This window comes from Kribbella sp. NPDC051952, assembly GCF_040680855.1.
Lineage (GTDB): Bacteria > Actinomycetota > Actinomycetes > Propionibacteriales > Kribbellaceae > Kribbella.
Window position 1 is genome coordinate 224,330 of the sequence record NZ_JBFAXQ010000003.1, and the last position, 56,809, is coordinate 281,138.

Here is a 56,809-nt window from a genome sequence, read left to right on the forward strand (position 1 = left end):
CCTCGAACCCGAGCTGCTCGTACAGCTTGCTCACCTCAGGTGTAGAGCAGGCCACCAGCGTGTTCTCCGGCGTCAGACGGACGAGATCATCGGTCCCCGCCTCGATCGCCTTGACCGTCACCTCGGCGAACTCGTCCGTCGGCGGGGTGTCGACGACTCCCACCACCAGCGACCGGATCCCGGTCGCCACGCTGAACCGCTCGATCGCCGCCTCCCGCCGATCGAACGCCACCGGATTCCGCTTGGTCGTCTGGTGATTCGCCGACGTCACCGCCCACACGACGGTCCGGTCCACGAACCCCTGCAGGAACTCCGCCTGGAACCGCGTCAGCACATGATGCCGCCCCGGAAACAGCAAGTACTCACTCACGCCCCGAACCCTAGAGCAGGTCCCAGGTGAGGGGAGTGCCTGCGGGGGCGTCCACGCGGAAGGGACGGCCTTCGACCTGTTGGTAGTGGTCGGGAGGTAGGCCGCCGGCGGGGCGGATGGAGCGGACGTTCTCGCGGGTGATGGGGTCGCCGGCGCGGACGTCCTGGGTGACGTAGAGCGAGCGGCGGAAGCGGAGGACGTTCTGTTCGGCTTGTTTCGGGCCGATGGTAGGGCTGCCGAGGGCAAGTTGTGCGACGCGGGTGTTCTCGACCAGCGCTTCGAGCTCCCACGGCTCGAGCGAGAACGCCGAGTCGACACCACCGTCGATCCGCTTCAGCGTCACGTGCTTCTCGATGACGGTCGCCCCGAGCGCGACGGCAGCGATGGCCGCGCCGATGCCCATCGTGTGGTCGGACAGGCCGACCTGTACGCCGAGTGCATCGCGAAGAACCGGGATCCCGCGCAGGTTGGACTGCTCGGGCGGAGCCGGGTAGCTGGCTGTGCAGGACAGCACGAGGATCTGCTCATTGCCGGTGGACCGGGCAGCCCGGACCGCAGCGTCGATGTCGGTGAGCGTCGCCGACCCGGTCGAGATGATGATCGGCTTCCCGGTCTCCGCCATCCCGCGGACCAGCGGCAGATCGCCGATCTCGTTCGACGCGACCTTGTACGCCGGGACGTTCAGCTTCTCGAGGAAGTCGATCGCGGTCTGGTCGAACGCCGACGAGAACGCCACCAGCCCGAGCGAGCTGGCCAGTTCGAAGATCGGCTCGTGCCACGCCCACGGCGTGTGCGCCTCCTCGTAGAGGTCGTACAGCCGCGCCTCGCTCCACAGTTCGTGCTCGACCGGCAGCCGGAAGGCCGGCAGATCCAGGTCGAGCGTCATCGTCTGCGCGGTGTACGTCTGCAGCTTCAGCGCCTGCGCCCCGGACTCCGCGACCGCCCGGACGATGTCCTTGGCCCGCTCGAGATCACCGTTGTGGTTGCCCGACATCTCCGCGATGACGAACGGCTGGTGATCCGGCCCGACCGGCACGCCGCCGATCTCGATGGTGTTCACTTCTGCCCCTTGGATCTACGGTCCTGTTTGCGCAGGCTGATCGGAATCACGGTGAGCTCGCGGCCGTCGGCGTACCGCTGCTCCGGGGTGCCCTCGGTGAAGCGGAAGCGCCGGTTCATCTGCCGGACCACGGTGTTGTGCTCGAGCACCTCGCCGGTGAGAAGGTCGAGGCCGAGCTCGTCGAACGCGTACGTCGTCGCCTCGCGCATCACCTCGATCCAGGCCGGCAGCGTCTCGCCGCGGTCGGCCAGGCCGTCCGCGTCGAGGAAGAATCCCCAGGCCGCCGACGATCCTTCGATGTCGAAGAAGTTGACGACACCGGCCGTCGCGCCGTCCCGCGTATAGATCAGCACCCGCCGGGTCGGGTCGACCGACGTCTTCGCCCACCACGCTGCGTGCTCGTCCGCGCCGATCTCGTGCGAGGTGATGCTGACATCGCGATTCGCCTGCTGGTTCCGCAGCCGCCGGATGGTGTCGACATCGTCCTCGGTAGCTGCACGCAACATGCTCCTAACCTAGCGCCATCTCCTCGAGCACTGTTCTTCAAGCGGGTGGGTGTGTAAACATCTTTCGACTTCACCTTGAACGACAGTCGGAGAGTGACATGAGAGTCTGGCGAGCTATGGGTGTACTCGGCGTGACGGCAGGTTTGTTGTTGGGTGGTCTGCCCAGTACGGCGACCGCCGTACAAGCACCTGCCGGTCAGCAGGGCTGCACGCCCAGCCCGACCACACCGCTCCGGCAGTTCCGGGCGAGCTGGGTGTCGTCGGTGGTGAACATCGACTGGCCCTCCAAGACCGGTCTGAGCGCCGCGCAGCAGCAGACCGAGCTGAGGTCCTGGCTCGACGACGCGGTCCGCCAGCACCACAACGCGGTGGTCCTGCAGGTCCGTCCGACCGCTGACGCGTTCTGGCCGTCCAAGGTCGAGCCCTGGTCGCAATACCTGACCGGCACGCAGGGTGGAGACCCCGGCTACGACCCGCTGGCGTTCGCCGTCGCCGAGGCGCACAAGCGCAACCTCGAGCTGCACGCCTGGTTCAACCCGTACCGGCTCTCGATGGGCACGGACATCAACGCGCTGATCCCGACGCACCCGGCGCGACTGCACCCGGACTGGGTCGTCACGTACGGCGGGAAGCTGTACTACAACCCCGGTATCCCGGCGGCCCGCAAGCTGGTCGAGGACGCGATCATGGACGCGGTCTCCCGCTACGACATCGACGGCGTGCACTTCGACGACTACTTCTACCCCTACCCGGTGGCAGGACAAGTCTTCGACGACGCCGCGACGTTCGCGCAGTACGGCGCCGGCTTCTCCAACCTGCAGGACTGGCGGCGGAACAACATCGACCTGCTGATCCACGAGCTGAGCCAGAAGATGCACGCGATCAAGCCGTGGATCAAGTTCGGCATCTCGCCGTTCGCGGTCTGGCGGAACAAGGCGACCGACCCGGAGGGCACCGACACCACCGCTGGCGTCCAGACGTACGACGACCTCGCCGCCGACACCCGCAAGTGGGTCCGCGACGAGTGGATCGACTACATCGTCCCGCAGGTCTACTGGGCCGGTGGGTTCGCCGCGGCCGACTACAACAAGATCGTGCCGTGGTGGGCCGACCAGGTCCGCGGTACGCATGTCCACCTCTACATCGGCGAGGCGACGTACAAGGTCGGTACGTCGACGCAGTCGCCGGACTGGGCGGATCCGCAGGAGCTGAGTGACCACCTGGCCTTCGACAGTGCGATCCCCGAGGTGAAGGGCAACATCTACTTCTCCGCGAAGGACGTCCGCGCCGACCGCCTCGGTGCGACCACGCTGCTCAACAACACCTGGTACACCAAGCCCGCGCTGATCCCGGCCATGCCGGCTCTGGACTCCCGTGCCCCGCTGCCGGTCCACGCTGTCCAGGCGTCACGCACCAGCACCGGCGTACAGGTCAAGTGGCGGCGCACCTCAGCCGACACCACGTCGTACGCCGTCTACCGCCGCGAACTGCTCGCCGGCGACCACTGCCCCGACAACGACGCCCGCAACCTGATCGCCACGATGCGCTCCACCGGCGCCTCCCAGTCCTACGTAGACACCACCGCCACCCCCGGCAAGCTCTACCTCTACACAGTCACAGCCCTGGACCGCCTCGCCAACCAAAGCATCCCCATCCCAACAGTCTCCCTGCGCTGAGGTGCTATCGGTAGCCTCCAGACCCTGCTAACGGTAGTCTTGATTGCCTGCTAACGGTAGTCTTGCTGCATGGCTGGGTACCTTCAGAGAGTCGTTGACCAAGAACTGGACGATCTGCTCGCCGAGCTGCCGGCGATCACCCTCGACGGTCCGAAGGGCGTCGGGAAGACCGAGACGGCAGTCCGGCGAGCACGGACAGTCCTCACGCTCGACGATCCTGGTCAGCGGGAGCTGCTGATTGCGGACCCGGGCCGGCTCGAGCGGGCCGCGCCGCCAGTGCTGGTGGACGAGTGGCAGCTCCACCCGCCGGTCTGGGACCTCGTCCGCCGCGGTGTCGACCGAGGAGCCGAGCCGGGTCGGTTCCTCCTGACCGGCAGCGCCAGCCCGATCGATGCCCCTACCCACTCTGGTGCCGGCCGGATCGTCAGGCTGCGAATGCGGCCGATGGCTCTGGCCGAGCGAGGCGTCGAGACGCCGACCGTCAGCCTTCGTGCGCTGTTGTCGGGTGCTCGCGATTCGGTCGAAGGGACGACGAACCTGGGCCTCGAGGCCTATGCCGAGGAGATCGTCAGCTCCGGATTTCCAGGTATCCGGCAACTTTCCGGACGTGCACGCCGCGCTCAGCTCGCCGGCTATCTGGAACGAATCGTCGAGCACGACTTTCCCGAACAAGGGCACCTGGTCCGACGTCCCGCCACCTTGCGGGCCTGGTTGGCGGCCTATGCCGCGGCGACCGCCACGACGACGTCGTACAACGCGATCCTCGATGCCGCCACAGCGGGCGACAGCGACAAGCCGGCGAAGACGACGACGATCGCCTATCGCGACATACTCAGTCAGCTGTGGCTGCTGGAATCTGTCGAAGCCTGGCTGCCGACGCGAAAGCAGCTCAATCGACTGGGCTCCGCGCCCAAACACCATCTCGCGGATCCTGCGCTCGCGGCCGCATTACTCGGAGCGGACACACGGGCGCTGCTGAACAACACCGTCGGAAAGCGTCCCCACGTTCGGGACGGCGTACTGCTCGGTCAGTTGTTCGAGTCGCTCGTGACGCTCGACCTCCAGGTCTACGCACAACCCGCCGAGGCCCAGGTCCGGCATCTGCGAACGAAGAATGGCGACCACGAAGTGGATCTGATCGTCGAGCGCCCCGACCGCCGAGTGCTGGGGATAGAGGTCAAGCTGGCGCCGGTAGTAACCGACGCCGATGTCAGGCACCTGCATTGGTTGCAGTCGCAGATCGGCGACGAGCTGGTGGACGCCGCCGTGATCTACACCGGTCCTGAGGCATATCGGCGTCAGGACGGGATCGCGGTAATTCCCGCGGCGCTCCTCGGCCCTTGATCCTCAGGGGACTGGGGTTCCTGGTGGGGTGCTGGACTGCTGCGTCGGGAATGGGGTGGTGGGGGTGCTGCTTGTTGGGAAGCTGGAGGTTGGAACGCTGCTCGTCGGGAAGGTCGGCGTGCTCGATGTCGGAGAGCTTGGGACGCTGCCGGTCGGGGAGCTGGATGTCGGGGAGCTGGAGCTCGGGGATCCTGGCGTCGGCGATCCGGGGGTTTGGGATGGCGAGCCGGTGGGGGACGGGAACGGGTTCTCCGGTGGTGGTGGGTAGAGCTGGTAGACGCGGACGCTGCCTAGTTGGAAGCGCAGCTCGGTCAGGCGGTCCAAGTTCTTCGGTGGTGCACTGACGCGCTCGTCCAGCAGCAGCCACTGCACGCCGTACTTGGTCCGCAGCGTCTCCAGGCTCTCCCGCGTCGGATCGCTGAACACCGCGTCGTTCAGCCGCAGCTTCTCCTGGTCCCAGTAGCTGCCCTGCACGCCCGCCGGGTACGTGTCGTCCACACGGCTCTGATAGGCCCAGCCCTGCACGAGCACCCGGCGTTCGGCGTACCCGGCGATCCAGTACGAGCCCGTGAGGCAGTGCGACGCGCGGGCCCGGTGACAGTGCAGGTTGGTGGCGATGCGGTCGTCGGACCCGGAGTTCCGCCGGATGAATCGTGCCGCCTCGATCCCGCCCGGTGCGATCGAGTCGTACTCCGTCAACGGCGAGGTGGCGAACTTCCGTACGGACGCCACCGTCGGCGACACCGTCGTACCCAGGAGGATCGCTACCGCGATGACAGCCCACGTACGCCGGGAGCCACGCAACACCAGCCCGAACACGCCAAGGCCGAGCAGTGCGATCGCCAGTGCGACCGCAACACCCTGTCCGAAGCAGTTGGTCGAAGTGCATGAGCTGTCCGACTGATGACGGCCCCAGTAGATCGCTGCCGCACCAATGGCCAACGCGATCGCAGCCACGTAGTACTGGCGGCCTTTGAGCGAGCCGAGACCCCAGGTGGCGAGCAGTACGCCGTAGATGAAGCCGGTGCGGATGAAGAACAGCTGGGTCTGACCCTCGTCGTACAACAGCGAAGCGCCCGCGATCGCGGCGCCGAAACCGAAGAGCAGGAACACCGGCATCGGGTCACGCCGGACCCGGCGCTTGATCAGCAGCGCACCGACCGCAGGCATAACCCAGCCGAGCACCACCACGACCGCGATCACCGGTACGGCGGACCCGCCACCCATCCGGTCCGCGAGGTGGTCGAAGGACGCCGCCGGGTCGAACTGCACGCTGGACGAGGAGCCTTGGAGAACAAGGAAGAACGTGACCGCGTACGCCGCCGCGACACCGATACCGAGTGCCAACGCTCGGAGGTTGAGCCGCCCGGCCCGGACCGTCAGGTAGATCCACGCAGCGGCCAGTCCGGTCGCATAGACCGGCAGTGTGGTCGCCTTCGTCAATGCGAGGGCCGCAATGAGCACTCCGGCCGCCACGTAGAGCCGGAGCAGCTGACCGCGGGTCTGATCGGGCTTGCGTCGCAACAACAGCGCAGTGACCGCCATGAGCGGCAGCAACAGCACTGTGGAGAACGCCTGCGGCGGATTGGTCAGCTGACCCAGTGAGAACGGCCCGTCCGCGAACACCCGATCCGAAACCGCCCACGGCCAAGGAACCAGGTCTCCAGCAGCCACGGTGAGCCCGGCCGCGATCGGTGCGGCCACAGCCCGCCCGGTGAGAACCATGCCGACCGCGGCAGCCCCCAGCACCGTCAACAGGATCCAGGCGAACGGCACCATCCGGTCCGTCAGTACGTCGAGCGGGACGCGCGTGATCCAGTGCGACGACGCGATGTGGTTGTACGCCGCCCAATGACTGGTCAGCCACTCGCCATCGGCGTACGGGATCCGTGGTGGGAAGTGATGGGTCAGCTCACTCGCCAGCGCGAGGTTGTGCGGCGCGTCCGTGTTCGTCCGGAGCGCGCTGGCTCCGTTGAGCGGGACGAGTTGCGAGCCGACCCGCACGAACCACGCGGCCGCGAAACCGACCGCGACCATCACACCGGCCGTCGACCACCACGGCGTCGGTCGCTCCGGCTGCGTCCATCGCGGCAGCGCCCGCCACATCCCGAACGCCAGCGCGGGCATCAGCAACGCCGCGAACGGCATGTCGAACAGCATCCCGATCGGATAGATCAGAGCCTCGACCGCCAGACCGAAGGCCGTACCCAGAACCACGTCCGCGGCGAACCAGCCGGTGCCCCCGGTGAGCCGGCGCCAGAACATCGTGCCCGGTACGACGATGACGACCAAGAGGTACGCGAGGTAGACGCCAGGCATCCAGGGCGGGTGCTCCTGCAACGCGACGAACCAGGCCAGCGGAAGCACCGGCAGACTCGCGATCGCCGCCAGGCGACGCCCACGCACGGCGGCTGCCCGCTTCCCCCGGCCTCTGATCATCGGGAAAGTGTATGAGCCGGACAAGTCGCGCTCGTGCACGGTGAGGCGTTTACCGCCAGGAGATTCCCCTTTACACTCAGTAATCTCCCAGACCCCGCCGTGCCCGGGAGGTCCGATGGTCGCCCTCCACATCGCCGGACTGCCGGTCGAGGAGGTCCTCCTCGCCGCCGTCGCTGCCGCGAGCCCACTGGTCGCTCTGGTCGGCTGGGAGCTCAGCTCCAGATTCAAACGCCTGAAAGCCCGGGTACGCCGCCAACCGGCTCCAACTGTTCAATCCGAAGAGCCACCCTGACCCGCCTCAGCCGCAAACCGAGGACGCTAGGCTTCGGGTTTATGAGTTCGGTGGCGCGGGGTCGGGTCAGGGAAATGATGGGTGAGGTGATGACGGCGCAGGGACGGACATTGCCGGCTGACGACGCGGCGGACCTGAGAGAGATCGGGTTCCGGTCGCTGGACTTCTCCGAGCTGGCCCTCCGGGTGGAGGACGAGATCGGTGACGAGCTGAACTTCGATGCCCCCGGGCTGCGCCGGATCGCCACTGTCGGCGACGTGCTGGACTTCATCGAGCAACTCCAGTCGGCGTGACAGCGTTGTGAGCACGCGCCGCCGGACCACCGCCCTGATCGGTGACGACAACACCGTCGTCGTCGCAGGTAAGCGCTTGACCTGGCGGACCTTGCACAAGCTGCCCCAACTGCCCTCACCGGCCGCCGTCCTGGTCGACAACGGCGCCGACGCCCTCGCCGCCCTGCGTCACCACGCGGTGCACGGCACCGAACTACTCGTTGCCACCGCATCCCGCGTCGACGAGCGGATGCGGGAGGAACTGGGTGAGTCAGGTTTCGCCATTGTTCTGCCCGATGGGGAAGTGACACCGGCCAGACTCAAGCGGGTCGAAGAGTCCGGCCGCGCCTGGCTGCTCACCTCCGGCTCGACCGGCCGCCCGAAGCGGATCGGCCACACCCTCGAGACCCTGACCACGGTCACCGGCGACCAGCCCGCGCGCACGTGGTTGCTGCCGTACTCACCCGGCACCTACGCCTGGTGGCAGGTCGTCACGCTCTCCCTGACCCACGCCGACCAAGGCATGGTCGTGATCGAGCCACACGAGCTGGAGGACTGGCCGGCCATCGCCGCCGAGCACGGCGTCACCGCAGCCTCCGGTACGCCGACCTTCTGGCGGCAGGCCGTCTACCGCGACGCCGACACCCTCGCCAAGGTCCCGCTCGAGCAGATCACGCTCGGTGGTGAGCCGGTCGACCAGGCGATCCTCGATCAGCTCCGCGAGATCTTCCCGACCACCCGGATCTCCTGGATCTATGCGTCCTCCGAGGTCGGCGCGTCGATCGTGGTCCACGACGGCAAGGCCGGCTTCCCGAAAGCCTGGCTGGAACGCAAGCCCGACCCGGACCGCCCGATCCTCCTCGTCGACGGCGACGAGTTGGTGATCCGTTCACCGCATCATGGCGCGGGCCTCGTCGGCGCCGTACACACCGGCGACCGGGTTGAGTTCGACGGTGACCGCGTGCTGATCACCGGGCGGCTGGACACCGACGAGATCAACGTCGGCGGTTCGAAGGTGTCGGCCGGAATCGTGCGTAGTGTGCTGATGGCTCATCCGGGTGTCGCCTGGGCGCGGGTGTTCGCCCGCAAGGCCCCACTCGTCGGCCGGATGGTCGCGGCCGAGGTGGTGCCGAACAAGGCGCTCGGCCCGATCACCGACGCCGACCTGGTGCAGTGGTGCTCGAGTCGCCTGCCGGACTACGGCGTACCGCGTCGGATCAAGTTCCTCGACCAGATCCCGCAGAAGGAAACCCTGAAGAGCGATGTCTGACCTCAACGTCCCGCCGGCGTCGGTAGTGCTGGTGTCGGGTGGTTCGCGCGGCCTCGGCCTGGCGATCGTCACCGACCTGCTCGCGGCCGGCCTGAAGGTCGCCGCCTTCGCCCGGACCGTGACCCCGGAGCTGGCCGCACTCGGCGAGAAGTACCCGGACCACCTGCACCACGGCTCCGTCGACATCAACGACTCTTCGGCCACCCAGGCGTTCGTCAAGGCCGTCGAGACCACGCTCGGCCCGATCGATGCCTTGGTCAACAATGCGGCGATCGGCCAGGATTCCCTGCACGTTCACACGTCGGCCGAGAATCTCGCCGCGATCATCCAGACCAACCTGACTGCGCCGCTCGTGCTGACCCGGTTCGTCCTGCGCCGCCTGCTGGCGAAGGGTTTGAAGGGCCGGATCGTCAACGTCACCTCGATCTGCGCCCAGCGCGGCTACCCGGGTCTGGTCGCCTACTCCGCCACCAAAGGCGGGATGGACGCAGCCACCCGTTCACTCGCTCGTGAACTCGGCGGCCGCGTCCTTGCGAACGCGGTCGCGCCCGGCTTCTTCGCCTCGGAGATGTCCGCGGTCCTCGGCCCGACCCAGCTCGATCAGATCGTCCGCCGTACGCCGACCGGTCACCTGACCGAACCGGATGACGTCGTACCGGTCGTCCGGATGCTGCTCCTCGACAACACGAACATCAACGGCCAGGTCCTGGTCATCGACGGAGCAGCATCCATCTGAACGCTAGGCCGGCTTGATGTTCGCGTTCCGGTGGAAGAGGTTCTGCGGGTCGTACGTCGCCTTGATCGCAGCCAACCGTTCGTACTTCGATCCGTACGACGCCCGCACCCGATCGTCCACGCCCGCATCACTGATCGCGTTGACGTAACTCCCGATGCCACGGCTCATCGGCACCAGCGCATCCCAGAAGGACCGTGTCCACGCGCGGTCGTGCTCGAGCAGCTCCGGCGTCGGACACACCGCGACGATGAACCCGGCCCAGCCAGGCGCCCGGCTACCGCTGAACGCGGTCGCGTCCTCCGGCACCGTCGAGAACGCCTTGTCGAGACGGTAGAACAACACGACGGAGCCTGGCGAAGCCTTCAACGGTACGTGTTCGGTGATTACGTCGATCGCTTCGTCGGTGAATTCGTCGAGGTAGAAGCCCTTGTCGTACGCGTGAAATCCCCACGCGTTCGGCTCATCCAGCATCTGCTGCAGAGCGACGTACGGCATCGGGCTTGCGAACTCGACTGCCGGCGGCAGCGCGGACCGGATCTCGTCCATCACCTGCGCGTGTTCTTCGGCCGACCCGAAACCCGTGACAATCAAGGCATACCCCGGTTTGAAGTGGTACTCCGCTGGCACGAACGGCGCGGGTGGAGCGTTCACCGCACCGATGACGATATTCACCTCGTCCGGAAGTTTTGCGACCACCTCGCGGGCCGTCCGCAGTACGTCGGCACCTTGCTCGAGCCCCCAGAACGCCAGGCCGAACTGGATCATCGGGCCGGCCTCATGCAGCCGGAACTCGAACTCCGTCACCACACCGAAGTTCCCGCCGCCACCACGGATCGCCCAGAACAGCTCCGGGTTCTCCTGCTCGGAAGCGCGCCGGATCTCCCCGTCCGCGGTGACGATCTGCACGGACTCCAGGTTGTCGATGCTGAGCCCGAACTTGCGGGTCAGCCACCCCATGCCGCCGCCCAGGGTGAGACCGCCGACCCCGGTATGGCTGATCATCCCGGCCGGTGTGGCCAGGCCGTACTCCTGCGTCGCCGCGTCGAGCTGGCCGAGCAGCGCGCCACCGCCGATCCGGGCCAGCTTCGCCTCCGGGTCGACCGTCACCTCGTTGAGCAGGCTGAGGTCGATCATCAGCCCGTCGTCGACCACACTCGACCCGCCCGGGCTGTGCGCGCCACCACGGACCGCGATCTCCAGTCCGTGGTCGCGCGCGAACAGCACGGCCCGACTCACATCGGCCGCGCTCCGGCAGCGAACGATCACCGCCGGATGACGGTCGATCGCCGCGTTCCAGACCAGCCGGGCCTCGTCGTACCCGGGGTCGTCGGGACCGAGAACCGGTCCTTCGTTCGTCGTCCGCAAATCTCCGATGCCGCTGTCGGCAAGCTGAGTCATGCCGTTGCCCTCCCCCTGAGAGTCCCCTTCTTCGGAGGATCATCCCGGAGCGGGCTTAAAGCAACCTTCAGAACGCCGGCTTGATGTTCTGGTTGCGGTGGAAGACGTTGTCCGGGTCGTACTTCGCCTTGACTAGTTGAAGACGCTCGTACTTGTCGCCGTACGCGGCCCGGATCCGGTCCTCCTCGGCTTCGGTCATCCCGTTCACATAGCTGCCGATGCCGACCGTGTGCGATTGCAGCGCGTCCCAGAACGACCGCACCCAGGCACGTTCCGCGTCCTGCAGTTCCGGCACCGGGCTGATCGCGACCATGAATATCGCGTACCGGTCGGTGCGGCCGCCGCCGAAGGCCGTGGCGTTCTCGGGTACGGCGGAGTACGCGCGATCGAGCCGGTAGATCAGGGTCGCCGACAACGGAGAGTTCTTCCTGGGCACGTGTTCGGTGATCACCTCGATCGCCCCGTCGGTCAGGTCCTCGAGGTAGCTGCCCTTCTCGTAGCAGTACTGCCCCCAGCGGTTGGGCTCGTCGAGTGACTTCTGCAGGGCGACGTACGGCATCGGCGTCGCGAACTCGAACAGCGGCGGCAGGGTGGTGCGGATCCTCTCCAATACCTCGGCGTGCTGCTCGGCCGTGCCGAATCCGACGACAACCAGACCGTAGCCGGGCTGGAAGTGGTTCTCCGTCGGCACGAACGGCGCCGGCGGTGCGTTCAGACAGGCGATCACCACGTTGAGGTCGGTCGGCAGTGTCGGGATCAGCTCGCGCGCCATCCGCAGTACGTCGGCGCCCTGGTCGAGCCCCCAGAACTGCAGGCCGTACTGGATCATCGGGCCGACCTCGTTCAGCCGGAACTCGAACTCCGTCACCACGCCGAAGTTGCCACCGCCACCACGGACGGCCCAGAACAGCTCGGGATTCTCGTCCTCGTCGGCATGCAGGATGCTGCCGTCGGCGGTGACGATCCGGACCGACTCGAGGTTGTCGATGCTGAGCCCGAACTGCCGGGTCAGCCAGCCCATCCCGCCGCCGAGCGTCAGTCCGCCGACGCCGGTGTGGCTGATCATCCCGGCCGGTACGGCGAGGCCGTACCGCTGTGTGGCTGCGTCGAGATCGGCCAGCTTCGCGCCCCCGCCGACCCGGGCCCGGCGCGTCTCCGGGTCAACGGTCACCTGGTTCAGCAGGCTCAGGTCGATCATCAGGCCGTCGTCGACCGACGACGCCCCGGACATACTGTGCGAGCCACCCCGGACGGCAATCTCAAGCCCCTCGGCCACGCCGAACCGAACCGCAGCCTGCACATCCTCGGCACTCCGTACTTGCGCGATCACCGCCGGCCGACGGTCGTGCTGCGCGTTCCAGAGCCGGCGGGCGTCGTCGTACCCCTCGCTGGACGGTTCGAGGACGGGGCCGCTGAGGGTCGCCCGAAGCTCGTCGACAGTCTGTGTCATGGTTCCTCCCCGAAGTCGTCCCGCCAGCCTAGGTAACCGCTCCGCCATGGGCACGGTCCTTTCGGGCAAACCTTCGTGCGTCGTCTGTCAGAATTGTCCGAGTGAGCGACGACAAGATCCTGCGATTGTTACCGATCGCGGCGACCGTCGTTGCCCAGCATGACGATCGCGCCGACGCGGAACTGGCCCGGCTCGGTGCGTACGACGAACGCGACCAGGCGCAGGTGGATCGTTGCCTGCAAGCGTTCCTGACCGGCCTGCTCCGCACCACCTGGGAGCGCGGCTGGGCGCCCGCGGACGTAGTCCAGCACAGTCGCCGCGACCTGGACCCGGGCGTCGAGCCGCTGCTGCTCGCCGCAATCTCCGCCGAACACCAGGGCTACCGGGCCGACACCGTCGACCCTCGGTGGCTCGACCAGCTGACCGATCTCGGCGTACCGCAGCCCTTCACCGAACTGACGCTCACGACCTGGGCGGCCTCCGCGCGCGTCGGCCGCTATCTGACCCTTCACCACGCCCTGTCGCTGGGCGGCTTCCTCCAGTCGTTGCCGATTCTTGCCCGGCTCTACCCATTGCCTGGTACGCCGGTCCGTTCGGAGCATCACGTCGTACCAGGCAGCGCGAAGATGCTGGCGCGGATCCGGCGGTTGCTCGCGAAGGCGGAGGCGACCGAGTTCCCGGATGAGGCGGAAGCCCTGTCCGGCAAGGCGCAGGAGTTGATGGCGAAGTTCTCCCTCGACAGCGCGTTGGTCGAGGCCGCCGAGGTGGAGATCCCGGACGACTCCGCCGGTCGCCGGATCTGGGTCGAGACGCCGTACGTCTCCGCCAAGGCGCAGCTGGTCGGAGCCGTGGCATCCGCCAACCGCTGTCGTACGGTCGTGATCGAAGACCTGGCTGTGGTCACGATCATCGGCGCCGACCTGGACCTGCAGCACACCGAGATCCTCAGTACATCCCTGCTGGTACAGGCGAATCGCGCAATGCTCGCTGCGGGCAAACACATTGGTCATCGGGGTGAGTCCAGGACCCGCTCGTTCCGGCAGTCGTTCCTGATGGCGTATGCGCAGCGGATCGGCGAGCGGTTGGAGGCGGCCACAGCCGCGACCGAGGCCGCCGTACCCGAGGCCGATGCGGACCGGCTGCTGCCGGTGCTGGCGAAACGAGAGGAGCAGGTGGACGCCTTGTTCACCAAGCTGTTTCCGAACACCACGACCCGGCGGACCCGGATCACGAACGGCGCCGGCTGGCATGCCGGCCTGACCGCGGCCGACCAGGCTCAGCTCGACGCCAGGCGGCAGGTCCGCCGGTGAAGGCGCACGAGACCACGATTCCCGGCGTACTGCGGATCGAGCTCGACGTGCAGCCCAACGACGACGGCTGGTTCAAGGAGAACTTCCACGCCGGGAAGCTGGCAGATCTGGGCATGGAGGTCTGTCAGCACAACGTCGCCCACTTCTCCGCGGCCGGGATCGTCCGCGGCATCCACGCGGAGCCGTGGGAGAAGTATCTGTCGCCGTCGGCCGGGCGGATGTTCGTCGCTCTGGTGGAGCTGCGCGATACCGAGACCTTCGGCCGGGTGGAGACGTTCGAGCTGGGTCCGGAGCAGGCTCTCTACGTGCCGCGCGGTGTGGGGAACTCCTTCTGCACGCTGGAGCCGCACACGATCTACAACTTCCTGGTGAACGAGTTCTGGTCCCCGGAGCGTGTCACGGTCGACCTGTTCGACCCGGTGCTGGCGATCGAGTGGCCGTATCCGCGGGAGCAGCTGAGCTACACCGAGCGCGACGCCGCCAACCCGTCGCTCGACCAGGTCCGGGGCAGCGTCAGGACGCAGCGGGCCTGAGGCCGCACAGGACGATGTCGAGCAAGCGCTGCGCCTGCTCCGGCTCGATGTCCCGGCCCATGTTGATGCCGCCGACCAGCCGCATCACGTCGGCCAGCTCGAGCTCCGACCGCACTTCACCGGCCGCTTTCGCCTTGTCCAGCAGGAGTTGCCCGGCCTCCTGCACGTTCACCTTGCACACCTTGAAGAACGGCGAGTCCTTGCCCAGGGCAATCGTTAGCTCGCCGGCCAGACTGCCTTTCGACAATCCGTACCCGAGGAAGCTACGCAGCCAGGCCGCCAGCGCCTCGAACGGCTCCAGGTCCCGATCGAAGTCGTACGCGCGGTCGCACACGGACTGGATCTCGTCGACGTAGACCGCCTCGAGCAAGGCGGTCCGGCTCGGAAACCGGCGGTACAGCGTGCCGATGCCGACGCCGGCCCGGCGGGCGATGTCCTCCAGCGAGGTGTCCGTGCCGTGCTCGGCGAACGCCTCCCGGGCGGCCGTCACCAGCAGGTCGTAGTTCCGGGCCGCGTCCGCGCGGGTCGGCCGTGTCGACGGCAACGGTTGCGGTGCCATCCGGCCTCCTCACTGTCTGCAGCGACCCTACCGCTCGAAATCCTCCCCAGAATATCGCTTGCCAAAGCGGAGGTGGCCTCCGTATCGTATCCGGAGGAGCGCTCCGCTTTCTGTCTCAACTGTAGCCCCTCCGGGGTAAGGAGCAATATGTCGGCAACAGCCGCGGCGCCGGCCGGCGCCACCTCCGGTACGCCCGCTCGGCGGCCGGGGGTCGTCCTCGCGATCATTCTGATCACCCAGCTGATGGTGGTGCTGGATGCCACCGTCGTGAACATCGCGATGCCCCACATCCAGCAGACCCTTCACTTCAGTCCGTCCAGCCTGTCCTGGGTGCAGAACGCCTACGCGCTCGCGTTCGGCGGGCTCCTCCTGCTCGGCGCCCGCGCCGGCGACCTCCTCGGCCGCAGGCGGGTGTTCCTCACCGGCGTCATCGTCTTCACGCTCGCTTCGCTGCTCGGCGGTCTCGCACCGAACGCCGAACTGCTGCTCGCTGCCCGGGTCCTGCAGGGAATCGGTGGCGCGGTCGCGGCACCGGCAGCCTTGACCCTGCTCATGCTCACCTTCCGCGAAGGCCCGGACCGGATGAAGGCGCTCGGCTTGTACAGCCTGGTGTCGTCCGGCGGCGGCAGCGTCGGCCTGGTGCTCGGGGGCATGCTGACGGACTGGGCCTCCTGGCGCTGGGGTCTGTTCATCAACGTGCCGATCGGAATCGGCCTGGTCTTCGCGGCCCGCCAGGTCCTGACCGAGACCGCACCGGAGACCGGCCGGTTCGATGTGGCCGGGGCGCTCACCTCGACGCTCGGCATCACCTCGCTCGTCTACGGCTTCATCCGGGTCGCGGACGCCGGTTGGACGTCGGCCGAGGTGCTGGCCGCGTTCGCGGTCGGGGTGGTCCTGCTGGTCTCGTTCGTCCTGATCGAGCGCCGGGTCAGCCACCCGATCGTGCCGCTGCGGCTGTTCCGGTCCGCGCACCGGTCGACGTCGTACCTGACCATGCTGCTGGTGGTCGGGACGATGTTCGGGATGTTCTTCTTCCTGACGCAGTACCTGCAGGGCGTGCTCGAACTCAGCCCGCTGGCGGCGGGTCTGGCCTTCCTGCCGCTGACCGGCCTGTTGTTCGCCTCGTCGCGAATCGTGCCGCGGCTGATCACCCGGATCGACAGCGCGAAGCTGATGCTGACCGGATCGACCCTGGTCGCGCTGGGCACGCTGTGGCTGACCCGATTGGATGCCAACAGCACCTATCTGGCCAACGTGGTCGGTCCGCTCGTGTTGTTCGGCGCGGGTGCGGGCATGATCTTCATCCCGCTGGTCGGCCGCGCGATCTCCGGTGTCGCACCGGAGGACGCAGGCGCCGCCTCCGGCATGCTGAACGTGGTCCAGCAGGTCGGCGGCGCACTCGGCCTCGGCATCCTGGTCACCATCTTCGGCACCGCCAGCCGCAACTCGACCGCAACCATCCCTCGAGGAGTCCTGGTCGACGGCGTACACGCCGCCTTCCTCGGCTCCCTCACCTATGCAGTCCTGACCCTCGCCATGATCATCATCAGCGTCCGCCCGTGGACCTGGGGACGCCGGGTCACAACGGAAGTGAGTACGTGATCCACTTGCTGTGTTGGGTGAAGCCGAGGGATTCGTAGAGGCCTAGGGCGCCGGTGGGGTTGTCGGCGTCGACGCCGAGGGACGCGCGCTGGAAGCCGTCGCGTGCGCCCTCGGCGAGGACCTTTGCCAGGGCAGCGCGAGCCAGTCCTCGGCCCCGGTACGCGCGTCGCGTCCCGACCTGACCGATGTACAGATCCCGGAACCCGGTCACCTCCGTGTCGGCCTCCCACTCGTAGCCGAGGACGTAGGCGGCGATGGTCTCGCCGTCCAGGACGACGTACGACACGTTGCTGCGGAAGGCGCGGGCTCCGGTGAACCAGGCCTTCCAGCTCTCCCGATCACGCGGGGTCGAGCCCCAGTGATCCTGGAAGGCCTCGTTGTGGCTCACCCGGGTCGCCTCGTCGAGGGACGGGTCGAACAGTTGGAGGCGGAACCCCTCCGGCAGCGCGGCTTCCGGCACCGGCTGGTCCAGCGGGCGTTTCATGTCGAAGAAGTACCGGGACTCCTCGAAGCCGAGCTTGCGCAGCATGTGGTGCGCACCGACGTTCGTGGTGATCGAGCCGCCGCTGACCACGCCGGGCACGTCCGGGTGCTTGGCGGCGTGCATTTCGCCGGCCCGCTGGATCAGCCAGTGCATCAGCGTCGTACCCAGGCCGCGCCGGCGCCACTCCGGATGAATGGTGCCCTCGGTCCGGACCCGGTCGACATCGACCACGGTCGGGGAGCTCTGTGCCTTCGCGAAGCCGACCATCCGCCCGTCGGCCCACAGACCGAGGGTGTCGTTGGCCGCGTCCAGATGCGGGTCGTCCAGTTCCTCGAGCAGGTCGTCGGCGTTGTAGTTCTCGCCTTCCTGGTCGACCTTCTCCCGTGCGGCCAGCAACTCCGCCCACGCCTCCGCGTCGCCCTTCTCGATCGGGCGCGCGGCAATCCCCTCCGGCCAGTCCATGGCTCGAAGGTACGGCGTACCGCCCGGCGACGGCACCCGAATTACTTCATCATTTGTTCACAGAGCCAGCGCACGGCCAGCGGGTAGCGGTACTCGATCCCGCCGTGCGTGCCCTCGAACAGCTCGAAGTGGGTCCGATCGTCGGGCAGACCGGCCTGCTGAGCGGCCCGGTGGAACGCGGTGGCGCCGAAGTCGAGGAAGTACTCGTCCTGCTTGCCCGCGTCGATCCAGACGGCGCGCAGTGAGCGGACGGCCTCGGCGTACTGCGGTTTGCGGACCATCTCGACCGGGTCCCAGGCCAGCCAGCGGTCCCAGATCTCCGGGATGACCTCGCCCCGATCGTCGAACGGCAGCAGCACCGTGCCGTCGGGCTCGGCCGAGTACGCCGAGGAGTAGCCGTACATCTCCATCAGATGCAGGTCCTCGTTCGTGGTCCGGCCGGCCTTGCCGGCGATGTACTCGAAGAACTTCTCGTAGCTGCCGTCGTACTTGTCCCGCAGCGTCCGGGCGCGCTCCGCGAACTCGCCCCGGTAGCAGACGTTGAAGGCCGCGTCACCGGCGTGCGTCGCCAGCGCGCCGAACACATCCGGGCGCAGCAACGGCGTCACCATCGCCGTGTACCCGCCACTCGACTTGCCCGTGACAGCCCGGTGATCGCGGTCCGCGATGGTCCGGTACGTCGCATCCACCCACGGCACGATCTCTTCACACAGGTACGAGTGGTACTGCCCGGTGCCGGGGGAGTCGAGGCACTGGCTGCCGCCGTACCTGGTCCAGGAGTCGACGAACACCACGACAGCCGGAGGTACGTCGCCGGCCGCGAACATCGCGTCGAGCAGCTCCGGGAACGGCTGCCGGAACGGCACCCGGTTGAACCACATCCCGATGTGCCCGGTGTAGCCCATCGTCACGTAGATGGTGGGATAACGCTGGTCCGAGTCGTCGTACCCGGGTGGCACGTAGACGAGCACCGGCCGTTCGTGCGGATCGCCGAGCGGGTTCCCACGCAGCAAATCGCTCTCGTAGGTGTGCTCCTCGAACCGGCCGGCAAGCTCCGCGGACCACGGCAACATGGGCATCCTCCGTCACATGGCGTCTGTTCACATCGCGTCTGGGGCCTCGATACCGAGCAGGCCGAGTCCATCCTGCAACACTTTCCGGGTCGCGGTGCAGAGCGCGATCCGGCTTGCTCTGGTTTCGCCTTCGCTGGTCAGAACCGGGCACTGCTCGTAGAACGTGGACAGGGCGGCGGCGACCTCGTACAGGTAGGTGCAGAGCCGATGCGGCTGGAGCGTCTCGGCGACCTGAGCGACGGTCGCGGCGAAACCGGTGAGGAGGAGTGCCAACCGCTCCTCGGCCGGGTCCTTGAGCTCGATCACCTCACCGCCCTGCGAGCCGGCCTTGGCGAGGAGCCGGGTCAGCCGGGCGTGGGCGTACTGCAGGTACGGGCCGGTGTTGCCGGTCATCGCGACCATCCGGTCCAGATCGAAGACGTAGTCGTTACCCCGGTCGCTGGACAGGTCGGCGTACTTGACGGCCCCGATTCCCACCGCCCGCGCGGTCGCCTGACGATCGATGCCCTCCCGGCCCTCGAGTAGCACATCCGCCCGCTCGACCGCGTCGTTCAGCAGAGCGGTCAGCTTGATCGTCCCGCCTGCCCTCGTTTTGAAGGGCTTTCCGTTCGGGCCGAGAACGGTTCCGAAGGAGACGTGTTCAGCTGGAATTGCCGCCGGCAACCATCCCGCGGTCCGTGCCAGCGTGAAGATCTGGTCGAAGTGCAGGGCCTGCCGGTGGTCGACGACGTACACGATCCGGTTCGCGTGCAGGGTGTTCACCCGGTGCCGGATGGCGGCGAGGTCGGTCGCGCTGTAGCCGAAACCGCCGTCGGACTTCCGTACGATCACCGGCAGCGGTTGGTTGTCTCTCCCCGTGAAGCCGGGCAGGAACGCACAGAGGGCGCCGTCCGACACGGTCAGCAGACCCTGTGCCTGCAGTTCGTCGACGATGGTCGGGAGATCGTCGTTGTAGGCACTCTCGCCCACGACGTCGGTCCGCTCCAGGTTGGAACCGAGGAGCGCGTACACCTGCTCGAAGTCGTCCAGCGAGACGTCGACCATCCGCCGCCAGATCGCCCGCGTCCCGGGATCACCCGACTGCAGCAGCACGACCCGTCTCCGGGACAGGTCGGCGAAGGTGCCGTCGGCATCGAAGTGCTTCCGGCTCCGCTCGTACAGCAGCTGCAATCCCTGCAGGTCAAGGGATTGCGCGTCGAGTTCTTCCACGAGCAGTTGCTCGATCATCATGCCGTACTGCGTGCCCCAGTCGCCGACGTGGTTCTGCCGGACGACGTCGTACCCGACGTACCGCAGGACGTTGCAGAGGGCGTCGCCGATCACCGTGGACCGCAGGTGGCCGACGTGCATCTGCTTGGCGACGTTCGGCTGCGAGTAGTCGATGACGACCCGTTGGCCGTTGCTCGTGAAGCTCTCCGACTGGTTGACGGCCGCCGCGAGCGTCGCCGGGCGGAGGGTCAGGTTGATGAAGCCGGGTCCCGCGATCGAGGGCACTTCGCAGAGATCGTCGATCTCGAGGGCCTCGACCAACCGGGCGGCGACGTCTCGCGGTGACTGGTGCAGCAGGTTGGCGAGCCGGAGCGCGAGGTTGGTCTGGTAGTGCCCGAACTCGGGCTTGGTCGCCGACCGCAGTTCGGGATCGAGGTCGGCGTACCCCAAGGCCTTGGCGGCGGTGGAGAGTCTGGTGGCCAGGACAGGCAGAAGAGCGGACATGAGGAGTCCTTCGAAGGGAGACGCGACTGGAACAGGCTGGGGTGTTCAGACAGTGCGTCGTCGTCGCAGGCCGGACCGCAGGCGCAGGGCGCTCACAGACTCCGGGCTGATCGACATGTCAGCCATTATGCATGAAGTACGGCGAGGGTGCGGGCCGCCGGTCGCCCAACGGCACGATCGCGGGTACGTCGGTCTCGCCGAGAATGACCCGTCGTACCACTCGCTCCGCGGCCCGGCCGTCGTCGTACTCGCAGAACTTCTCGCGGTAGAGCTGTCGGTGCTTGGCCGCCTCCGGTGCGGCGAAAGCCCCGGTACGGAAGGCGGTGTGGAGTTCCTCCAGCGACCGAGCGACCAGTCCGGGCGGGAACTCGGTGACGTCGAAGTACGTGCGTTCCTCGGCAGGGCCCTCGACGAGGAGCACGATCGGGCGATCCAGGTTCGCGTAGTCGAAGGTGATCGAGGAGTAGTCCGAGATCAGTACGTCGGCCGCGAGCATCAGGTCCTCGTCGCGCGCATGATCCGAGGATCGCGTCCGGGTCAGTACCCGGGCGTGATCGCCGAGGCCCTGAGTGAGCTGCCCGGGGTCGCGCGCCTCGCCCGTCGGGGCGTAGAGCACGACCAGGTGCGAGTCGTCGAACCCGAGCGAGGCCCGGATGGCCCGGACGTCGTCCACGGTGGCGGTGAGCAGCCGGTCGTTCCGCGGGTAGCCGTACTCGAGCTCCTCGAAGTACGCCGGGTAGGTCCGCTCCCAGATCTCCGAGGAGTACCGGTTCGAGGAGAGGTTGAAGTCCCACCGGTCGACCTGGTGCATCAGCTCCTCGACGTCCAGGTCGGTCGTGGTGTAGCGCAGATCGGTGCCCGTGGTCGTGAGCGGCGTACCGTGCTGGGTCTGTAGGTGGATCTGGCCCTCGCGCTTGTCCAGGTCCTTCGGCCAGTTCATGTTGCTGACGAAGTACGTCGCCTTCGTGAGCAGCTTGTCGTACGCCGGTGATCCGGAGACGACGTACTCGACACCCTCCGGGATCGCGCTCACGTGGTCGGCGTCGACGACCCAGACCCCGCGCAGCTGCGGCGCCAGCTCGGCTGCCTTCTCGTAGATGGCCCGCGGATTGCAGGCGAACTGCTTGAACCAGTACGACGTGAACGCGGCCAGGTTCGGATCGAGTTTGCTCCGCCGCAGCAGCTTGCCGACGGACTTGCGCGGACTCTGGACGTGCAGCATCCGCGCACTGAGCTTCAGCGTCGAGTACGTCGCGTAGTCGTCGTGGATCAGCAGCCAGCGTTTGAACCCGCGACCGGTCCGGTCGGACGTATACCCCTCCGGCTTCCACCGCTTGGCGAACGCATGCGCCGCATGGAAGAACTCGGCCCGGTCATCCGGATCCAGCCGCTCGGGCTTCGCGAGTACGGCGAGGATGTGGTCGAGCGACCGGTCGAACGCGAACCGGCGCCAGCCGGCCAGCTCCGGGTCGGACAGGATGAAGGCGTGCACCCGGTCGTACTGGTCGAAGATGTCCCACTGCTTGTGGCCGCGGGTGGCGTGGATGTTGCCGCCGGTCCGGTGCTGCCGGTAGTGCACGACGACCCGGTCCAGGGTGGCGATCCGCTCGGCGGTCAGCATGGTCGAGTAGGTCCACGGGGCGTCCTCGTAGAAGCCGGCCGTGAAGGCGAACCCGTGCCGGCTGAGGAAGTCGCGCCGGTACGCCTTGTTCCAGACCACCTCGAGGAAGGTCAGGAAGATCGGCCGCTCGGCCGCGGTGAACACCCCCGCGCCCTCCCAGGCGAACGCGTCCCGCCGCTGGTTGCGCACCATCCGGCCGTCCCAGAAGATCCGCTCGTAGTCGAACATGACGATGTCCGGCCGTCCGGCGTTGTCGATCCGGTCCGCGAGCGCGGCCAGCGAGCCGGGCAGATACTGGTCGTCGGCGTCCAGGAACAGCACGTACTCGCCGCGGCACTCCTTCAGCCCGGCGTTCCGGGCCGGCCCGAGCCCGACGTTCTCCTCCAGGTGCAGCGCCCGCACCCGCGGGTCGGCGGCGGCGTACTCGGCCAGGATCCGGCCGGACCCGTCCAGGTCGGCGTCGTCCACCCCGATCACTTCGAAATCGGTGAACGACTGGGTCAGCACCGAGTCCAGGCACGGTCGCAACCACGCCCGCGAGGCGTGGCAGGGAACCACGATGCTGAACTTGGGGACGGTACCGAGCGCCATACAACCTCATCCTAGGGTGCAGGTATGAGTACAGATGTGTTCGAGCCGCTTGCTGCTCTGGAAGGGGTCGGTTCGGCGGCCAGGGCTGCGCGGGATGCGGTCGATGTGCTGCTGCGTGACCGCGGGCTGCGCAAGGTCGGTTCGGACGTCACTGCGGAGGCACTGCTGCGTGGCGCGCACGCCTCCGCAGCCCTGGCCGGCAGCCCGGCGACGCTGGACGACGTACGCCGAGGAGCCGCCGACGGACTGGCCTCCGGCGCGGTCCGGATGACCGGGGAGCTGATGGCACTCGCACCGCAGGTGGACACGGCTCCGGTGCAGGTCTGGACCAGACTGCACCAGTTGGCCGCGGCCGACCTGGGCCCGGACGTCGAACTGGGCCACCTGCGGACCAGTCAGGAGCCGGTCCCGGACGACATCCCCGGCCTACCGCCCGCGCCGCCTGCCGACGAGATGTGGGACCGGTTGAGTGCTCTTGCGCAGAACCTGACCCGGCCGACCGCGGCGCCGGGCCTGGTGGTCGCCGCCATCGTCCATGCCGAACTCGCCGTACTGCGTCCGTTCCCGACCGCGAACGGACTCGTTGCCCGCGCCGCCGAACGCTGCCTGTTGGTTGCCCGAGGCATCGACCCGGTCGCGGTCACAGTGCCGGAGGTTGGTCACTTTGCGTTGGCAACTTCGTATGCTCCGGGCCTGACCGACTACACAGCGCGAGGTTTGACCGGCGTTCGTGACTGGTTGCTGCGGTCGTGTGAAGTCGTGTCATTGGGTGCCGAGCGGTCGCCGCTCGCCCCCTGACGTGCGAACGGCGCTCTCGAGTGAGAACGCCGGTCGCTCGCGCGCCATCCTGGTTACCATGCGTGCACCTGTTTGCCGCCCCATGGCGTTGGCCTGGGGTCGCGCTGCCCGTTTGGGATGGGCTGGTCGCCGCGTGGGTGTCCTGGCTGCCGTGCAATCTCTACCGGACCCGAAGGTCCTTTGTGCTTCCTTTGTACTCCTGAAAACCCTTCCTGTGAAGGGGATGCGAGGTCTTCATGGAGTTGAGAAGAATGAAGCAAACTTCAGCTTTCGGGTCCGTCGAGCTGTCCGCGCGAGCTCCTCCGGCCGGCCTTCCGACCCGCCTTTCGAGTTGCTAGAAACAGTGCCCAGGCGGCCAGTCCGGCGACTGCGACGGTTGCCAATGCGGGACGCCGTACGTGTCGCAGGTGTGAGCGTTCGGCCAGGCCGACGGGCTCGCTGAAGTCGAGGATCGGCCAGTCCCGCGCGACCGCGAGCCGGCGCAACGCCTTGTCCGGGTTGACCGCGAACGGGTGACCGACCGTGGCCAGCAGCGGCTCGTCGGTGATGGAATCCGAATAGGCGAAGGAGGTTGCGAGGTCGTAGCCCTCGGCCTCGGCCAGTGCACGGATCGCGGTCGCCTTGTGCGGACCGTACGCGTATTCGGCGATCTCACCCGTGTACTTGCCGTCAGCAACAATCATCCGGGTGGCGATCACCTTGTCGGCACCCAGCATCGCGCCGATCGGCTCGACCACCTCGGCCCCGGACGAGGAGACGATCACCACGTCCCGGCCGGCCGCGTGGTGCTGCTCGATCAGCTCGACCGCCTCGTCGTGGATCATCGGCGTGACGATGTGGTCCAGGGTGTCGGCGACGATCGCCTGCACGGTCCGGACGTCCCAGCCGGTGCACATCGCCGAGATGTACTCGCGCATCCGCTCCATCTGGTCGTGGTCGGCGCCGCCGAGCAGGTACACGAACTGGGCGTAGGCGCTGCGGAGCACGGTCCGGCGATTGATCAGACCGCCGGCGTAGAACGGCCGCGAGAACGCGAGCGTGCTGGAGCGGGCGATGATGGTCTTGTCCAGATCGAAGAAGGCGGCCGATCGGGTCGCTTCGGGGTGCTCCATGGCGTCCACCTTAGGCAGCCGGGAGAAACGCCGAGGGGACCCGGGCTTTTGCGTGGGCCGGTCTCCCGTTAGACTGGTGAGCAGTGTGACAGTGACACTGGTTGGGATCGCCGTTTCGGCGAGCTCAAGCCTGGACGAAACAGATCCGGTTCGAAATCGAACTGAGATGTGTGGAAGCTGGATTCGGGGGGTACATACCTCCTGACAGTGGCAGACTGTCGCCTCCTGAACGGCCCCCGGCTCCTCCCCCCGAGCCCGTGGCCGAAGACGGCCCCCGGTCACCCCCCCGCCGGGGGCCGTCGCCTTTCCTCCTCCAGGAGGAGAGGCTTTTTTGCTGTTCGGCCTCTTGCGGTGGGCGCCTCCGCGTGTAAAGAACTGTGCATTTCTCAGCTTCGGTGAGCGTGAGAGCGCGGCCATTTTATGCAGGGTCTTGACAATGTAATTGAGTAGTCACACTTTGTAAGTCATGAAACCGCCTGCGTACCGCCCCCAGGCAGCGGTCATCACCAGCCTGCTCGTCGTTCTCATGGGTCTTCTGATCCCCGGCACCGCCTCGGCCGCCACCAACCTCGTCACCAACGCCGGCTTCGAGTCCGGCAGCCTGTCCGGATGGTCCTGTCCGGCCGGCAGCGTCACCACCTCGGCCCCGCATTCCGGGTCGTACGCGCTCCAATCCAGTCCCAGTGCGAGTGACATAGGTCGCTGTTCCCAGTCGGTACCGGTACAGCCCAATACGGCGTACACGCTGTCCGCCTGGGTGAAAGGCTCGAACGTTTACCTGGGTGTCGACGGTGGCGCCAGCACCTGGACCACGAGCAGCACATGGAGCCAGCTGACTGTCCCGTTCACCAGTGGCCCGTCGGCCACCTCGGTCACCATCTACCTGCATGGCTGGTACGGGCTACCGGCGTACCAGGCGGATGACGTCGTACTGGATGGGCCGGGTGGGACGGCTGACACCACTGCACCGTCGACTCCGGGCGGTCTGGCCGTCGGAAGCCCGACCTCGAGCTCACTGCAGCTCAACTGGTCCGCCGCCTCTGACGCGAACGGCATCGACCACTACGACGTCGTACGTGGCACCGGTGCCGCGCAGAGCGTCGGCAACGTCACCAACTGGACCGCCACCGGCCTGAGCCCGAGTACGACGTACTCCTTCAAGGTGCGGGCGTGTGACCCGAGCGGCAACTGCTCGCCGTACGGCGCGACCGTCTCGGGCACCACCTCGAGCGGACCGACCAACCCGCCGGCCGGTGCGCTGCCGAAGCACGCGGTCACGGGCTACTGGCAGAACTTCAACAACGGCGCGACGGTGCAGCGCATCTCCGACGTCCAGGCCGCGTACGACGTGATCGCGGTCGCGTTCGCCGACACCGACCCGTCCCGGCCGGGTGGCATCACCTTCAACCTGGACAGCGCCGGACTGGGCGGTTACACCGTGGCGCAGTTCAAGGCCGACATCGCGGCGAAGCAGGCGGCCGGTAAGAAGGTCATCCTGTCGGTCGGTGGCCAGAACGGCACCGTCTCGGTCGCCGACCCCACGGCCGCGGCCAACTTCGCGAGCAGTGCGCTCTCGGTACTGCGTGAGTACGGGTTCGACGGGATCGACATCGACCTGGAGAACGGCGTCAACGCGCAGTACATGGGTCAGGCGCTGCGCAGTCTGCAGAGCCAGTTCGGTAGCGGACTGGTGATCACGATGGCGCCGCAGACGATCGACATGCAGAGCACGTCGTTCGAGTACTTCAAGCTGGCGCTGGCGATCAAGGATATCCTGACCATCGTCAACGTGCAGTACTACAACTCCGGCTCGATGAACGGCTGCGACGGACAGGTGTACTCGCAGGGCACGGTCGACTTCATCACCGCGCAGGCCTGCATCATGCTGCAGGGCGGACTGCGTCCCGACCAGGTCGGTCTCGGCGTACCGGCGTCGTCCCAGGCAGCCGGTAGCGGCTACGTGTCACCGACGATCGTCAACAACGCACTGGACTGCCTGACCAAGGGCACCGGCTGCGGCAACTTCAAGCCGAGCACCACGTGGCCGACGCTGCGCGGTGCGATGACCTGGTCGACCAACTGGGATGCCTCCAACGGCAGCCAGTTCGCCAACCAGGTCGGCGGCCACGTCCACTCACTGCCCTAACCGCGCCTAGCCATGCACAGTTATCGACCCGCTCCGGTGCTGGAGGCGCTCGGTGTCTGCTCGGAGGACGAGCAGCTCTACCGGGCGCTTCTGGCCCGCCCGGAGTGCACAACGACTGATCTGGCCCGGGAGACCGGCTGGCCGGCCACGCGGGTTGGCCGGCATCTGCGGTCCCTGCTGTCCCTAGGGTTGGCCGCCCGTACGCCGGGACGTCCGGCTCGCTACGTTCCCGCCGTACCGGAGGCTGCCGTCGAGCTGCTGGCACTGCGCAAGCAGGCCGCGATCGTGCAGGCCCGTCTGGATGCGTCGGTGTTGTCAGCGGAGTTCCGTCAGCGCAATGCCTTCACTGTGGTCCGCGGGGCCGAGGCGATCGCACAGCGCTTCTACCAAGCGCAGCAATGCGCTCGGGAGGAGGTCCTGGTTCTCGACCGCCCGCCGTACGCCGTGGTGCCGATCGAACCGCGGCGGGCGCATGGGGTTACCTACCGGACTATCTATGACATGGCGTCGCTGACCGGGCCGGGTGAGCTGGTGGCTGCCAGGTCGGCCGGGTGCCGGATGCTGCGCGACGTACCCCTCAAGCTGCTGATGGTGGACCGGCGTACTGGACTGCTGCCCACCGGTCCAGACGTGCTTGTTGAGCTCGGGCCGTCCAACCTGCTCGATGCGCTACTGCGTTTGTTCGACCTGCTCTGGCAACAGGCGACGCCGCTGACGCCGACTGCCGGCGAGGGGCCACTGACCTCGGATGACCGCCAGCTCCTCTCGCTGGCGGCAGCAGGCCTGACCGACCAGGCGATAGCCCGCCGACTCGGCGTCGCTCAGCGCACGGTCGAACGTCGCATGCAGCGCATCTTGAAGACCCTCGACGCCACTACCCGGTTCCAAGCCGGCCTCCGGGCCGGGCAACGGGGTCTGCTCGTCTAGTCGGTGACGTCGGCGACGGTCGCGTTCAGGGCCTTGGCCAGAGCCTCGGCGTCCACGGTGATGCCCACACCGTGGTCGCCGCCGCCGAGGGAGATCGTGCCGGTGATGCGTTCGTCGGCGATGACCGGCCACGCGTGCGTGCTGCCGAGCGGAGTGATCGTGCCGCGGACGTACCCGGTCACGTCGAACGCGGTGTCCTTGTCCGGCATCGAGATGCGGTTGACGCCGAGCAATGCGCGCAGCTTCGGCCACGCGATCTCCCGGTCGCCGGGAACCAGGACGAACCGGTAGTCGTCGTCGGACAACCGGACCACGATCGTCTTGATCAGCCGGGCCGGCTCGATACCCCGGGCCGCCGCGGCCTCCTCCAGCGAGTTCACCCGGCCGTGCCGAGTCACCTCGTAGCTGAGCCCCAACTGGTCGGCTGCGTCGGTCGCTTTGGTCACCTGGCTAGTTTGACAGGCACTTTCCGGAGTAGCACGGAGAGTACGAGCGTGACGAAGAACAGCGCGCCTGCCTCGAGTGCGACACCACCCCAGCCGGCGTGGGTCCACGCCGTACCTGCCAGACCTCCGAAGACCGAGGAGCCCAGGTAGAAGGAGAAGAGGTACAGGCTGGATGCCTGGCCGGTGCCACCGCCGCTGACATGGGCACGGGCGGGAACCCAACCGCTGGCGACGCCATGGACCGCGAAGAAGCCTGCCGTCATCAGCGCGAGGCCCAGGATGATCAGAGGCAACGGTGCCGCCAAGGTGATCGCCACACCGGCCAGAGTGATCAGACAGCCGATCGGAACGACCGCACGGCGGCCGTAGCGGTCCGCGAGCGATCCGGCGGTGGCCGAGCCCACTGATCCGAGCAGATAGACACAGAAGACGAGTCCGGCGGCTCCTGCGCTGAGGTGGTACGGCGATCCGGACAGACGGAAGACCGCTCCGTTGTAAACCGCGACGAAGGCGCCGACAGCGGTCGCGGCGATCCCGTAGAGGGCCAGCAGCGCCGGGTCCTTCAGTACTGGCCAGATGTTGACCCGTCCGGAGCTTGGGTGGAAGTTCCGTGAAGCTGGCAAGAGGAGCCAAACGAGGGCTGCGCACACGACTCCGACTACTGCGATCCCGCCGGTCGCGAATCGCCACCCGGCGACATCCGCGAGTCCTCCGGCGATGAGACGACCGGCCATGCCGCCGACCGTCGTACCCGCGATGTAGAGGCCGCTGGCTCGCGCGTGACTGTCGGAATGGACCTCTTCGCGTAGGTAGGCCATCGCGACCGCGGGTAGCCCGGCCATGGCGACACCTTGGAGGCCGCGGAGTAGCAGGAGGGTGTGCCAGGTCGGAGCGACCGCGCTGAGCAGTGCGAAGGCAGAGGTCGCCGCGACCGACCACCGCATCAGGTTGGTCCGGCCGATCACCTCGGAGGCGGGGCCGGCGATCAGAAGCGCGATGCCGAGCCCGAGCGTGGCGAACGACACGGTGAAGGCGCTCTGGCTGGGGGAGACGTGAAAGGCATCCACGAGCTCAGGTAGCAGCGGCTGCGTGCTGTAAAGGAGAGCGAACGTCGCCAGGCCGGCCGCGAAGAGAGCGATGGAGAGCCTGCGGTACTCCGGATCGCCGGGCAGGTACCCGGGCTCGAGGGCGACGGACTTGTGCATGTCTTCGACGGTCGCATAGCTTGTGCGATACGTAAAATGTCGATCTCAGCAGTAATCGATACACTTTCCGCATGCATGTCGAGGATCTGCGGTGGTTCGCCGTACTCGCGGAGACCGAACACCTGACCGAGGCGGCGACGACCCTGGGGACGAGTCAGCCGAATCTGTCCCGGGCGCTGCGCCGGGTCGAGAGTGCGTTCGGGGTGCAACTGTTCGAGCGGGAGCACCGGGGCGTCCGGCTGAATCCGTACGGGCGACTTGTGCTCGATGCGGCTCGGGCCGGGACGGCGGCGGTCGACACCGCGCGGCAGCGGATCGACGCGCTGCTCGATCCGGACTCGGGGACGGTTCGGTTGGGGTTCTTGCACTCGGTCGCGACCAGCCTGGTGCCTGATCTGCTGAAGGCGTTCCGCGAGGAGGCGCCGAGTATCGGGTTCGCGCTGCGGCAGGAGCCGTCCCACGCCATCGTCGAGGACCTGGAGAGTGGTGAGGCCGAGATCGGGATCATCGCGCCGCGGCCGGACCCGGAGGTGTTCGGTTGGCATCTGCTCGAGCAGCAGCGGCTGTGCCTGCATGTCCCGCCCGGGCATCCGCTGGCGACGAAGCGACAGGTGGAGCTGGCCGTGGCGGCCGACGAGCCGTTCATCGGGCTGCGTCCGGGGTTCGGGTTCCGGCGGATCAGTGAGGAGCTGTGTCGGGCGGCCGGGTTCACACCGCGGCTGGCGTTCGAGGCGACGGACCTGGCCACGATCGACAGTTTGGTCGGCGCCGGCCTCGGTGTGGCCGTGCTGCCGGCCGGGGCCGTTCGGGGGAACGACAGCGGGGCGGTGTCCATCCCGTTGGCCGGTGTTCAGGCGCGGCGCGAGATCGGCATGGCCTGGCGGTTGCGGACCCAGCTCAGCCCGGCGGCTGAGCGTTTCCGGACGTTCGTCCGATCCCGGCCGGTCACGTCCTCTTGATGCCACTTTCGTAGCGTTCGTCCAATTTTCACGGTGTCGACTTGCAGAGAAGGGGCTTTCCACCGCACTCTTTCCTGCGTGAGGAAGCGTCTCAGTTCGTTCCGGCCGAGCCGGCGCATGCTGTTCGCCGCGGGCACCGCCGCCGCGGCGTCGACAGTCGCGTCGGCATCTTCGGCGTCGGCTGAGGCGGTCATCGGGCTCGCCTCGACGGGCGGATACGGCTCCGGGACGCTCGGCGCCTGGGAGCGGCAGGCCCGCGCGATCTCGAACGAGGCGCAGATCCGCAGGACGCGGGAGTCCGACGGCGTCTTCATGTTCGGCGACAGCATCGGCGTCCAGGACGGACCGGCGCTGGCCAAGCAGCTCTCCAAGCTCGGCATCAGCGTGGCTGTGCACAACTGGGCCGGCCGCCCGGTGACCCCGGCCGTCGACGCCCTGGACACTTGGGCGCAGGACTACGGACTGCCGCACCGGATCCTGATGTCGGTCGGGTCCAACGACATCTTCACGCCGCCCGCTGTGGCCGCTCAGGTCGACCGGACGATGCAGATCGTCGGCGAAGAGCGCACGGTCTACTGGGTGAACGTGCAGGCGGCCCGCACCGCGCACGGTCCGGCCGTGCAGGTCGCGGACCAGCGCAACAGCGCGTGGATCAACCTGCAGCTCGTGGGCGCACAGCGCCGGTACGAGAACCTCCGGGTCGTGCCCTGGGCCGAGCACCTGGCCTCCAAGCCGAACCGGCTGGCCCGGCTGCTCCGCGACGGCCTGCACCCCTCGGTCCCGCTCGGGCAGAACGCCCGCAACGGCCTCATCATCGACGCGATCAAGGCCGGCTGACAGCGCAGCGCCGTACGGGAAAGCCCGCACGGCGCTGCGATGGTGTTGTCAGAATCCTGCGGTGATCCGGGTGAAGTCCCAGTCGCCCTGGGCGATGCCGCTGCAGTTGGAGACCACTCCGCCGCCGGCACAGCCGCGGTCGCGGTTCACCGACCAGAACGCCAGCCGGCCCAGGCCGTTGGACTTGGCCCAGTTGGTGATGTTCTGCCAGGTCGCCGTACTGGTCAGCTCCTGCTGGTCGGACAGGCCGTTCATACCGGAGATGCCCTGGTGGGCGTAGGCCTGCGCGGTGGTCCAGCCGAACGTCGCCTTGAGCTTGTTGTTCAGGCCCGTGGAGGCGGCGACGGTGTCGTTGTAGATGTTCCCGCTGCCGAAGTCGAACGGCATCAGCGTGAAGATGTCGATGTTCGCGCCGAGGGCCGCGGACCGCTCGATCAGCCGGTTGCCGTAGTACGTCGGACCGGTCGTCGAGGTACCGAAGGTGACGATGGTCTGGATACCGGCGTTGTTCTGCTTGACGATCTTGAGGGCAGTCAGGATGCGGTCCTGGACGGCCTCGTTCTCGAACTCGTCGGAGTTCTCGATGTCGATGTCGATCGCCTTCAGGTTGTAGGCGTTGATCACCTGCTGGTAGGCGCCGGCCAGGGCTTCCGGCGTACCGCAGTTCGGGCCGAGCTTGTTGCCGCTCCAGCCACCGAACGACGGTACGACGTCACCGCCGGCCGCACGGATCGCCGCGATCGCGTTGGCGTCCGCACCGCCTTGCAGTGGGCGTGTGCTGTCCCAGGCCGGGCTGCAGCCACCACCGGACAGGACGAACGCCATGGTGAACCACTTGATCCCGGTCGCGTTCATCACGGTCGCCGGGTTCGGCGGGTCACCCCAACCCAGGTAGAGGTACGGCGCCGCCTTCGCGCTACCCGTGTTACCTCCGCCGCCGGTCGTGGTCTTGACGGAGATGCTGCCGCTCTTAGCACCCTCACCGGCGCTGTTGGACGCACTGACCTGGTAGCTGTACGTCGTGTTCGCGCTGAGCCCGGAGTCCGTGTACGACGTACCGGTCGGCGAGCCGACCTTCGAGCCGTTGCGGTACACGTTGTAGCTGGTCGCGCCGGATGCTGCGGACCAATTGAGGCTGACCGAGCTCGAGGACGGCGTACCCGAGAGGCCGGTCGGTGCACCAGGCACGGTGCCACCACCGCCGCCCGAGCACGAGCCGCCGTTGAGCCGGCAGGCGGCGAGACCGGGGAAGTTGCCCGGGCTGCCGTTGAAGCCGAAGCTCACCGATGCGCCCGGTGCGAGCGGACCGGCCCAGCCGGGCGGGGTGAAGGTGTGCGTCTGGCCGCTGGCGGTGTGGGTGGCGTCCCACGCGCTGCTGACGTTGTAGCCGGACGGGAAGTCCAGTGCGACCGACCAGGTGCTGAGTGAGCTGGTGGTGCCATTGGTGACGGTCACCTTGCCTTCGAAACCGCTGCCCCAGTCGGACACCTTCGTGAAGGCTGCGGTGACTCCTGCGGCGTTCGCGGCTTGTGCGGTCAGCAGCGCGATGACCACCGCGGTGATGGCTGCTATGGCCAGAGTGATGCGTTTCATGATGCTCCGATCAGTGGGCGGTACGTGATCAGACCCGGCCCCAGAGTGCGGGGACGTTCGGTGGCTCCCAGCCGGTCAGGGAGGTGTGTCCCTGGATGCACTTGTAGGTGACGCCGTTGTAAGTCACCAGCGCACCGGTCGCGTACGTCGTGTTCGGCGCCCACGGGGTCGCCGTGGGAGGTGTCGTAGGCGGCGTGGTGGGAGGCGTGGTCGGGGGAGTTGTGGGCGGTGTTGTCGGGGGCGTGGTCGGCGGCGTGGTGGGCGGGGTGGTCGGAGGACCGCTGCAGCCTGGTGTGTCGGCGTTGACCGCGTTGACCACCTGGTTGAAGAGAGTGACGCCGGGGTCGAGCGCTTCGAGGGAGTACATCATCGCGCCGCCCAGACCGTTGCAGTGCTGGTAATCGGCCTTGGCCTTGATCGACTGGGCGTTGTCACCGGACCAGAACGTCCCGTTACTGAAGAACCACGACGACTTGGTGGCGTCATCGAAGTACGACATCGACGGGTTGTCGACGAAGCCGGTGAGCTCCTTGTAGAAGGACACGCCGGGGACGTTGCCGCTCAGTGCGTGCCCGTCGGCCGGTCCGGTCGCGGGTTGGTACTTGCCGTTCGCCGTGGCCGGGACGCCCTTCCATCCCCGGTAGTAGAAGGGATAGCCGATCGTCAGCTTGTTCGCCGGGAAGCCACCGGGGATGCCGTACGCCGAATCACCGGTCGTCCAGGCCTTCACGGCAGCGTCCACGGAGTACTTGCCCTGGCCCGGTGGGATCGGGTTGCTGGGGTCGCCGGGAGCCGTGTAGAGCGGGTCCTGGAAGTTCGTCGGACCGGTGGCTTCCCAGCCGCCGTGCATGTCGTACGTCATCAGGTTGTTGTAGTCGAGGTACTGCCCGACCTTGTTCGTCTCGATCGTGGCGATCTTGTCCTGGCCGGCCGGCATCGCCGCGGTCAGGTAGTAGCGCTTGCCGGTTTGGTTGCCGTAGGCATTGAGCTGGTTGCGGAACTCGGCCAGCAGCAGGGTGAAGTTCTGCTTGTCGGCGGCGCTGTAGTGGTTGCCGACGTGACCGTTCGGCGAGCCCGGGTACTCCCAGTCGATGTCGACGCCGTCGAAGATGCCGGCCGCCGATCCCGGGCCGCCGAAGCCGTCGACCATCGGCAGGTCGCCCTTGAGGAACATGTTCAAGCAGGAGCTGACCAGGGTCTTGCGCTTCGCGTCGGTGGAGGCGGCGTCGGAGAAGTACTTGGAGTACGTCCAGCCGCCGATCGAGATCAGGATCTTCAGGTTCGGGTACTTCGCCTTGAGCTTCTTCAGCTGGTTGAAGTTGCCCTGGATCGGCTGGTTCCAGACATCCCCGACCCCGTCCACGCTGATGTCCGCGCCGTACGACTTGCCGTAGTCGGCGAACGCGTCGCCGGCGCCGTCACCGGCGTTCGGGTTGTTCTCGTCCTGCGAGGCGGCTTTGTTGGCCATGAAGCAGGTGTGGTCGGTCGGGTGGATGTTCGCGAACGCGTAGTTCAGGAAGTCCAACTTGCCGGCGACGCCGGTGGTGACCATGTTCTTCGGGTAGAAGCCGTTGGCGTAGATACCCCACTGAGCGAAGTACGCCGTCTTGACGCCGCCGCTCGTGGCTGCGGCGGCGGTCTGTACCTCAGGGGTGGCCAGCGAGATGCCGGCCGCGGCGACGAGGGCCGTGGCGGCGACGGTGGCCGTGGCTGCGAGCATGCGTAATCGACTCATGGGCGGGTCCTCCGGAGCTGGGACGGAAGCGGTCCGGTGAAATTTAGTTAAAGACGCTTCGAAAGGAACGGTAGCGGTTCCGGTGCGGTTGGTCGCCGCCTCGGTCCTGGCGGGTTCCCGCTGCTGACGGAAAGCCGACAGCCCTTTGTCCACAGGGAATTCTTTGCCCGCCGCGAACGGGTCCGATCACGGCATGTTCTAGGCATGACCCCTTCCACATCGGTGCTCTTGGCAACTACCAACGAGATCCTGCTCGACGACCTGCTCCGGCTGGCGGCGGCAGCCTCGATCACACCCGTGGTCGAGCCGGACCTGCTCGGCGTCCGCCGGCGCTGGCACTCCTGTTCGCTGGTCGTGGTCGGCCGGGATCTGGCCGAGCCACTGGCCCGGGCGCAGCCTGCCCCAAGGTCGGGAGTGGTCGTGGTGGGTTCCGGTCTGGACGGCGACGAGCTCTATCGCAGTGCTTTCGACGTCGGTGCGGATGCGGTGTTTCGCTTACCTGCCGACGAGACTGCGCTGGCCGGGAAGCTGGCGGATGCGGTGGACGGTTCGGTCCGGACCGCCCTCACGCTCGCCTTCGTCGGCGGTTGCGGCGGAGCGGGTGCGACCACGCTCGCCGCGGCCGTTGCGGTGTTCGGCAATCGGCGCGGGTTCCGCACGATGCTGATCGACGGTGATCCGCTCGGCGGCGGAATTGAGTTGGCCCTCGGGATCGAGCGCGATCCTGGTGATCGCTGGCCGAAACTTCTGAATGCATCGGGTCGGGTGAGTGCTGCGGCTCTCCGGTCCGCTCTGCCTTCTGTAGATGGACTTTCGGTTCTGTCCTGGGATCAGTCCGACGTGACGGTTCTGCCGCCGGACACGATGAGTTCGGTGATCGGTGCGGCCCAACGCAGTAGCGATCTCGTTGTGGTTGACCTGCCTCGCCGTGCGGATCCGGCGGTCGAGGAGGGTTTCATCCGGGCGGCTGCGACGTTACTCGTCGTACCGTGCGACGTGCGATCGGTCGCTGCGGCCAAACGGCTGGTCGGCCCGCTGCGTGCTGTCGCCGGCGATCTGCGGGTAGTCGCTCGTGAGTTCCGTCCGCAGGTCCTGTCCGCTCTCGACGTCGCGAGCCACTTGTCATTGCCTTTAGCAACAAGAGTTGGTCACGAGCGTGACTTGCCGACAGCGATGGACCAAGGGCGCTTCGATCCTCGTCCGCGTGGTCCGTTGTCCCGATCCGCGGCCGACATCCTCGATCTCTTCACCCACGCCGATTCGAGTGCCGCATGAACTCTCAGCCTGCTTCCACTGAGCTAGTCGAGCGCGTCCGCAACACGCTTGCGCTCACTGGCGCCAAGCCAACTCCAGCCCACGTCGCGGCCGCCCTTCGCGCCGACGGCACTGTCTGTGGCGACGCGATGGTGCTGGCGGTCGTCACCGCGCTCCGCCGCGAGGCCCTCGGCGCCGGTCCACTCGACATCCTGTTGGCCGAGCCAGGCGTCACGGACATCCTCGTCAACGGTCCGGACGAGGTGTACCTGGATCGCGGCCACGGGCTCGAGCGTGCCCTCGTCCGCACTGGCGACGACTCCGCGATCCGCCGCCTCGCCACCCGCCTGGCCGCCGCCGCAGGTCGTCGCCTCGACGACTCAACGCCGTACGTCGACGTCCGCCTCCCCGACGGCACCCGCTTCCACGCCATCCTCGCCCCCGTCGCAGCACCCGGCACCTGCCTGTCCCTCCGCGTCCCGTCCCGTCACGTCTTCACCCTCGACGATCTCGTGGCCGCCGGAGCCCTACCACCGGCCGGTACGCCGATCCTCCGCGACCTGCTCGAATCCCGGCTGGCTTTCCTGATCAGCGGCGGCACCGGGACAGGCAAGACCACCTTGCTCAATTCCCTGCTCTCATTGGCCGATCCGTCCGAACGCCTGGTCCTCGTCGAGGACGCCAGCGAGCTCCGTCCCGATCATCCACACGTCGTCCGCCTCGAGGCGCGGCCGCCCAACGTGGAAGGCGCCGGCGAGATCTCTCTACGCGACCTGGTCCGCCAAGCCCTCCGCATGCGTCCCGACCGGCTGGTCGTCGGCGAGGTCCGCGGAGCCGAGGTCGTCGATCTCCTGACCGCTCTGAACACGGGCCACGAGGGTGGCTGCGGCACCATCCACGCCAACTCAGCTTCCGACGTCCCAGCCCGCCTGGAAGCCCTAGGCGCCTTGGCCGGTCAACCCCGCGACGCCATCCACAGCCAAGTCGCCTCAGCCCTGGACGCCGTGATCCACCTGACGAGAGGTGACGACGGCACCCGCCGAATCTCCGAAATCAGAACCTTCACCCGCCACCCCAACGGCCAAGTGTCCACGACCCCCGCCGTCGATTTCCACCCCGACAACACCATCACCCTCCACCCACCCGCATCCCGCTTCACCCACCACCGCCCAGACCAGGTTGGCGCAGCATGACGACTGCCCCTATCCCCGGCCCATCCACCTTCACCCGCCACCCCCACTGCCACGCATCCGCGCCCCCCGCCGTCGATTTCCACCCCAACAACACGGCCACCCTCTACCCACCCGCGTCCCGCTTCACCCACGAACGCTCAGACCTGGTTGGCGCATGACCCCCACCCCAATCTCCGACCCACCCACCTTCACCTCCGACCTTCCCGCCTTCATCCATGGCCCGTCCGCCTTGGTCTCCGGCCTGCCCGCCCCGGTCTCCGGCCCGTGGGCGTTCGTCTCTGGTTTCCTCGTGTTTCTCGCGGCTGCTCTCCTCCTCCCGCGCCCGGGGCGTGGGTTACACCGCCTGACCACGCCAACCCGAGATCGAGATCCCGGTAAGCCCACACCCCACCTGTTATCCCGTCGCCGCCTAGTGGTGATCCCACCGGCCGCCGCGATCCTGGTCGCCGTGCTCGGCGCACAGTTCCTCGTCTCAACCATCGCCATCGCCGTCGTCCTCGCACTCGTCGCCAGCCAGCGCGCACACCAACGACGTCGCACGGTCGCAGCATCCCGCCGTACGCAGATCGTCGAAGCCCTCGACGTACTCGCAGCCGAACTAACCGCCGGCCGTCCACCCGTCGACGCCTTGGAAGGCGCCGCCTCCATCAGCCCCGACTTTCAGGTCGCCCACGCCGCAGCCAAACTCGGCGGCGACGTCCCCGGCGCGCTTGAACTGGCAGTCGAAGAACCCGGCGCCACCGGCCTTCGAGCGCTCTCCGCCGCCTGGCGCGTAGCCGAAGAATCCGGCGCAGCCTTCGCCGCCCTGACCGAACGCCTGGCCGACTCCCTCCGCGCCGACGAATCCATCCACCGCCAAACCGAAGCCAGCCTCGCCGGCGCCCGCTCCACCGCCCGGATCCTCGCCGCCCTACCCATCTTCGGCATAGCCCTCGGCTATGGACTAGGCGCGAAACCCCTGACCTTCCTCACCGCCACCCCACCCGGCTGGTTCTGCCTAGCCGCAGGTCTATCTCTCACCGCTCTAGGCCTCCACTGGACCACCAACCTCGCCAAGCCCACCACCTGACAGCCAGGTTCCCCATGCCAGCAACCCTCTCCGCCGCAACCGCCGCAGCAATCACCACCTACCTCCTGACCCCTCCCCGCCCCACCCTCCGCCGCCTAACCGCAAATCCCCGCCGCACGCGACCACCAACCCCACGACTACACAAACTGGCCGCACTCGCGACGGCGCTCGGCGCCCTGCTCCTGATCGGCTTCCCGTGGGGAGTCGTACCAGCAGCAATCGCCTTCTACGCAATCCCGCGTGCCCTATCTCGCCTAGAACCCGCAGCCACCAAACAACGCACAGCCAAGATCACCCGCGACCTCCCGCTAGCTGTCGACCTCCTCACCGCTTGCCTCCGCGCCGGTCGCCCACCGCAACACGCCCTCACCCTCGTCGCGACGGCCGTACCCGGCCCACTCGCTGACCTCTTCAAGAACGTCGCCCACCACCTAGCCCTAGGCGCAGACCCACTCGACGCCTGGTCCCACCTACGTTCCGAACCAGCCTGCGCCTCCGTAGCTCGAGCCATCGATCGCTCGATCCGCTCCGGCGCCCCACTCTCGAAGACCCTCGACCATCTGGCCGACGACACGCGCCAGTCCCACCACCACGCCGCCGACCAACGAGCCCGCGCCGCAGAGTCCCGCTCAGCTCTCCCGCTGGGCCTCTGCTTCCTGCCCGCGTTCATCTTCCTGTCCATCGTCCCGACCATCGCCGATGCGTTGATCCCGTACCTGTTCCACCCGTGAGGCCGTCATCCACAGCCCAGAAAGTCCTTGCAAAAAAGGCCATCCGGCAACGGCATGTTGTCAGTGAGCGATCCGGATCGGCCGATCGCAAACCCCGGAGGAACCAGATGTCCAAGGCACTAGTAGCCGTCCGCAACCAGCTCCGCACCCGCCCCCGCAACCAGCTGCGCAACCAGTTCCGCACTCGCTCGCGCGGCCAGCTCGGCGCCGCCACCGCCGAGTACGCCGTCAGCGTCGTAGCAGCCTGCGGTTTCGGCGGAATCCTCGTCGCCCTGCTGAAGTCCGACGTGATGATGAACGCCCTCAAGGCCCTCATCAACTACGCCCTCAAACTGGCCGGCGTAGAAGGCGTCCAGCTCTAGCCCGATCCGGCGGCCGGTCGGCCCCGACCCGGCCGGCCGCCCTTTCCCGCAGGAGCCACTACATGCCGTTCGCCGACAACGCCGTACGCAAGACAGAACGTGAGAACGATCGTGGCGCCATCACCGCCGAGTTGGCGATCACCCTGCCGGTGCTGCTCTCCCTGCTACTCCTCGGCATCTGGTCGATCGGCCTGGTCATCCTGAACATTCAATGCATCGACGCTGCTCGAGACGTGGCCCGCGCAGTAGCCCGAGGCGAACCCCCAGACCAGGCCAAAGCCATCGGCCACCGCACCGTCCCCACCGCCACGATCACCATCACCCGCGAAGGCCAAGACATCCACGTAACAGTCACCGCCACCCCAACCCACAACCCCCCACTCCTGACGTCCCTCACCCCCGCCCACCTAACCGCCGAAGCCACCCTGCAATCCGAACCCACGGAGCCCGATTCCCCATGACCCAAACCGCAGATCGACGGCCCCGGCACACCCAGCACATCGAGGGTCACCGGCTCCGGCATACCGGGCACAACGAGAGTCGACGGCTTTGGCGTACCGGTCACAACGAGAAGGGAAGCGCAACCCTCCACTCCCTCTTCGCCGCCGTCCTCCTCATCACAGCCCTAGCCGCAGCCACCCTCTGGTCCGCCATCTCCACAGCCCGCCACCAACTAACCGCCGCCGCCGATCTAACCGCCCTCTCCGCAGCCCAATCCCTAACCAAACCCCCAACAACCGCCCAGCCCTCAGCCGCCCGACAACCCCTCATCCCACCCACCACGCCCGAAACGCCCTGCACCACCGCAGCCCGAATAGCCACCCTCCACAAAGCCCACCTAACCGCCTGCCACCCCACCCCCACCGAGGTAACCGTCGGACTATCCCTCCAACTAAACCTCCCCTTCACCCACCCAACCCTCACCACCACCGCCCGAGCCGGCCCCCTCTAACCACCCCGACTTAACCGGCGAGCTCGACGGCCAGGTCTGGCAGCGGTCGGAGTATTCCGGGGCTTTGTGACGTCGATGGTTGGCGCGGAAGGAAAGTCCAGCTGGCCGCGCGGGTACCCGTCAAACGGCCGGGGGTGAGGGGGTGGTTCTGGTGGGGTCGCGATCTGGTCGCAATCTGGTAGAGATGCCGCGTTGATGTGGACGGAATGTGGGAGCGGGCTTCATGATCTGGAACCGAGTACTGCTCATCCTCCCGGACGTACTTCCCCGACGTCCGGACGGTTACCTCGGAGGCCCGTTTGCCCAACCCGATCCGGCTGCTGCTGGTTGACGACCAGATCCTCAGCCGTGGCGTGCTCCGCAGCGGTCTGGAGCGTGAGCGCGATCTGGAGATCGTTGCCGAGATCAACAGAACCGACGATGTGGTAGGTGCCGCGAAACGGCATCGCGCGAACGTCGCGCTGCTCGACGCCGGTGGGCCTGGACACGACAGCATCACCGTGACGACGGAGCTGCGTACGTCGATGCCGGAGTGCCGGGTCGTGATGTTGACGACGTACGGGCGTCCTGTGCATTTGCGGCGTGGTCTCGACGCCGGGGCGAAGGGGTTCGCGCTGAAGGGGAGTCCGGCGCCGCAGTTGGCGGATGCGGTGCGACGGGTGCACCTCGGGCTGCGGGTGGTCGACGCGAACCTGGCGGCCGAGACCCTCAGGTACTCCGAGACCCCGCTCAACGAGGGCGAGACCGACACATTGCGGGCGGCCCGCGAAGGGGGTTCGGTCGCGCTGATGGCACGGAAGCTGGACGTCTCCGAGCGCGTCATCCGTTCACGACTCTGGTCAGCGATCGGTAAGACCGGCGCCCGAACCCGCTCCGACGCAATCCAAATAGCAGAAAACAACGGCTGGCTACTCGACTGAGCACTCCCGCCTCGTGCCTCCAGCCGATGGACTGATTAGAGGGGGTCTAGTTGGTCTAGGAGCCAGGTGGGGCCGGTGGCGGTGGCGCCGGTGGGGTCTGTTCGTTGGCGGAGGCCTCGGTCGGCCGTTACCACGGTGACCTCGGGGTGATCGTCGCGGCTGGCGGACTTGGCGGTGATATCGGCGATGGTGTCGTCGCCGGAGCCTGGGGCGAGGACTACCTGGAGGGTGCCGGTGTCGGGTGCGTCGGGGCCGGATACCGCGGCTTTGGCGGCGCCTTCGAGGATGACGATGATGTCGGTGGTGTCTTGCAGGTTCTGCTGGAGTACGGCGAGCTTGGTCAGGAGCCGACGAGCGGCGCCGGGGCGATCGCGCCACCAGCCGTCGGGGCGTGACCCGATCACATTCGCAGCATCCACCACGATCACCTGACGCTGTCCACTACTCATCACCCCAGTCTGCCCCGTCCACACACCCACCGGCCGGACGACGGCGCCGCGGTCGCCCAGGCAACTGTCCCCAGCACGTTGCTCAGTTGGGGGTCCGACCCTCCACCCGCGCGGTTGTTAGGTGCAGGTGGAGAGGAAGTTGCCGGTGTGGGTGACTAGGAGGTGGGGGCCGGGGGTCGCGGGGAGGCGTTCGTACGACGAGCGGACGGCGTGGCGGGTGCCGTTGGGGGAGAGTACGAGGGTGTTGGGGGCGTCTATGGCGATTAGTTCGTCGTCGGCGCGGACCAGGACTGGGGCGGTGTAGGACCAGGAGATCGCCGTGCGGCCTGCGGCTAGGGCGGCCAGGGTGGCGGGGATTAGGTCGGGGCCTTCGGCTGAGGCGTCTACCGCTATCCAGGTGGTCGGCGTACCGGGTGGGGTGAGCGAGCTCGGGTTGTGCCAGTCGCTGCCGCCGATGGGCGTCGTGCGTTCGAGACCCCAGGCCTCCCACCACGCGATGGGGCCGCCCCAGGTGTGATCGAGCCAAGATGAGTGCCAGATTTCGGCGAGGGGTGGGTGTTCCGGGAGCGGTTGGCGCCAGGAGCAGTCGCCGCCCAGTGGATGGTTGATCGAGAGCAGACCACCGCGTTGCGCGACCTCCGAGACCCAAGTGGAAGCGGGCCGGCGGAAGTCGATCACCCCGATCTCGCCGAACGCGTTCGCGTGGCCGGTATCGGTCGTTACCTCTTGGCCCGGGATCAGGCCGATGCCGAAGCGGTTGCCGACTGAGGGCAGTTCGAGGTGGTGCGCGACCGTGTTGTGGTCGGTCACGGCCAGCACATCGAGCCCCGCGGAGACGCCGAGGGCGGCGAGGTTGGCGATCGGGGTGGAGCCGTCGGAGTGCAGTGAGTGCGCGTGGAAGTCGCCGGCGATCCACTTCAGGCCGGACGATGCGGGCAGCGATCGGCGCGGCGGACGAGGGGGTACGGCGATCGCCGCCGACAGCTCGTTGTATTCGGTGAGACCGGGGATCTCGGCTACTGGTCCGGTTACCGCCTCGACGACGAGCTCGACGCCCTCGACCGGTACGCGGTGCAGGCCGATGACGACCCACCAGGTGCCAGCTTCGAGCTCACCGGCCAGGTATCCGGGTGTTGCCGCAATAGGTGTGATCGCGAAGGTCTGGCGCGCACCGCCGGACCACCCACGCCAACCGCCCGCACCTTCGCAGCCGAGGTCAATGACCGCACCCTCGACCGGTGGGACCTCCAACGTGACGAGCAGCCCAGGGCAGTCGGCCGGGATGTCAACAGGCAACGAGTGCCAGACCGACTCAGCCCGGTCGTCGAGCGTCCACACCTGGCGGTACGTCGTAACAGCCATCAGTCGACCGAATCCGGTGAAAGAAGCTGGACGACCGGCGTGCAGCACGGGCCGGCGTCGGTCGACCAGCACAGGCCGGCGTCGGCGGACCAGCGCATGCCGGCGTCGGCGGACCATCCCGTGCCTGTGTCGGCGGGCCGGCGGGTGGTGGCGTTGAGGGTCATTGCGTGACTTTGGTTGGTTGGTGGGCCAGGAGGTCGCCGGATTCGCGGTCGTAGAGGAGGACTCGGGAGGCGGGAGCGGTGAGGACAACCGTTGCGCCGGGACCCGGCTCGTCTTCTTCGGGCACGGTTACGCCGATCAGGGTTCCGTCGCAGTCGACGGTGACGAGGGACTGGGTGCCGAGGTTCTCGGCCACGACGACCGAGCCACGGAGCGCCGGTCCGGTGACGTCGCCGGATGCCATCGTCAAATACTCAGGACGTACGCCGACAGTCACCTCAGCCCCGGTCGGTACAGAACCAGTGGCCGCAGGCAACGACCCGCCCGCGACCGACACCGCTTCGGCCGTAACCGTCCCAGGGAGCAGGTTCATCGGCGTGGACCCGATGAAGTTGGCGACAAACGTGTTAACCGGCCGCGCGAAGACCTCACGAGGAGACCCGAGCTGTCGAAGCTTGCCGGACTCCATCACCGCGATCCGGTCAGCCAAAGCGAGCGCCTCAGCCTGGTCGTGCGTGACGAACACCGTGGTGATGCCCAAGTCGCGCTGCAGCTTCTTCAGGAACGTCCGCGCCTCCAGCCGCAGCCGAGCATCCAAGTTCGACAACGGCTCGTCCAGCAGCAGCACCTTGCCCTCGGACGCGATCGCGCGTGCCAACGCGACCCGCTGCTGCTGACCGCCCGACAACTGACCGGGCTTACGCTCCAGCAGGCCTTGCAACGAAAGCTCACCACCGGTGCGTTCGGCGACCGCAGCACGCTTCGCCATCGGCACCCGACGTACCTTCAACGGGTACGTGATGTTCTCCGACACGTTCATGTGCGGGAACAGCGCATAGTCCTGGAAGACCATCGCCACCCCGCGCTTGCCCGGCTCGAGCCGCGTCACATCCGCGGAGTCGATCCGGACCTTGCCTTCGGACGCGGGCTCCAGGCCGGCGATCGTCCGCAGCAGCGTGGTCTTGCCGCACCCGGACGGGCCGAGCAGCGCGAAGAACTCGCCGTCGGCCACGTGCAGGTCCAGCCCGTCGACGGCGCGTACGCCGTTCGGGTAGACGGTCGCCAGGCTTTCGATGTCGATGCCCGCCATCAGCTCTTGATCCCTCCATGGAAACGGAACCCATACCGCGAGTTCACCAGCAGGTACAGCACGACGACCGGGATCGAGAACAGCAGCGCGAAGACCGGGATCACCTGGAGGTTGGCACTGCCGCCCTCGTCGGTGAAGGTCTGCTGCAGCACGGCAGCGGGCTGCTTGTCGATCGACCGGATGAGCAGGAACGGGACCAGGAAGTTGCCCCACGCGTTCACGAACGCCCAGACCATGATGGTGGCCAGGCCGGGCCGCGACACCGGCAGTACGACGTCGCGCAGGATCTGCCACGTGGAGGCGCCGAACACCCGCGCCGACTCCTCGTACGACTTCGGCACCGCGTCGACGAAGTCCTTCAGGATGAAGATTGCCGCTGGCAACAACCCGCCGGTCATCACCAGCGCGACTCCGAACCGCGAGTCGATCAGCCCGAGCTGGAACATCATCACGAAGATCGGCACCATCGCCGCCGTACCGGTGACGACCGATGACAGCAGCAACAACCCGTACAGCAGAGCGTCCCGGCCAGGGATCCGCACCCGCGACAACGCGTACGACGCCAACGCGGCGAACGCAGTCACGGCCAGCGCGGTGGTCACGCAGATCAGCAGCGAGTTCACCAACGAGTGCATCGCGTACGGATGGTCGAGCGTCTTCCGGACGTTGTCCAACGTCCAGTCCGGCCAGTGCACGCCGAGTCCTGGCGAAGCGTCGAACGGCGCCGACGCGATCCACAACATCGGTACGGCGAAGAACAGCGTTATCGCGCAGATCAGCACATAGAAGCCGATCCGCCGTACGACGAATGCAGGCGTCCTCATGAGCGCCTCCGAAGTAGCCGTAGGTAGACCAGAGAGACCAGCAGGTTCGCGAGCAGCAGCAGGAACGAGATGGCCGACGAGTAGCCGAGCTCACCGCCCTGCAGGGCCACGTTGTAGATGTAGACCGGCACCGTCTCGGACGCGTGGTTCGGTCCGCCCTTGGTGAGCAGGAACGGCGAGAAGTCGTTCGCGGTCCACAGCGAGATCAGCAGCGTGTTCGTGAGCACGTGACCGCGGATGTGCGGGAACACCACGTCCCGCAGCGTCTGCCAACCGGACGCCCCGACCATCCGCGCCGACTCGAGCTGCGACGGCGGTACGGCCTCCAGCGCCGACGAGTACAACATCATCGAGAACGCCGTACCGCGCCAGACGTTGAACACCACCAGGCAGGCCATCGGGTAGTCGATCAGCCAGGCCGTCCCCGGCGTACCGAGGATGCTGTTGAAGGTGCCGCCGTCCCGGTCGAAGAAGGCGACCCACAGGTACGCGACCACGGTCGACGGCAGGATCCAGGCGAGCAGGACGAGCCCTTGGACAGTACGTCGTACGGCGGGACGCGTACGGCGCATCACCCACGCGAGCGTGAAGCCGAGGATGTTCTGCCCGACGATCGCGGAGCCGAGGACGAACAGCATCGTCAGCCACAGCGCGTTGTGGAAGAGCGCGTCGTTGAGCGCCTTCGTGTAGTTCGACAGGCCCACGATCGACGGCGACACCGCCTCGACACCGGTCAACCGGTAGTTGGTGATGCCGATGTAGATGGTCCAGAGCGCCGGGAAGATCAGGAACGCGCCGATCAGCAGGAAAGCCGGCGCCAGGAACCCGAAGGCCCGTCCGACCCCCAGCCCGGCGACATCCCGCGCGGGGCCACGATCCCGCGCAGGGTCACGACCCTGCGCGGGTGCGGAAGTGGAAGTCATCAGTTGGTGGTGACCTTGTCCTTGCTACCGGCCGCCGCCTCGACAGCCTTCTGGTACGCCGCCGCCGCGGCATCCGTGGTCTTGCCCGCGACCACGTCCGCGGTCGCCTGCTGCAGCGCGGCCGAGACCTTCGGGTACTCCGCCAGTCCGGGGCGGAACTGGGTGAGCGGCAGGACCTTGGTGTTGATGAAGCTCAGCATCGGGTCACCGGCGAGCACCTCGTTGTTGACGTCGGTGCGCTGGGTGATCTTCGCCGCGCCGTCCAGTGAGGCCTTGACCATATCGGCGGAGTTCATGAACTGCAGGAGCTCCCAGGCCTGCTGCGGGAACTTGGTGTTCGGGTTGATCACGGTCGCGCCGCCACCGGACATCGACACGAAGTCCTGGCCCTTCACGCCACCACCGGGCTTGTTGGCCGGGATGAGCGCGTAGCCGACGGCGGTGTCGCGGTCGGCCATCTTCGCGACGCCCTGCTTGGGCTCCACGACGCTGCGCCAGAAGTAGTCGCTCTCCAGCAGAATGCCGACCTTGTTCGCGGCGAACTGGGCGAACGACTTGTCCCGGCCCTTCGCCTCCTTCTGCAGCACGGGGTCGCCGAGACCGGTGCCGTAGACCTGGTGGTAGAAGTCGAGCACCTGGCGCAGCTGCGGGGTGTCACCCAGCCACTTGCCGTCGGTGTTGATCGTGGTGCCGGTGCCGACCAGCAGCGGCAGGATGCCCTGCATGGTGGTCGCCTCGCCCATCGCCGTACCGGCGTTGATCTGGATCGGGTCGACGCCTGGGAGCTTCTTCAGCGCCTGGCCGGCGGTGATGATGTCGTCCCACGACTTCGGCTGCCAGTCGGCGGGCAGACCGGCCTGCTGGAACAGCTTCTTGTTGAAGAACAGCACCCGGCCGTCGGTGCCACCGGGAACGCCGTACCGCTTGCCCTCGAAGCTGCCGAGCTGCTGGACCGACTCCGGGATCTGCTTCCAGCCGTCCCAGTCGTCCACCTTGCCGGTATCGCCGACGGTGTCGGTGAGCGGCTTGATGTAGCCGGCCTGGGCGAACTCGCCGACCCAGATGCCGTCGATCTGGATCAGGTCCGGACCGGACTTGTTCGACAGGTCCAGCGACAGCTTCTGCTTGTAGACCTCGTCGTCGGAGCCGTCGCCCTGGAACTTGACCGTGACGTCGACACCCTTGCCCTTCTGCTCGGCGACGAACTTCGGGATCAGGACGTCCTCGATGAAGGTCGCGCCGGCGCTGCTCTTGCCGCCCTTGATCGCGTTCGAGCCGATGGTCAGCTCGACCTTCTTGGCCTCGGCGTTCCGGTTCGCGTCCTGGTCGCCGCTGCCGGAGTCGGACGAGCCGAGACAGCCGGTGAGCAGGGCGAGCGCCGCGGCGCCGAGGACACCGGTCGTGCACAGCCTGAGTGATCGCATCAGGAGCTCCTAGCGAGAAAAGTGGTCCAGCAAGAGTGCCGGTCAAAGATTGGCACTCCTCAGCAACTATGTGAAGACTTTTACCCAACCCGTGGTGAACGTTATCTGGTGCTGGCGGCAACCATGTCAAGTTCGGATCCCGCCGTACGCATTGCGGAAGAGTTAAAGGATCCTCAAGGTTCCGTGGCAACAGGTAGCTGACTAGATACAGACCGTGACCGGCGGGGTACGGTCATGCCGATCGGTTCACTGGATCGGAGGTGAAAGACATGGGTCTTGTCTACGGCGTTGCCAGCCTTCTCGATGGCCTGCTTTTCGGCCACCATCACCATCACCATCACTACTGGCACTGCGGGTGGTGATGAACCGGTGAGGTCAGGGTCTCGCTGACGCGCAAGCAGCGAGAATCCGAGCCCATCGGTCCGGCGAGTCTCATCCCATCCAGCGGAAAGGACTCCGAACGCACGGGCGGCCCCGACGATTTCGTCGGGGCCGCCCGTCTCTGTGTCGCTCCGCGGTGACTACTTCTGCGCCAGTTCCATCATCTGCTTCGGCAGCACCGTCATCTGTGCCGGGATGGGCAGCTGCGGCCGAACGAGCTGGAGCAGGCTGGATGCGGCGTTCGCGATCGGCAGTGGCAGGGCCAGGCCCAGGGATGCCAGCAGCGCGTTCACGAGTGCCAGGACCGCACCCAGGATGTCCAGGCCCGGGAGCGGCAGTGCGCTCCAGCCCTGGACCGGTGTACCGGTCGCGGACATGCTTCCGGTCGGTTGTGCCTGCTTGGCCTTCCCCTTGCCGAGCAGAGACGTGAGGGCGAGACCACTGGCGTCGTTCACGAACGTGCCGGCGCTCTCGTCGTAGGACCACTTCTGCCCGTCACCCGCACGGCAGGGCAGTACCAGCAGTGGCGCGGAGGCCGGCACCTTGGCCAGGTCCGCACCGCTGTCCAGGCAGGCACCGGTCGAGGCAAGGGCGCCACCGACGCTCTTGCTCATCGCCACCTGCAACTGGCCGGACTCGGTGTAGACCCACTCCTGGGTCTTGCCTTCCTTGCCCGGTGCACACGCCATCATGACCGCCATCGGGACCTTGGCGGCTGCGACGAAGGTGAGGCAGTACCGCGTGTCGGCGCGGGTGGCGATCTGTTTCGCCACACCCACCTCGACGCCCGGCGTGGACGCTGCGTCCTTGACCGGGTTCGCGGCCTGGGCCGGTACGGCGGTGGCGAGTGCGACGCTGACCGCGAGCACTGCCACGCCGGAACGGCTCAAAATCTTTCGGATGATCAAGACAACCTCCAGAGGTCGTGCCATCTCACTTGCGTCAGGTCGTCGGGACCCCGTGGCGTGAGCCTGGTCCGGGTTCCGGGAACCGCGACAACACCCTTTGCGCGTGGGGTGGGTTGCGGGTCTGTCCCCCGTGAGGAGGCGGTGTGGCCCGGAAGGCCGAAGGTGACTCAACGCGACGTTGACGCCACAACCAGTAAGGCACAGGTGTGTCGGAGGTGGTTACGGCGCGACCCCGAAACTTGATGCCAATGGCAACTAACTGCCAGCCGGAGATCGTTGCGCCAGGCCCCGAAATCCGGCTGCAGGAAGGTCGTGTCATCGCCGTGCGGTAGCTGTGCGGTGATCGAGATCTTACCGCTATCGCTGGAGATTGCAGTCGTTCTTTGAGTTAGTTGATGCCGGAGGCAACAGAGTGGTCAGTGCGGCTGCTTGGTGTCGTTGGGGTCCGGGGTGAGCTCCTGCTCGACCGCGAGCCGCTCGTCCGCGGGCCCGTCGCTCCGGCTTTCGACGCTCGGCCGGAGATCCGCCTTGGTGTCACTCTCGGTGATCTCGCCGCCGACCGGGGTCGGAGTCGTAGTGGCGGCCGGAGCGGTGTCAGGGGTGGTCGTCGCCTGGGCCCGGAGCTCACGCATCTCCTTGCGCCGGCGGTAGCCGCGGCCGAGTCCCTTCTTCGTCAACCACAATCCGAGCATCAGGATCGCGCCGGCCGCGACGCCGAGGAAGAAGACGGTCGGGACCGAGACGCCGAAGTCGACGCCGAAGACCTCCAGCTTGGTCGAGGCGGTGGACGACACCGAGACCCCGAGTCCGAACAACACCGCCAGGACGATCAGAACAACTCCGAGAACGAACATGGTCAGCTGCCTCTCTGTCCGGGGCTGCCGGACCCTTCAGGCCTCACTGCTCAGTAGTGCCGAGAGCAGCGCCACCGCGCCGCTTTTGTCGAGTGGGTTGTTCTGGTTCCCACACTTGGGCGACTGTACGCAGGACGGGCATCCATCCGTACATTCACAGTGTGCAATCGCCTCGCGTGTCGCGGTCAACCACTCGCGCGCCGCGGCGTACCCGTGTTCGGCGAATCCGGCTCCGCCCGGGTGGCCGTCGTACACGAAGACGGTGAGGCAGCCGGTGTCGGCGTGCCGGGCGGTGGAGACGCCGCCGATGTCCCAGCGGTCGCAGGTGGCGAACAGCGGGAGCAGGCCGATCGAGGCGTGCTCGGCCGCGTGGGCAGCTCCTGGTACGTCGGACAGCCCGAGCCTCTCGATGGCGGCGTCGGGCACGGTCCACCAGACCGCCTTGGTCCGCAGGGTGCGCTCGGGCAGATCGAGCGGCTGCTCATCCAGTACGTCGCCGGTCGCGAGCAGTTTGCGCTGGTACGAGACCACTTGGCTCGTCACCTGGACCCAGCCGCGGGACAACTCCGCCGTACCCCAGGTGCACGTCTTCTCGGTGGCCAGGATGCTGATCTCGGTCACGTCCCGGGCGAAGGTCGTGTAGTCGGGGGAGGCCGGCTCCACGACGGCCGCGTGCTCCTCGAGGTCGAGCGTGCGGACCAGATACGACTCACCTGCGTGCACGTAGACAGCGCCCTCGTGGACCGAGGCATGCGCGGAGCCGCCGTCGACCGTGCCGAGCAAGCGACCGGTCTGGTCCTCGACGATCTGCACTGTCTTACCGCCGGCCGACCGGATGTCGATGGCGTCCACAGCGCGGTCTCGTCGGGTCCAGAACCAGCCATGCGGTCGCTCGCGAAGCAACCCCTGTCGAACCAGCTGCGCGATGACCACTGGAGTCGTTTCGCCGAAGATCTCGTAGTCGTCGGCAGTGAGTGGCAGCTCCTGCGCAGCGGCACACAGCTGTGGACCCAGCACGTACGGGTTCTCCGGGTTGAAGACTGTCGCCTCGACCGGGCGTCCGAAGATGGCGTCCGGGTGACGGACCAGGTAGGTGTCCAGTGGATCGTCACGGGCCACCAGCAAGGCCACTGCATCCCCACCGGCCCGGCCGGCGCGTCCAGCCTGCTGCCAGAGGGATGCGCGCGTACCAGGCCAGCCAGAGAGCAGTACGGCGTCCAGTCCGGCGATGTCGATGCCCAGCTCGAGCGCATTGGTCGCGGCGACTCCAGTGAGCTCACCACTCTGCAACATGCTCTCGAGTCGTCGGCGCTCCTCGGGCAGATAGCCGGCCCGGTACGCCGACACTTGCTCGGACAGCGTCGGGTCGACCTCGATCAGGTTCTCCCGGGCGGTCATCGCGACCGTCTCCGCGCCACGACGAGACCGGACGAAAGCCACGGTCCGCACGCCCGAAACGACCAGATCGGTCAGGAGGTCGGCCACCTCGGCGGTAGCGGAGCGCCGTACGGGAGCGCCGTTCTCTCCGCGCATCGAGGTCAGCGGCGGCTCCCACAGGCCGAAGGAGATGCCGCCTCGCGGCGAGCCGTCCGACACCACCTCCACCATCGGCAGTCCGGTCAAGCGTTCGCCTGAGACCGCCGGCTCGGCCACCGTCGCCGAAGCACAGACGAAGATCGGATGAGCGCCGTACTGCGCGCAGACCCGGCGCAACCGACGCAGTACGCCGGCCACATGCGCACCGAAGACCCCGCGATAGTGGTGACACTCGTCGACCACGACGTACTGCAGGCGGCCCAGGAAGCGCGCCCAACGCTGGTGGTTCGGCAGGACCGAGCGATGCAGCATGTCCGGATTGCTCAGGACGTACGTCGCATGGTCGCGAGCCCAGTCCCGTTCGGTCAGCTCGGAGTCCCCGTCGAGCGTGGTCGCCCGCAGACCCGGCACTGTGTACGACGAGACCGCGCGGAGCTGGTCGTTCGCCAGAGCCTTGGTCGGCGACAAGTACAGAACAGAGGCGGTCCGCCGATGCGGTGAAGCGGCCTGCGCGATGCTCAAGGTCGCGAACGCGGGCAGCAGGTACCCAAGCGACTTGCCCGATGCGGTGCCCGTCGCGACCACGACATGGTTCCCGGCGTACGCCGCTTCCGCGGTGGCGACCTGATGAGTCCAGGGCTTGGTGATTCCGGCGTCCGCGAGTTGCCCGAGCACGTCGTCGGGGACCCAGCGCGGCCAAGCACACGTTTGTCCCAATCGCGGTGGCACCGACTCGACGTGGGTGAGCCGCTCGTCCCGACCGGCGGCAAGGCGCTTCAGGACAGCCGCCGCCTCACCACCTGCACGCATACCGCGAGCCTAACCGCGGCCACGGACAGCGCACGCCCGGCAGCATTCGGGTGCGGCCCGATTCAAGTGCTGCATGGTCGGCTGCACGGTCGGATGCACGCGGCTTTTTGTGGACGGAGATCGACTTCGGATCAACGAGATGAAAGAGTTTTCAGCAACGGCCCTACTCACGGTCCGTACATGGTTGAATGCAGCAGTTCACGGGATCGGAGGCCGAAGTGGATCTGTCGCTGACTGCGCGCGCCGAGGGCGGGCGGACCGTCATCGAGGTCGCTGGAGAGATCGACGTCTACACGGCGCCGAAGCTCCGCGAGAAGATCGCCGCACTCGTCGACGACGGCGTGCATGACCTGGTGATCGACCTGGAACGCGTTGAGTTCCTGGACTCCACCGGCCTCGGCGTACTGGTCGGCGGACTGAAACGGGTGCGCACCCACGACGGCACGATGTCCCTGGTCTGTACGCAGGAACGGCTGCTCAAGATCTTCCGGATCACCGGCCTGACCAAGGTCTTCGACATCCACCCCGACGTTGCCTCCGCGATCTGACGAAAGCGAAAAGGTGTCCACAGCGTTACCAAGCGTGACCTGCTTGCCCTGCCACCCGGGTATGGCGTAGACCACCCTGTCGTCAGGTCTGGTCGGATACCCGTTAGAGTGACCCACCGCGCCAGTTCATTGGCGCTGTGTCGTATTCCCCAACCCTTCGGTTACGGCAGATGGGGGCCGTCAAGCCTGGATGGGTTGCCTACAAGGAGGACGGATGTCCGCGTCGCTTGCTCCACAAGCGGTGGATCTTTCGTCGAGCAACACCACACTGGTGATCGTCGTCGGGGTGATCGCGATCCTCGCGGTCGCCATCGCGATGGTCTTCCGGGGCCAGGTGCTTGCCGCGAACGATGGCACCGAGAACATGAAGACGATCGCCGCTGCGGTCCAGGAAGGTGCCTCGGCCTTTCTGAGCCGGCAGTTCCGGACGTTGTCGGTCTTCGCCGTGGTCGCATTTCTCTTGCTGTTCCTGCTGCCTGCTCACACAGACGGCGACAACGAGACCACACTGAAGATCTTCCGGTCCGTCTTCTTCCTGGTCGGCGCGGGCTTCTCCGCCCTGATCGGCTACCTGGGGATGTGGCTCGCGACGCGCGCCAACGTCCGGGTCGCCGCGGCCGCGCGGGACGAGGGCCGCGAACCCGCGATGCGGGTCGCGTTCCGCACCGGCGGCACCGTCGGGATGGCGACCGTGGGCTTCGGCCTGTTCGGCGCCGCGCTCGTCGTACTGCTGTTCAAGGGTGACGCGCCGACCGTGCTCGAGGGCTTCGGCTTCGGTGCGGCCATGCTCGCCATGTTCATGCGAGTCGGCGGCGGTATCTTCACCAAGGCCGCCGACGTCGGCGCCGACCTGGTCGGCAAGGTCGAGCAGAACATCCCCGAGGACGACCCGCGCAACGCCGCGACCATCGCCGACAACGTCGGTGACAACGTGGGCGACTGCGCCGGTATGGCGGCCGACCTGTTCGAGTCGTACGCCGTGATGCTGGTGGCCTCGCTGATCCTGGGCAAGGCCGCGTTCGGCGAGCAGGGCCTGATCTTCCCGCTGATCGTGCCGGCCATCGGCGCCATCACCGCGGTCATCGGTGTCTTCCTGACCCGCCCGCGCACCGGCGAGAACGGCCTGCGCACGATCAACCGGGCGTTCTACATCTCCGCACTGATCTCCGCGATCCTGTGCACGGTGGCCGCGTTCGTTTATCTGCCGAGCAGCTTCAAGGATCTGAGCAACGCCAGCGAGACGATCGCGGCGTACGACGGCGACCCGCGGCTGATCGCCACCGTCTCGGTGATCATCGGCATCGTGCTGGCCGCGATCATCCTGGCCATCACCGGTTACTACACCGGCACCGAGGACAAGCCGGTCCAGGATGTCGGCAAGACCTCGCTGACCGGTGCTGCCACCGTGATCCTGTCCGGTATCTCGGTCGGCTTCGAGTCCGCCGTCTACACCGCCGTGGTGATCGCGGCGGCCGTGTACGGCGCCTTCCTGGTCGGTGGTTCCGGTGTGGTCGCGCTGTTCGCGATCGCGCTGGCCGGTTGTGGTCTGCTCACCACCGTCGGCGTCATCGTCGCGATGGACACCTTCGGTCCGGTCTCCGACAACGCGCAGGGCATCGCCGAGATGTCCGGTGACGTCGACGGCGAGGCGGCCCAGATCCTGACCGAGCTGGACGCCGTCGGCAACACCACCAAGGCCATCACCAAGGGCATTGCGATCGCGACCGCCGTACTGGCCGCGACCGCGCTGTTCGGTTCCTACACCGACTCGATCCGGACCTCGCTGGCCGACAACTACGCCAAGTTCGAGGCCGAGGCACTGGTCTTCAACCCGGGCACCCTGGTCGGCATCATCCTCGGTGCGGCCGTCGTGTTCATGTTCTCCGGTCTCGCGATCAACGCCGTCGGCCGTGCCGCCGGTGCGGTCGTCTACGAGGTACGTCGCCAGTTCCGCGACATCCCCGGGATCATGGAGGGGACGGGCAAGCCGGAGTACGGCAAGGTCGTCGACATCTGCACCCGCGACTCGCTGCGGGAGCTGGCCACGCCTGGTCTGCTCGCGCTGACCGCGCCGATCGCTGTGGGCTTCGGCCTCGGTGCCGCGGCGCTGGCCGGCTACCTGGCCGGTGCGATCGGTGCAGGCACGCTGATGGCGGTCTTCCTGGCCAACTCCGGTGGAGCCTGGGACAACGCCAAGAAGCTGGTCGAGGACGGCAACCACGGCGGCAAGGGTTCGCCCGCGCACGAGGCCACCGTCATCGGTGACACCGTCGGTGACCCGTTCAAGGACACCGCCGGCCCGGCCATCAACCCGCTGATCAAGGTGATGAACCTGGTCTCCGTGCTGATCGCCCCGGCCGTCGTCGGCCTGTCGTCGATCGGCGACGACGCCAACAAGCCGCTGCGGATCGCGATCGCCCTCGTGGCGGTAGTGATCCTGGCCGCGGCCGTGATCGTGTCGAAGCGTCGCGAGTCGGTCATCTCGGACACTCCGGCCGAGGTGAACGCCGCCGCGTAGTCGCGGTATCCACGCGAACGGCCCGCCGGTCTGACCGGCGGGCCGTTTCGTACGGCTGGACCCAGGGCCGTCGGCCCCTTTACTGTCAGTACTGCGTGACGCCGACGTGCGAGGGAGGTGGCGGGTGCCTCGACGGCAGGTCAAGACCTCTACTCGGGTGCTGGCGTTGCTGCTGCTTCTCGCGGCCGGCGTCCTGGCGACCGCGCAGCCGGCGACCGCGGCGACACCGCAACCGGATGTCGCCTATCTCAACGCGGCCCACCAGCTCAACCTGACGATCATCCAGGCCGCCCACGCCGCGAAGACCCAGGGCAAGAGCTCCTGCGTACGAAGCAACGGCGCCGTGATGGAACGAGATCATCGCCGGCTCGCCGCGCAAGAGTCCGAGGCCGCCGGTCGCTTCGGCATCGAGCTGGTGACGATCCCGTCGCAGACCGAGCGTCAACAGCTCGACGCGCTCGCTGCCAAGGCCGGGAAGCCCGGGTACGACGCCGCCTGGCTGGCGCTGCAACGGCAGGAGCACCAGCGGTACCTGGCGTTGATCGACGGCGACCTGCCGAAGAGCGCCTCACCGGCCGTCGAGTCCCTGGCCAACGGCGCCAAGCCCGTGCTCCAGATGCATCTGCGGATGGTGGCGGGTCCGTGCCGCGAGACCACTGAATCGCCCACTGTGCCCACGGGCGACGGCGGCCAGATGGCCGACGCCCAGAAGGTCCGCTCGCGGATCGCGCTGGCTCTGCTCGGCATCGGCGTACTGCTGCTTCTGATCGGCAAGCCGATCCCGTTCCGGCGGCGCCTGCTCGGGATCGCGACGATAGGCGTCGGTCTCGCCATGGTGTTCGGAGGGCAGCACGGAAACGCCGGAGAGGTTCCGAAGGCCGGCGACTCCGCAGCGGAACGGGAAGCCGCCATTCCACCGGTGAAGCTGGCCATGTCCGGCCTCAAGGACGCGTCGGTGGTGCCGGTCGCCACTGGAAGCGATGGCGGGCTGCAGGTGCCGAAGTCGCGGAACGGCGTCGGTTGGTGGGCAGCGGGTGCTGCGCCGGGCTCGGCTGGTGGCACTGTGCTGCTGGCTGGTCACGTGGACACCACTCGCGGGCTTGGGGTGTTCGCCGGGCTGTCGGAGGTCCGGGTCGGTAGCAAGGTAGCGGTGACCTCCGGCGACGGGACTGTGCATCGGTATCGCATCGTGGCGCGCCGGATCTACCAGCGAGACGGCTTGCCCAGCGATTTGTTCCACGGTGACGGGAAACCCAGATTGGCGCTGGTGACCTGCATCGGTGCGTACAACCACACGACCCACAGTTACGCCCAGAACCTGGTGCTTTACGGAGTTCCGGCAGAACGAAGCTGATTCGTTTGGTAGTCACTTCCATCATTTGCCCGAGGCAAAGCCGGAAGTACTATCCGCCGTCGACTTTCGGCTGATGCGCCGTGATGGGTGGATAGGGGATCGTCGGGGTCGTGGTCAGGGCTTTAACCGATAGCAGCGCGATCCACCCCGACGGCAGAATCAACCCACGGGTGGACACACCGGATCCGCCCCGGGTCCGATGTTCTGCACCCGTCCGACCTCGATACTGATTGTGCACTGCCCGCCCGACGACTAATGGCGCGCCACCGAACGAGGAGTACGGCGATGATCGAGGCAAAGGGCCTCACCAAGCGATACGGCGCAACCGTTGCCGTTGACAACCTGTCTTTCGAGGTGAAACCCGGCAAGGTGACCGGCTTCCTCGGCCCGAACGGGGCCGGTAAGTCGACCACCATGCGGATGATCCTCGGTCTGGACACCCCGACGTCCGGTCAGGTCACGATCGACGGCCAGCGTTACCGCGACCTGAAGCGGCCGCTGACCAGGGTCGGCGCCCTGCTGGACGCGAAGTGGGTGCACCCGAACCGGTCCGCCCGCGCCCACCTGACCTGGATGGCCGCGTCCAACAAGCTGCCGAAGGCGTCGGTCGACAAGGCACTCGAGATGGTCGGCCTGACCGCGGTCGCGAACAAGCGCGCCGGGGCC

52 protein-coding genes (2 of these 52 cut by a window edge) are annotated in these 56,809 nt (G+C 67.3%); 26 read left to right on the forward strand and 26 right to left on the reverse strand.

The genetic code is table 11. The features are described 5' to 3' along the window. The 3 genes in view from AB0L70_RS08180 to AB0L70_RS08190 are tightly spaced (at most 10 nt apart) and all read right to left on the reverse strand, a layout consistent with a single transcriptional unit that may run on beyond the window. On the reverse strand, nt 1–370 hold the start of the coding sequence (locus tag AB0L70_RS08180) for a class I SAM-dependent methyltransferase (protein ID WP_363681362.1). It extends 1,121 nt beyond the left edge of the window; 370 of the gene's 1,491 nt are visible here — the first part of the coding sequence; it begins with the start codon at nt 368–370; its stop codon lies beyond the left edge, outside the window. Between the two features lie 10 nt (nt 371–380). Continuing rightward, entirely contained in the window at nt 381–1,430 is a 1,050-nt protein-coding gene (pseI, locus tag AB0L70_RS08185) for a pseudaminic acid synthase (RefSeq protein ID WP_363681364.1), read from the reverse strand. After that, the gene (locus AB0L70_RS08190) at nt 1,427–1,936 is read right to left on the reverse strand and encodes a GNAT family N-acetyltransferase (RefSeq protein WP_363681366.1); all 510 of its coding nucleotides are present in this window, start codon (nt 1,934–1,936) and stop codon (nt 1,427–1,429) included. Before AB0L70_RS08190 ends, pseI begins: the two co-directional genes overlap by 4 nt. A 98-nt stretch (nt 1,937–2,034) precedes the next feature. Between AB0L70_RS08190 and AB0L70_RS08195 the strand changes: the two genes are divergently transcribed. Both AB0L70_RS08195 and AB0L70_RS08200 read left to right on the forward strand, forming a co-directional pair. Beyond that, on the forward strand, nt 2,035–3,612 hold the full coding sequence (locus AB0L70_RS08195; protein WP_363681368.1) for a family 10 glycosylhydrolase: 1,578 nt from the start codon (nt 2,035–2,037) through the stop codon (nt 3,610–3,612). A 69-nt stretch (nt 3,613–3,681) separates the two neighbouring features. Further along, complete coding sequence (locus AB0L70_RS08200; RefSeq protein ID WP_363681370.1) at nt 3,682–4,956, forward strand: DUF4143 domain-containing protein; 1,275 nt, start codon at nt 3,682–3,684, stop codon at nt 4,954–4,956. A 3-nt stretch (nt 4,957–4,959) separates the two neighbouring features. Here AB0L70_RS08200 and AB0L70_RS08205 read toward each other — a convergent pair whose 3' ends face one another. Then, complete coding sequence (locus tag AB0L70_RS08205; protein ID WP_363681372.1) at nt 4,960–7,395, reverse strand: hypothetical protein; 2,436 nt, start codon at nt 7,393–7,395, stop codon at nt 4,960–4,962. A gap of 115 nt (nt 7,396–7,510) precedes the next feature. On the opposite strand from AB0L70_RS08205, the gene AB0L70_RS08210 reads away from it, so the two are divergent. From AB0L70_RS08210 to AB0L70_RS08225, 4 genes are all read left to right on the forward strand, one after another. Beyond that, nucleotides 7,511–7,687, forward strand: a complete 177-nt coding sequence (locus tag AB0L70_RS08210) for a hypothetical protein (protein ID WP_363681374.1) — start codon at nt 7,511–7,513, stop codon at nt 7,685–7,687. An 89-nt stretch (nt 7,688–7,776) separates the two neighbouring features. Continuing rightward, a complete protein-coding gene (locus AB0L70_RS08215) occupies nt 7,777–7,980 on the forward strand; it encodes an acyl carrier protein (RefSeq protein WP_363681376.1) in 204 nt (67 codons plus the stop codon). A 7-nt stretch (nt 7,981–7,987) separates the two neighbouring features. Next, nucleotides 7,988–9,229 carry a class I adenylate-forming enzyme family protein gene (locus tag AB0L70_RS08220; protein ID WP_363681378.1) on the forward strand — a complete coding sequence of 414 codons (1,242 nt, stop codon included), beginning with the start codon at nt 7,988–7,990 and terminating at the stop codon, nt 9,227–9,229. Then, a complete protein-coding gene (locus AB0L70_RS08225) occupies nt 9,222–9,965 on the forward strand; it encodes an SDR family NAD(P)-dependent oxidoreductase (protein WP_363681380.1) in 744 nt (247 codons plus the stop codon). Before AB0L70_RS08220 ends, AB0L70_RS08225 begins: the two co-directional genes overlap by 8 nt. Before the next feature lie 3 nt (nt 9,966–9,968). Here AB0L70_RS08225 and AB0L70_RS08230 read toward each other — a convergent pair whose 3' ends face one another. Together AB0L70_RS08230 and AB0L70_RS08235 are read right to left on the reverse strand one after the other, a co-directional pair. Next, nucleotides 9,969–11,363, reverse strand: a complete 1,395-nt coding sequence (locus AB0L70_RS08230) for an FAD-binding oxidoreductase (RefSeq protein WP_363681382.1) — start codon at nt 11,361–11,363, stop codon at nt 9,969–9,971. A gap of 67 nt (nt 11,364–11,430) precedes the next feature. After that, complete coding sequence (locus AB0L70_RS08235; protein WP_363681384.1) at nt 11,431–12,813, reverse strand: FAD-binding oxidoreductase; 1,383 nt, start codon at nt 12,811–12,813, stop codon at nt 11,431–11,433. 101 nt (nt 12,814–12,914) lie between these two features. On the opposite strand from AB0L70_RS08235, the gene AB0L70_RS08240 reads away from it, so the two are divergent. After that, entirely contained in the window at nt 12,915–14,123 is a 1,209-nt protein-coding gene (locus AB0L70_RS08240) for a DUF2786 domain-containing protein (RefSeq protein ID WP_363681386.1), read from the forward strand. Then, the gene (locus AB0L70_RS08245; protein WP_363681388.1) at nt 14,120–14,656 is read left to right on the forward strand and encodes a dTDP-4-dehydrorhamnose 3,5-epimerase family protein; all 537 of its coding nucleotides are present in this window, start codon (nt 14,120–14,122) and stop codon (nt 14,654–14,656) included. The genes AB0L70_RS08240 and AB0L70_RS08245 overlap by 4 nt, the downstream gene beginning before the upstream one ends. Here AB0L70_RS08245 and AB0L70_RS08250 read toward each other — a convergent pair. After that, entirely contained in the window at nt 14,637–15,215 is a 579-nt protein-coding gene (locus AB0L70_RS08250) for a helix-turn-helix domain-containing protein (protein ID WP_363681390.1), read from the reverse strand. The two genes, AB0L70_RS08245 and AB0L70_RS08250, sit on opposite strands and share 20 nt — an antisense overlap. 147 nt (nt 15,216–15,362) lie before the next feature. Between AB0L70_RS08250 and AB0L70_RS08255 the strand changes: the two genes are divergently transcribed. Next, the gene (locus AB0L70_RS08255; RefSeq protein ID WP_363681392.1) at nt 15,363–16,817 is read left to right on the forward strand and encodes an MFS transporter; all 1,455 of its coding nucleotides are present in this window, start codon (nt 15,363–15,365) and stop codon (nt 16,815–16,817) included. Here the strand turns inward: AB0L70_RS08255 and AB0L70_RS08260 are convergent. From AB0L70_RS08260 to AB0L70_RS08275, 4 genes are all read right to left on the reverse strand, one after another. Further along, nucleotides 16,795–17,763: a GNAT family N-acetyltransferase gene (locus tag AB0L70_RS08260; RefSeq protein ID WP_363681394.1), complete on the reverse strand. Its 969-nt coding sequence runs from the start codon at nt 17,761–17,763 to the stop codon at nt 16,795–16,797. The genes AB0L70_RS08255 and AB0L70_RS08260 overlap by 23 nt on opposite strands. A gap of 41 nt (nt 17,764–17,804) precedes the next feature. Next, complete coding sequence (locus tag AB0L70_RS08265) at nt 17,805–18,836, reverse strand: alpha/beta hydrolase-fold protein (protein WP_363681396.1); 1,032 nt, start codon at nt 18,834–18,836, stop codon at nt 17,805–17,807. A 27-nt stretch (nt 18,837–18,863) separates the two neighbouring features. Continuing rightward, entirely contained in the window at nt 18,864–20,549 is a 1,686-nt protein-coding gene (gene argS, locus AB0L70_RS08270; protein WP_363681399.1) for an arginine--tRNA ligase, read from the reverse strand. A 118-nt stretch (nt 20,550–20,667) separates the two neighbouring features. Next, entirely contained in the window at nt 20,668–22,761 is a 2,094-nt protein-coding gene (locus tag AB0L70_RS08275) for a CDP-glycerol glycerophosphotransferase family protein (RefSeq protein WP_363681401.1), read from the reverse strand. A 24-nt stretch (nt 22,762–22,785) separates the two neighbouring features. Between AB0L70_RS08275 and AB0L70_RS08280 the strand changes: the two genes are divergently transcribed. Then, nucleotides 22,786–23,559 carry a Fic family protein gene (locus tag AB0L70_RS08280; RefSeq protein WP_363681403.1) on the forward strand — a complete coding sequence of 258 codons (774 nt, stop codon included), beginning with the start codon at nt 22,786–22,788 and terminating at the stop codon, nt 23,557–23,559. A 263-nt stretch (nt 23,560–23,822) separates the two neighbouring features. Here the strand turns inward: AB0L70_RS08280 and AB0L70_RS08285 are convergent, their stop codons facing one another. Next, on the reverse strand, nt 23,823–24,671 hold the full coding sequence (locus AB0L70_RS08285; RefSeq protein ID WP_363681405.1) for an HAD-IB family hydrolase: 849 nt from the start codon (nt 24,669–24,671) through the stop codon (nt 23,823–23,825). Nucleotides 24,672–25,137: 466 nt separating this feature from the next. Here AB0L70_RS08285 and AB0L70_RS08290 point away from each other — a divergent pair, with 466 nt between their 5' ends. Both AB0L70_RS08290 and AB0L70_RS08295 read left to right on the forward strand, forming a co-directional pair. Continuing rightward, on the forward strand, nt 25,138–26,817 hold the full coding sequence (locus AB0L70_RS08290) for a glycoside hydrolase family 18 protein (RefSeq protein WP_363681407.1): 1,680 nt from the start codon (nt 25,138–25,140) through the stop codon (nt 26,815–26,817). A gap of 12 nt (nt 26,818–26,829) precedes the next feature. Next, a complete protein-coding gene (locus tag AB0L70_RS08295; RefSeq protein WP_363681409.1) occupies nt 26,830–27,744 on the forward strand; it encodes a helix-turn-helix transcriptional regulator in 915 nt (304 codons plus the stop codon). Here the strand turns inward: AB0L70_RS08295 and AB0L70_RS08300 are convergent. Together AB0L70_RS08300 and AB0L70_RS08305 are read right to left on the reverse strand one after the other, a co-directional pair. Then, entirely contained in the window at nt 27,741–28,190 is a 450-nt protein-coding gene (locus AB0L70_RS08300; RefSeq protein WP_363681411.1) for a YbaK/EbsC family protein, read from the reverse strand. The genes AB0L70_RS08295 and AB0L70_RS08300 overlap by 4 nt on opposite strands. Further along, nucleotides 28,187–29,395: an MFS transporter gene (locus AB0L70_RS08305; protein WP_363681413.1), complete on the reverse strand. Its 1,209-nt coding sequence runs from the start codon at nt 29,393–29,395 to the stop codon at nt 28,187–28,189. The genes AB0L70_RS08300 and AB0L70_RS08305 overlap by 4 nt, the downstream gene beginning before the upstream one ends. A gap of 71 nt (nt 29,396–29,466) precedes the next feature. Between AB0L70_RS08305 and AB0L70_RS08310 the strand changes: the two genes are divergently transcribed. Further along, on the forward strand, nt 29,467–30,354 hold the full coding sequence (locus AB0L70_RS08310; RefSeq protein ID WP_363681415.1) for a LysR family transcriptional regulator: 888 nt from the start codon (nt 29,467–29,469) through the stop codon (nt 30,352–30,354). Between the two features lie 78 nt (nt 30,355–30,432). Beyond that, nucleotides 30,433–31,191 carry a hypothetical protein gene (locus AB0L70_RS08315; RefSeq protein ID WP_363681417.1) on the forward strand — a complete coding sequence of 253 codons (759 nt, stop codon included), beginning with the start codon at nt 30,433–30,435 and terminating at the stop codon, nt 31,189–31,191. Nucleotides 31,192–31,239: 48 nt separating this feature from the next. On the opposite strand, the gene AB0L70_RS08320 is transcribed toward AB0L70_RS08315, so the two are convergent. Next, nucleotides 31,240–32,784: a cellulose binding domain-containing protein gene (locus AB0L70_RS08320; RefSeq protein WP_363681419.1), complete on the reverse strand. Its 1,545-nt coding sequence runs from the start codon at nt 32,782–32,784 to the stop codon at nt 31,240–31,242. Between the two features lie 28 nt (nt 32,785–32,812). Beyond that, complete coding sequence (locus tag AB0L70_RS08325; RefSeq protein ID WP_363681421.1) at nt 32,813–34,519, reverse strand: glycosyl hydrolase family 18 protein; 1,707 nt, start codon at nt 34,517–34,519, stop codon at nt 32,813–32,815. A gap of 204 nt (nt 34,520–34,723) precedes the next feature. Between AB0L70_RS08325 and ssd the strand changes: the two genes are divergently transcribed. The 8 genes from ssd to AB0L70_RS08365 all read left to right on the forward strand — a co-directional run bounded on the left by ssd (nt 34,724) and on the right by AB0L70_RS08365 (nt 41,000). Continuing rightward, a complete protein-coding gene (gene ssd, locus AB0L70_RS08330) occupies nt 34,724–35,794 on the forward strand; it encodes a septum site-determining protein Ssd (protein WP_363681424.1) in 1,071 nt (356 codons plus the stop codon). Further along, nucleotides 35,791–36,966 (forward strand): TadA family conjugal transfer-associated ATPase, encoded by a 1,176-nt coding sequence (locus AB0L70_RS08335; protein ID WP_363681426.1) that lies wholly within the window; start codon nt 35,791–35,793, stop codon nt 36,964–36,966. Before ssd ends, AB0L70_RS08335 begins: the two co-directional genes overlap by 4 nt. A 154-nt stretch (nt 36,967–37,120) precedes the next feature. Further along, nucleotides 37,121–38,035: a type II secretion system F family protein gene (locus tag AB0L70_RS08340; protein ID WP_363681428.1), complete on the forward strand. Its 915-nt coding sequence runs from the start codon at nt 37,121–37,123 to the stop codon at nt 38,033–38,035. Between the two features lie 14 nt (nt 38,036–38,049). After that, a complete protein-coding gene (locus tag AB0L70_RS08345) occupies nt 38,050–38,766 on the forward strand; it encodes a type II secretion system F family protein (protein ID WP_363681430.1) in 717 nt (238 codons plus the stop codon). Nucleotides 38,767–38,873: 107 nt separating this feature from the next. Further along, the gene (locus tag AB0L70_RS08350) at nt 38,874–39,128 is read left to right on the forward strand and encodes a DUF4244 domain-containing protein (protein ID WP_363681432.1); all 255 of its coding nucleotides are present in this window, start codon (nt 38,874–38,876) and stop codon (nt 39,126–39,128) included. Between the two features lie 62 nt (nt 39,129–39,190). Further along, complete coding sequence (locus tag AB0L70_RS08355) at nt 39,191–39,589, forward strand: TadE family type IV pilus minor pilin (protein ID WP_363681434.1); 399 nt, start codon at nt 39,191–39,193, stop codon at nt 39,587–39,589. Beyond that, nucleotides 39,586–40,080, forward strand: coding sequence for a flp pilus-assembly TadE/G-like family protein (locus AB0L70_RS08360; RefSeq protein ID WP_363681436.1), 495 nt, complete (start codon nt 39,586–39,588; stop codon nt 40,078–40,080). The genes AB0L70_RS08355 and AB0L70_RS08360 overlap by 4 nt, the downstream gene beginning before the upstream one ends. A 299-nt stretch (nt 40,081–40,379) precedes the next feature. Next, nucleotides 40,380–41,000, forward strand: a complete 621-nt coding sequence (locus AB0L70_RS08365) for a response regulator transcription factor (RefSeq protein ID WP_363681438.1) — start codon at nt 40,380–40,382, stop codon at nt 40,998–41,000. Nucleotides 41,001–41,035: 35 nt separating this feature from the next. Here the strand turns inward: AB0L70_RS08365 and AB0L70_RS08370 are convergent, their stop codons facing one another. The 10 genes from AB0L70_RS08370 to AB0L70_RS08415 form a co-directional block, all read right to left on the reverse strand. Continuing rightward, the gene (locus AB0L70_RS08370; RefSeq protein ID WP_363681440.1) at nt 41,036–41,449 is read right to left on the reverse strand and encodes a hypothetical protein; all 414 of its coding nucleotides are present in this window, start codon (nt 41,447–41,449) and stop codon (nt 41,036–41,038) included. 117 nt (nt 41,450–41,566) lie between these two features. Further along, a complete protein-coding gene (locus AB0L70_RS08375; RefSeq protein ID WP_363681442.1) occupies nt 41,567–42,811 on the reverse strand; it encodes a CehA/McbA family metallohydrolase in 1,245 nt (414 codons plus the stop codon). After that, nucleotides 42,811–42,975 carry a hypothetical protein gene (locus AB0L70_RS08380; protein WP_363681444.1) on the reverse strand — a complete coding sequence of 55 codons (165 nt, stop codon included), beginning with the start codon at nt 42,973–42,975 and terminating at the stop codon, nt 42,811–42,813. Before AB0L70_RS08380 ends, AB0L70_RS08375 begins: the two co-directional genes overlap by 1 nt. Continuing rightward, on the reverse strand, nt 42,972–44,063 hold the full coding sequence (locus tag AB0L70_RS08385; protein ID WP_363681446.1) for an ABC transporter ATP-binding protein: 1,092 nt from the start codon (nt 44,061–44,063) through the stop codon (nt 42,972–42,974). Before AB0L70_RS08385 ends, AB0L70_RS08380 begins: the two co-directional genes overlap by 4 nt. Beyond that, nucleotides 44,063–44,887 carry a carbohydrate ABC transporter permease gene (locus AB0L70_RS08390; protein ID WP_363681448.1) on the reverse strand — a complete coding sequence of 275 codons (825 nt, stop codon included), beginning with the start codon at nt 44,885–44,887 and terminating at the stop codon, nt 44,063–44,065. The genes AB0L70_RS08385 and AB0L70_RS08390 overlap by 1 nt, the downstream gene beginning before the upstream one ends. Next, nucleotides 44,884–45,810 carry a sugar ABC transporter permease gene (locus AB0L70_RS08395; protein WP_363681450.1) on the reverse strand — a complete coding sequence of 309 codons (927 nt, stop codon included), beginning with the start codon at nt 45,808–45,810 and terminating at the stop codon, nt 44,884–44,886. Before AB0L70_RS08395 ends, AB0L70_RS08390 begins: the two co-directional genes overlap by 4 nt. Next, the gene (locus AB0L70_RS08400; RefSeq protein WP_363681451.1) at nt 45,810–47,234 is read right to left on the reverse strand and encodes an extracellular solute-binding protein; all 1,425 of its coding nucleotides are present in this window, start codon (nt 47,232–47,234) and stop codon (nt 45,810–45,812) included. Before AB0L70_RS08400 ends, AB0L70_RS08395 begins: the two co-directional genes overlap by 1 nt. Nucleotides 47,235–47,755: 521 nt before the next feature. Continuing rightward, on the reverse strand, nt 47,756–48,490 hold the full coding sequence (locus AB0L70_RS08405) for a ricin-type beta-trefoil lectin domain protein (protein ID WP_363681452.1): 735 nt from the start codon (nt 48,488–48,490) through the stop codon (nt 47,756–47,758). A gap of 449 nt (nt 48,491–48,939) precedes the next feature. Further along, nucleotides 48,940–49,377, reverse strand: a complete 438-nt coding sequence (locus tag AB0L70_RS08410) for a hypothetical protein (protein WP_363681454.1) — start codon at nt 49,375–49,377, stop codon at nt 48,940–48,942. Between the two features lie 36 nt (nt 49,378–49,413). Next, the gene (locus AB0L70_RS08415) at nt 49,414–51,723 is read right to left on the reverse strand and encodes a DEAD/DEAH box helicase (protein ID WP_363681456.1); all 2,310 of its coding nucleotides are present in this window, start codon (nt 51,721–51,723) and stop codon (nt 49,414–49,416) included. A 218-nt stretch (nt 51,724–51,941) separates the two neighbouring features. On the opposite strand from AB0L70_RS08415, the gene AB0L70_RS08420 reads away from it, so the two are divergent. The 4 genes from AB0L70_RS08420 to AB0L70_RS08435 form a co-directional block, all read left to right on the forward strand. Further along, nucleotides 51,942–52,271 carry an STAS domain-containing protein gene (locus AB0L70_RS08420; RefSeq protein WP_363681813.1) on the forward strand — a complete coding sequence of 110 codons (330 nt, stop codon included), beginning with the start codon at nt 51,942–51,944 and terminating at the stop codon, nt 52,269–52,271. A gap of 214 nt (nt 52,272–52,485) precedes the next feature. After that, nucleotides 52,486–54,789 carry a sodium-translocating pyrophosphatase gene (locus AB0L70_RS08425; RefSeq protein WP_363681458.1) on the forward strand — a complete coding sequence of 768 codons (2,304 nt, stop codon included), beginning with the start codon at nt 52,486–52,488 and terminating at the stop codon, nt 54,787–54,789. Between the two features lie 124 nt (nt 54,790–54,913). Continuing rightward, nucleotides 54,914–56,143, forward strand: a complete 1,230-nt coding sequence (locus AB0L70_RS08430) for a DUF4142 domain-containing protein (RefSeq protein WP_363681460.1) — start codon at nt 54,914–54,916, stop codon at nt 56,141–56,143. Nucleotides 56,144–56,428: 285 nt separating this feature from the next. Continuing rightward, nucleotides 56,429–56,809, forward strand: partial view of an ABC transporter ATP-binding protein gene (locus AB0L70_RS08435; RefSeq protein ID WP_363681462.1) — the beginning only. 621 nt of this gene lie beyond the right edge of the window; only the first 381 of its 1,002 coding nucleotides appear in the window; its start codon is at nt 56,429–56,431; its stop codon lies off the right edge, out of view.

Bases quoted from the DNA above. Each gene is read 5' to 3' on its own strand.
- AB0L70_RS08295 (WP_363681409.1), top strand. From the start codon at position 26,830: ATGCACAGTTATCGACCCGCTCCGGTGCTGGAGGCGCTCGGTGTCTGC.
- AB0L70_RS08285 (WP_363681405.1), bottom strand. From the start codon at position 24,671: ATGGAGCACCCCGAAGCGACCCGATCGGCCGCCTTCTTCGATCTGGAC.
- AB0L70_RS08395 (WP_363681450.1), bottom strand. From the start codon at position 45,810: ATGACTTCCACTTCCGCACCCGCGCAGGGTCGTGACCCTGCGCGGGAT.
- AB0L70_RS08320 (WP_363681419.1), bottom strand. From the start codon at position 32,784: ATGAAACGCATCACTCTGGCCATAGCAGCCATCACCGCGGTGGTCATC.
- AB0L70_RS08345 (WP_363681430.1), top strand. From the start codon at position 38,050: ATGCCAGCAACCCTCTCCGCCGCAACCGCCGCAGCAATCACCACCTAC.
- ssd (WP_363681424.1), top strand. From the start codon at position 34,724: ATGACCCCTTCCACATCGGTGCTCTTGGCAACTACCAACGAGATCCTG.
- AB0L70_RS08280 (WP_363681403.1), top strand. From the start codon at position 22,786: ATGAGTACAGATGTGTTCGAGCCGCTTGCTGCTCTGGAAGGGGTCGGT.
- AB0L70_RS08250 (WP_363681390.1), bottom strand. From the start codon at position 15,215: ATGGCACCGCAACCGTTGCCGTCGACACGGCCGACCCGCGCGGACGCG.
- AB0L70_RS08200 (WP_363681370.1), top strand. From the start codon at position 3,682: ATGGCTGGGTACCTTCAGAGAGTCGTTGACCAAGAACTGGACGATCTG.
- AB0L70_RS08310 (WP_363681415.1), top strand. From the start codon at position 29,467: ATGCATGTCGAGGATCTGCGGTGGTTCGCCGTACTCGCGGAGACCGAA.
- AB0L70_RS08380 (WP_363681444.1), bottom strand. From the start codon at position 42,975: ATGACCCTCAACGCCACCACCCGCCGGCCCGCCGACACAGGCACGGGA.
- AB0L70_RS08230 (WP_363681382.1), bottom strand. From the start codon at position 11,363: ATGACTCAGCTTGCCGACAGCGGCATCGGAGATTTGCGGACGACGAAC.
- AB0L70_RS08340 (WP_363681428.1), top strand. From the start codon at position 37,121: ATGACCCCCACCCCAATCTCCGACCCACCCACCTTCACCTCCGACCTT.
- AB0L70_RS08335 (WP_363681426.1), top strand. From the start codon at position 35,791: ATGAACTCTCAGCCTGCTTCCACTGAGCTAGTCGAGCGCGTCCGCAAC.
- AB0L70_RS08255 (WP_363681392.1), top strand. From the start codon at position 15,363: ATGTCGGCAACAGCCGCGGCGCCGGCCGGCGCCACCTCCGGTACGCCC.
- AB0L70_RS08425 (WP_363681458.1), top strand. From the start codon at position 52,486: ATGTCCGCGTCGCTTGCTCCACAAGCGGTGGATCTTTCGTCGAGCAAC.
- AB0L70_RS08415 (WP_363681456.1), bottom strand. From the start codon at position 51,723: ATGCGTGCAGGTGGTGAGGCGGCGGCTGTCCTGAAGCGCCTTGCCGCC.
- AB0L70_RS08370 (WP_363681440.1), bottom strand. From the start codon at position 41,449: ATGAGTAGTGGACAGCGTCAGGTGATCGTGGTGGATGCTGCGAATGTG.
- AB0L70_RS08360 (WP_363681436.1), top strand. From the start codon at position 39,586: ATGACCCAAACCGCAGATCGACGGCCCCGGCACACCCAGCACATCGAG.
- AB0L70_RS08275 (WP_363681401.1), bottom strand. From the start codon at position 22,761: ATGGCGCTCGGTACCGTCCCCAAGTTCAGCATCGTGGTTCCCTGCCAC.
- AB0L70_RS08195 (WP_363681368.1), top strand. From the start codon at position 2,035: ATGAGAGTCTGGCGAGCTATGGGTGTACTCGGCGTGACGGCAGGTTTG.
- AB0L70_RS08210 (WP_363681374.1), top strand. From the start codon at position 7,511: ATGGTCGCCCTCCACATCGCCGGACTGCCGGTCGAGGAGGTCCTCCTC.
- AB0L70_RS08410 (WP_363681454.1), bottom strand. From the start codon at position 49,377: ATGTTCGTTCTCGGAGTTGTTCTGATCGTCCTGGCGGTGTTGTTCGGA.
- AB0L70_RS08385 (WP_363681446.1), bottom strand. From the start codon at position 44,063: ATGGCGGGCATCGACATCGAAAGCCTGGCGACCGTCTACCCGAACGGC.
- AB0L70_RS08355 (WP_363681434.1), top strand. From the start codon at position 39,191: ATGCCGTTCGCCGACAACGCCGTACGCAAGACAGAACGTGAGAACGAT.
- AB0L70_RS08265 (WP_363681396.1), bottom strand. From the start codon at position 18,836: ATGTTGCCGTGGTCCGCGGAGCTTGCCGGCCGGTTCGAGGAGCACACC.
- AB0L70_RS08375 (WP_363681442.1), bottom strand. From the start codon at position 42,811: ATGGCTGTTACGACGTACCGCCAGGTGTGGACGCTCGACGACCGGGCT.
- AB0L70_RS08325 (WP_363681421.1), bottom strand. From the start codon at position 34,519: ATGAGTCGATTACGCATGCTCGCAGCCACGGCCACCGTCGCCGCCACG.
- argS (WP_363681399.1), bottom strand. From the start codon at position 20,549: ATGTCCGCTCTTCTGCCTGTCCTGGCCACCAGACTCTCCACCGCCGCC.
- AB0L70_RS08260 (WP_363681394.1), bottom strand. From the start codon at position 17,763: ATGGACTGGCCGGAGGGGATTGCCGCGCGCCCGATCGAGAAGGGCGAC.
- AB0L70_RS08350 (WP_363681432.1), top strand. From the start codon at position 38,874: ATGTCCAAGGCACTAGTAGCCGTCCGCAACCAGCTCCGCACCCGCCCC.
- AB0L70_RS08215 (WP_363681376.1), top strand. From the start codon at position 7,777: ATGACGGCGCAGGGACGGACATTGCCGGCTGACGACGCGGCGGACCTG.
- AB0L70_RS08235 (WP_363681384.1), bottom strand. From the start codon at position 12,813: ATGACACAGACTGTCGACGAGCTTCGGGCGACCCTCAGCGGCCCCGTC.
- AB0L70_RS08305 (WP_363681413.1), bottom strand. From the start codon at position 29,395: ATGCACAAGTCCGTCGCCCTCGAGCCCGGGTACCTGCCCGGCGATCCG.
- AB0L70_RS08400 (WP_363681451.1), bottom strand. From the start codon at position 47,234: ATGCGATCACTCAGGCTGTGCACGACCGGTGTCCTCGGCGCCGCGGCG.
- AB0L70_RS08225 (WP_363681380.1), top strand. From the start codon at position 9,222: ATGTCTGACCTCAACGTCCCGCCGGCGTCGGTAGTGCTGGTGTCGGGT.
- AB0L70_RS08390 (WP_363681448.1), bottom strand. From the start codon at position 44,887: ATGAGGACGCCTGCATTCGTCGTACGGCGGATCGGCTTCTATGTGCTG.
- AB0L70_RS08205 (WP_363681372.1), bottom strand. From the start codon at position 7,395: ATGATCAGAGGCCGGGGGAAGCGGGCAGCCGCCGTGCGTGGGCGTCGC.
- AB0L70_RS08290 (WP_363681407.1), top strand. From the start codon at position 25,138: ATGAAACCGCCTGCGTACCGCCCCCAGGCAGCGGTCATCACCAGCCTG.
- AB0L70_RS08190 (WP_363681366.1), bottom strand. From the start codon at position 1,936: ATGTTGCGTGCAGCTACCGAGGACGATGTCGACACCATCCGGCGGCTG.